The sequence below is a fragment of the Emticicia sp. SJ17W-69 genome, from assembly GCF_051209875.1.
Classification (GTDB): domain Bacteria; phylum Bacteroidota; class Bacteroidia; order Cytophagales; family Spirosomataceae; genus Emticicia.
On sequence record NZ_JBNTQY010000001.1, the window covers coordinates 3,806,316 to 3,863,986 of the forward strand.

Consider the following 57,671-nt stretch of genomic DNA (forward strand, 5'->3'; position numbering starts at 1 on the left):
AACATCTCTGAACCAGTATAGATATTCAAACTTCCTCCTGCACAAGCACCTGAAAGGGAAAAATTAAATAATTCCGTTGCGGTATTAGCTAAATAATTAGTAGCACTTGATGGGCCATTCCCTGGCACAAATGAAATATAATCACTTCCTCCATTAGTATATTTTGAATTTCCAAGCCCCCAATTATTACCTGGACTATTAACAGTTATAACATTGGAAGGTGACCAAGTACCAGATGGCCCTACTATTGTAATTGTAGCATCTTGTAAAATCTGAAATGAAATATCAGATGGAGCTTTGAAGTAAACATGATATATACCATTAACATCACGAGTAACCGACAATGAACCCACTGTTTGTGCATCTGCTATAAAAGATGTCAAGAATAGAATAGCTACTATAGCTATCCTTCTTAAAAATAATATACCGTTTTTCATTTTCCTAATTGTTTTGAGAGAAAAGGTAGCCTGATTATACAATCAGACTACCAAAGTTTAATTAATTAAAATGACTGCTGAATAACAAATGTTTTCGCTCCAGATGTATTACTTGGGTGCGTAGCAATATTATTCGTGATAACTAATCTATCTGATGCTAATGTCGTTTGGCGAGTTACTCCATCCATATTAGTATCTGTTGAATAATAACCTGGTACCTGAGAAGTAGTGTTTCCAGTTGGTGCAATGCGATTAGTAATTGGTACAGCATCACTTTTCGTCGTTGTTTGCCTTACATCATCTGCTGGAAGAGAGCTTCCAATACCTGTTGCATTACCTGCCCACATTGCTTTTACAGAGCCTACTGTTTTTTGGCCATTTGTACCATAGGTCGCAGTACTTGGCAATGTAAAGTCAATTGTTTGAGCTGTTGTATTTAAAGCAATTGGGTTTTGTGCCATCACACCAATATGATTGCGGTGGCGTATTGCTACATAATAGTTACCTGATGCTGTTGCAAACTTCAACGGTGTTGAACCATCTGGATTTCGTAAAGTTCCATCACTCGATAATAAAGCGGCTATGCTTTCAATAATGTTAGAACCACCAGTGCCATTTCTTAATTCTACTAATACCCAATCTGTTACTGAGTTAGCAGCCAATGTACTACCTGTTGTTGATGCACCTTTACCATAAGGGTCTGTTAATGGTATTAGATTTTGAGTATTCAATACAGTTGTCATGTTTGTTCCAGACAATGGACCTTGTAAAAATACTTTTGCATTTATGACTACTGAGTTAGCTGCATCAGCTAAATCTGGTAATCCATCGCCATCACTATCTGGTAAGGTAAACTTATCATCTGGTCCTAAAGTACCTCGTTCTGTTGTATCTGGAATTCCGTCATTATCATCATCGGTATCTGTCACATTTGGTGTGCCATCATTGTCGGTATCCAATGCCTTACCTGCTTGTTCTGATGTATCAGCAATGCCATCGCCATCATCATCTGTATCAGTTGCATTTGGTGTGCCGTCATTGTCTGTATCCAATGGATATTTATCATTTGAATCTAATATCCCATCGTTATCATCATCTGTATCTGTCGAATCTGGTATTCCATCGCCATCTGTGTCTAAGACATCTACTAAATCTGGTAATCCATCTCCATCACTATCTGGCAAAGTGTACTTACCATCTGGCCCCAAAGTGCCTTGCTCTGTTGTATCTGGAATACCATCATTATCATCATCGGTATCGGTCACATTTGGAGTGCCATCATTGTCGGTATCCAATGCCTTACCTGCTTGTTCTGATGTATCAGCAATGCCATCGCCATCATCATCTGGATCAGTTGCATTTGGTGTGCCGTCATTGTCTGTATCCAATGGATATCTATCCACTGTATCTGCCAATCCATCATTATCATCATCTGTATCAGTTGAATCTGGTGTACCATCTCCATCTGTATCTAAGACATCTACTAAATCTGGTAATCCATCTCCATCACTGTCTGGCAAAGTGTACTTACCATCTGGCCCCAAAGTACCAATTTCTGAATTATCCAATACTCCATCATTGTCATCATCGGTATCGGTCACATTTGGTGTGCCATCATTGTCGGTATCCAATGCCTTACCTGCTTGTTCTGATGTATCAGCAATGCCATCTCCATCATCATCTGGATCAGTTGCATTTGGTGTACCGTCATTGTCGGTATCCAATGGATATTTATCCACTGTATCTGCCAATCCATCATTATCATCATCTGTATCTGTCGAATCTGGTATTCCATCGCCATCTGTGTCTAAGACATCTGCCAAATCTGGCAATCCATCTCCATCACTATCTGGCAAAGTGTACTTACCATCTGGCCCCAAAGTGCCTTGCTCTGTTGTATCTGGAATTCCGTCATTATCATCATCTGTATCTGTCACATTTGGAGTACCATCATTGTCGGTATCCAATGCCTTACCTGGTTGTTCTGATGTATCGGCAATACCATCTCCATCATCATCTGGGTCTGTCGCATTTGGGGTGCCATCATTATCAGTGTCCAATGGATATTTATCAACTGTATCTGCCAATCCATCATTATCATCATCTGTATCAGTTGAATCTGGTGTGCCATCTCCATCTGTATCTAAGACATCTGCTAAATCTGGCAAACCATCTCCATCACTATCTGGTAAAGTGTACTTACCATCTGGCCCCAAAGTACCAATTTCTGAATTATCCAATACTCCATCATTGTCATCATCGGTATCGGTCACATTTGGTGTGCCATCATTGTCGGTATCCAATGCCTTACCTGCTTGTTCTGATGCATCAGCAATGCCATCTCCATCATCATCTGGATCAGTTGCATTTGGTGTACCGTCATTGTCTGTATCCAATGGATATTTATCCACTGTATCTGCCAATCCATCATTATCATCATCTGTATCCGTCGAATCTGGTATTCCATCGCCATCTGTGTCTAAGACATCTGCCAAATCTGGCAATCCATCTCCATCACTATCTGGCAAAGTGTACTTACCATCTGGCCCCAAAGTGCCTTGCTCTGTTGTATCTGGAATTCCGTCATTATCATCATCTGTATCTGTCACATTTGGAGTACCATCATTGTCGGTATCCAATGCCTTACCTGGTTGTTCTGATGTATCGGCAATACCATCTCCATCATCATCTGGGTCTGTCGCATTTGGGGTGCCATCATTATCAGTGTCCAATGGATATTTATCAACTGTATCTGCCAATCCATCATTATCATCATCTGTATCAGTTGAATCTGGTGTGCCATCTCCATCTGTATCTAAGACATCTGCTAAATCTGGCAAACCATCTCCATCACTATCTGGTAAAGTGTACTTACCATCTGGCCCCAAAGTACCAATTTCTGAATTATCCAATACTCCATCATTGTCATCATCGGTATCTGTCGCATTTGGTGTGCCATCATTGTCGGTATCCAATGCCTTACCTGCTTGTTCTGATGTATCAGCAATGCCATCGCCATCATCATCTGTATCAGTTGCATTTGGTGTGCCGTCATTGTCTGTATCCAATGGATATTTATCCACTGTATCTGCCAATCCATCATTATCATCATCTGTATCTGTCGAATCTGGTGTACCATCGCCATCTGTGTCTAAGACATCTGCCAAATCTGGCAATCCATCTCCATCACTGTCTGGTAAAGTGTACTTACCATCTGGCCCCAAAGTACCTTGCTCTGTTGTATCTGGAATACCATCATTGTCATCATCGGTATCGGTCACATTTGGTGTGCCATCATTGTCGGTATCCAATGCCTTACCTGCTTGTTCTGATGTATCAGCAATGCCATCGCCATCATCATCTGGATCAGTTGCATTTGGTGTGCCGTCATTGTCTGTATCCAATGGATATCTATCCACTGTATCTGCCAATCCATCGTTATCATCGTCAGTATCTGTCGAATCTGGTATTCCATCCCCATCTGTATCTAACGGCTTAGAAGTTGCACTATAAGGATCTGAACCTGCTGCTGCTTCTGTTCCATTGGTAAATCCATCACCATCACAATCGGCTGCTGCCCAAATTGAATTATTTGCATTATACCCTGTGTATCCCGCAGGTTGTGCAGGCAGACATGGATTATTAATTCCCCCTGCTGGTTCGTTTATATCGAGCACTCCATCACCATCGGAATCTGCTGGCTTTGAAGCTGGGTCATATGGGTCTGAGCCTGCCGCTGCTTCTGTTCCATTGGTAAATCCATCTCCATCACAATCGGCTGCTCCCCAAATTGAATTACTTGCATTATAACCAGTGTATCCCGCAGGTTGTGCAGGCAAACATGGATTATTAACTCCCCCTACTGGTTCATTTCCGTCTGCTACTCCATCACCATCTGCATCACAAGCAATAATTGTTACTACAACTGTAGAAGTTGCTGAACCTGCTGGTGAACCACCATAACAATTGGCTATCGCATCATAAAAAACCGCATAATAAGTACCAGCAGCAACTGCTGATGGGTTTGCAACTTTATTGGCTGCTGATGCAGGTGTAGCTGTATGCCATGTAATTATACTTCCATTAGGTGTATTACTTGCTGTAATTGTTGATAAATCTGCCGTTGTCGCAGGACATACATTACTTTTCGTTGACAAACTAAGTATTGGTGCTGTTGTACCAGCCGAACACCCAATACCAACTCCAAGTGCTTTAATTCCACTTACCATAGTACCACTTAAAGTACTATTTTCAGTATTACCACTTGCTCCTGTTGTGCCTGATAGATTTACCCACTTGCTGCCATCCCATCCTACCAAACGCAGTTGAGAAGCAGGGCCAAAACTACTTAAATCTGGAATAGAGACTGTAACAGTAATTCCTGCTGTTGAACCAGTAATTTCTATCCAATCCCACTGCCCCACTGAACTTACTGAACTTACGCCCGTACCTAAAGCTGTAAGGCTGTGTGTTGCATTATCTGTTGGGTCAGTAGTAGTACCTGGATTTCCTAATATCCATGCTGCACCATAAGCCGCACCGTTCGGAACTGTGCCACTTGTGGTCAAGGTACGTAGATCAGTACCTGTACCAACGGGAAACGTAAAACCTTGATTGGCTGCAGTTACGTAGTGCTTTACATAACCATTAATATTATGTGTATCATCTGCTTCTGTATATATAGCAGTACCGTAGGCTGCAAAATAGCCTGGCGTGGCGGTGCGTGCTGTAGCCCAGTTAGTACTGGTGCTGAGGCTTATGCTGCCATAATTGACAGCCTCGGCTCCTGTTGGTACATAATTGCCTGTTTGTGCATAAGCTATTGTAAAACCCAAGAGGAAATAACAAAGCCACAAAAAGGAGAACCACGGCCTTTGAGTTGGTATAGTTTTATTATATAACATATTTTTTATATATAAATGATGACCTTAAAGAAGCAAGGCTTTAGAGACCTTACGACTCATTAAATTAACAACATCGTTTGCTGCTTGAGATTAGTTTTTATAAACCCTCATGAAGTAAATAGGACTAGCACCAGATTGTGCCTGAACTACAACATGAGCATTAATTGTGTAATAACGCACGTCAGCGGTTGTTTTATCAACCAAAATTACTTGAGTGGTTGAGCCTTCCGTGTTTGCTACTCCAAAAAAAACAACGGGAGCCCATGACCCTGCAAGAAGTGAACCTGTCTTGTAGTCTGTACCAGAATTAGTAGTTAGCCCCCAGAATCTATAAGAATGATAGTATTGTTCATTAGGAAGAGAATGTTTCAATTCTATATTGCCAGCACCGGTAGTTGTGTTAAAACGGAGAGAAACAGGACCAAGATTCAAAACAGAAGTTAGAGGTGTACTTGCATCAATGACAGCACCTTTAGATGCAAAATCTCCAGCATTATCACCCACATCTCCATTCACCTTCATACGGCCCCATTTTGTACCATCATTTACATAAATGCCTGGTGTTAATTCAGATGTCGTTGCCGTATTATAAACTACCATCCCTTGTACATGTGAAGGTAATGGGCTGGCTGACGTTAAGGCTGTTAAAGCTACTCTTGGAGGCAAGAAGCCTTTATTGGTTGCTTCTACTTCAAGTATTGCCGAAGAATTAAGCGTAGTAGAGTTGCTACCTACTTTTAATTGAGCATTGACATTTTGCGATAAAATTACTCCTATTACAATTAGGGAATAATATTTCAATTGATAAATAAATTTCATTGGTGATAAATGTTTTATTGTTAATAATTATTTTATCTATGGATATAAAAGACTGCGAAAGCTTACCTCTTTTAATACTAATCTCTGTTATTAGTCAAAGAAAATATTACTTTTCACATTTATAACTTAATTCAATTAGATACTAAACACAATTAGTTACTTGCCTTTATTTGCTCGATTTTTAAGTACGTCTTGGTTGATGAACATGTTCCATTCGGACAGTTTATAGCATTTGCTACTAAAGAGTTATTGGGAGCAGCTAAAAAGAAGTACAAATTATAAATCGTCTTATCATTCGCATCTGTAGTTGTCCATGTATATCTTCTAAACTCTGGTGCCCCACCAAAATAAACATCCTCATCCCCCCAACCCGAACCATAAGTCACATCGTTTAAACTGGTGCCATTGGCACCGCCATTTCCATACCATATCCCCGATGCCGCAATTGTCGTAGCATTATTCCCATTATGTTTTATTCCATCAATCCAGTGCGTTTCATTGTTCCAAATAATTGTTGGTGTACCGATATTACTTCTAATTTGTAGGTCTGAATTAGCAATTGTAACACCTGCTTCAACTTTAACTCTAACTGAGAATTTACCATCAGGAGATGTTACCTCTCTCACATACCCAGTTCCAGGAACATTAGTACTTGTTGAAATATTTTCATTAGATAGGAATAATGGTCCGACCGTTGCAGAAGAAGTAATATCAGCATTAGAATTATTATTGGTATTAATCTCTGAACCATCTAACTTAATCCACTTGGAACCATCCCAAAAAACATAACCTTTGTATGTTAGTCCAGCAGCACCAGTATTATACACTAATAGTCCGGTAGCTGGTGTAGGAATTGTCACTTGATCAGTTATACTCGTTAAAGCTATTCTTGGCAATAGCACCCCTTTATTAGTTGATTCAACCTCTAAAACCGCCGAAGAAGCCAAATTCGTTGGATTACTACCAACTTTTAATTGTGCATTAACATTTTGTGAGAAAATAATTCCTGCCACAATTAAGAGACAAGATTTTAAGTTATTAATGAATTTCATTGTTACCGATTTATTATTGTGAATAATTTTATTAAAATTTATCGTAATCGCCGTGCTGTAAAATGCCCCTTTACTACTCCATCAATTTGTATTAAATAGTAGGTAAATGAGTACCATTCGCCATTAGGAAATACTAAATAGCCAGTATCATATTCTCCAGCACCGTTATCAGATAAGGACAGATTATTATCTCCATCAACAATATAGGAAGCTGCACCTGGGTTAATTATTGTTTTTGTACCTCCCGAATAAGAATTACCTGTACTAATAGTGGCAATACTGTATGTGATAACCTGATTGGTTGTATTATATAGAATTGGTCGGTTATTTGCACCCCAAAAGTCGAGTCTTAAACCATTAATGACCAAATATCCCTCAGTACTACCTTGTGCTTCAGATAAAAACTTATTATTGTTATTGTTTGCGGTGCCTCCTACTTTGTTTGACATGTATGTCTTGACTGTACCCGCAGCTTGAAAAACTGTAGCTGGAGCTTCTCCGACAAATGCTCGTTCTTCACCAATCGTCCATCCTACCAAAGAAGACGAAGACGATTGTTTATATAGTTTAGCCCACTGGGTACCATCCCATACATACAGGTTGTTTGCGACTACATCATTAGGAGCTGTTCCTGCTGTAGCAGTATTAAACACTACAAGACCTATGGCAGGTGATGGTATTGTAGTTTGATCCGTAATGCTTGTTAGAGCAACTCTTGGGGGTAAAAAACCTTTATTAGTTGTTTCTATTTCTAACATTGCCGATGAGTTTATAACCGCTGGATTATCTCCTACTTTTAGTTGAGCATTGGCATTAATTGTCAATACTGTAATCAGTGCTGATAAAATTATTTTTATTGTTTTCATGAATTCGTTTTACTTAGGTATAAGTGTAGTTTCAAAATGAAATTTTTGAGAGCCTCATTAATTTTCATAGTAATATTATATCCACAATTAAGTAGTATAGGTGACCAATAGATTGGTTTAAAAGTTTTATCATCACCCCTATTAATTAAAAATCTTCATCAACCAGTGTCCCAAACTGTCACACTTTTTATTAGTATATTATTAAAAATAATAGTAGATTTAGCATACTTTTTTGGAGACCCCTTGAATACTTTGGTTAGAATCCCAATATTTGTCAAACTCCAATGATTCATTTGGAGAAGTATCATCATTGATAAAAATATAAGTTGTTTCATATCATTTACAAGATTAACTATGGCTATTAAATTGACCAGTTAGAGTTAAAAATCTAATGCTAAAAGGTTTCCAAAATTTGACAAAGGCATAGCAGCCGTACATCATCGTACTGTAATAACATAATAAATACCCATAAGCATTTTAAATTGACACTACAATCCTTTCCACAGTACCTTTTTTTTTAAAGGCACTGGCACATACATAATCCTAATCCATTTGATTAATGATAAATTGGCGGCTAACGTACCTCTAAAGTAGTAAAGGTAAATGTCTTTGCGATGACGATAACAATCTATTGTCATCCCAACGCCAATCTGATAAGCTACATGTATAAGCTCTTCGTAACCTAAAAGTAAGCTGCCTCAAAAAAACTGATGGATATAATAAAAAGAATTGAAGAAATTTGTGACACAACGAAAGCAAAAGCGATGTATTTGTTTTAATAGACAATACAAATACATCATTCTTTAGTCGAATGTCATGATTAGTAGAAGAATTCAAAAATCTTGAATCCGTAAAACCATTAAAAATAGTTCTGTTGCCATTCCCCCGTCTCTTCAACAACATGAAGATCATACAAAGTGAGGCCTTTGTAAATAGTTTAGTCATTTCACTCTTTTGGTTTATATTTACTTTTTGGTTTATATTTTGGGTTTTATGTTCGAACCCTAACGATATGCTAAATCAGTTTGAAAATATTATGTTGAAATTATTGAGCATATAATATTTTCATCTTATCACTTATTTCAAGAGCAAAGGTTTTTACTTTATTGAAAGCTTTAAAACAATTGGGGTAAACAAGTTTTTGGTGCAGTGATTACCCCACTGTAAAAAATATCTTTTGCTATTGAATTAAACCTAAGCTCAGATGTTGAACTAAAGTATAATTATTTCTATGCCATTTTGAATCCAATATCAATAAATAGACACTTTAAATGGTGATGAACAACAGACTAAGGTGTTGAAATGATTCTAACTCAACTAATTTTTTATTTATGAAGCCAATTGCCGCCCTTAACAAATACTATGCCAAAAAAAATAAAAATCTAATAAACTATCATTTTATCAAAATATTTTGAGACAAAATATTTATTATCGAGTAAAAAAACAATACTATCCTATTCTCAAACAGCTGATAATTAACACTTTATATCTATTTCCAAATCTATTCTTTGCCATTAACTATTTTAAACGGACTGGCAAAATTATCTGATTTTTATTATCTAAATCAAAATAAAAACATTGGGGATAAACAAGTTTTATCCTGTGTCTATCCCCATGTAAGTTCTAATTATTGAGTGAGTCTCTTCATTAAAAAAAGACAGTTTTCTATAAAATTACCTAAATACAGAAAACCAATCAAATTTAGAATGCAATAATCATATCTAAAAGACTAATGGTGATGTACAACATATAAGGGTGATAGAAGTGAGGGATTATTTAAAAAAATTATTTTAGAGATAATTTTGGGGGTTGTGGTACTGTTACTTCAAAAGTAGTTAGATGATCATCCGAATGATCAAAACGTATGCTCACACAATTCGCCTGAGCAAACTCTTTGATCAATATCAAACCAATACCTAAACCCTCCTCGCCAAATTCATAATCGTAATTATTATTAAATAAAGCACTAATTTTTTCTTTTTGTCTATCAGTCATTGCATCTCCCCTATTACTAATCCTCATTACAAAGTCATTTTCTTGCAATTCAGTTTTTAATAGTATCTCATTTCCCTCTGGTGTGTATTTGATGGCATTATCAAGGAGGTTGCGAGATATGAGTGATAATAATTGCCTATCTACCATAATTATTTGGTCTTGAAAATCTTCTATAATTACTACATTTTTCAATTGTGCTATATCTCGGTAGAGGGGCAATAAAGCATTAAAAAATTCTTGAATGTTAACTTCTGAGAGGCTTATTTTTATTTGCTTTTGCTGGACAATACTCCATTCTAATAAATTATTCAATAAAGCTGATAGATTTAGGCCTACAATATCTATTTTTTTTAAGACTTCTTCCAATCTTCCAAACTGCTTGGTTTTGATCAGATAACCAACTATTTCCGAATACCGTTGATAAGAATTAAATGGGCTTCGAAGATCATGTGAGATAATTGTAAATAATTTATCTCTACTTTTTGTCAATTTTTTTAGACTATCATTAGCATTACGAAGTCTAATCGCTAAAAAGCTAATAGCTATGATGATTAAACATGTTAAACCTAATATGAATAAAACCAAACGAGTACGAGCTTCAGTCACTTGCTTTTGTAACTCTAAGTTTTTAATGGCTATATCTTTTTTTACTGTTTCATATTTTGTTAGGAGTTCTCTAAGTTCTTTTGTCTTTAGCTTATCATTGAGGTTTCTTTCGGACTCTTCTAATATTAACCTTGACTCATAGGCATTTTTATAATCCTTTAGTTCACATTGTATATTTGAAAGATGAGTATATAACACAAAAAACAATACTTTATCATCCATTTTTTGCTTTTCATATATAGCCAACGCTTCTTTAATGTAAAGTTCACTTTGTTTATATTCTTTGGTATTAAAATAACTTCCTGTTAAATTACACAGTACTGCAACAGCTGCTCTGGTAACTTTCGAAGGTAAATGCTGGTATGACATTAAATAACACCATTGTATCTTTTTCAAATAGTCTCCTTTCTTATCATGTATTCTAAAATAAACATTGGCAAGGCTATTATAAAGAATAAAGGTGAGATAGTGATATTTGGGATTTTCATTAATTAACTTGATACCTGCTTTGTATAAGTCTAATTGTTTTTGAATAGTCATTCCAAAATGCCACCCATAATTTAAACTCAATATTATAATTGACAGTTTGTCACCAATATCATTAATTTTTGAATAAAATGTTAAAATATTTTCAAAAAAGAAGTTTTTTTTATTATTTTTTTCATGAAAAAGAGCGGGATATTCATTTGATGTTGAAAGAATTATAAAATTACATTGGATCATACCTGAAGTATCTTTTAGCCGCTCGAAGTAATTCATTGCTTTTAAGGCATATTTAAAAGAAAGTTCCTTGTCTGTATCTTTAGATTTTGTAGCTTCTAATAAATTATAGATCGCTAATATCTGTTGATTCTTGTTTAGTAAGGCTATAGTTTTAATCTTTTCTAAATCTTTGCCAAAATCATTGGAATAGAATCTTCTACTCATTTCTAATTCGATTAAACTATTTATATAAGAAATTGATGATTTATCTCTCTGAGAATCAACTACTTTTTGAAGGCTATCAATATTGGACAATACATGATAATCTCGAAATGAAGTATAGGTTTTCTGCTGAGCAAATGAAACGAAATTAAAGAATATTGGGAGTAGAAATAAATTTTTCATGGCAGTATCCTGTTTTCAGGTTGAATAGATTAAAATTACAAAGATTTTTAAAATATTCAAATTTATATATTTACTGAACCCCAAATATATTATTTATACAAACGCCTGTGGTATTATTACCTCAAAAGTAGTTAAATGATCATCTGAATGGTCAAAACGTATGCTCACACAATTCGCCTGAGCAAACTCTTTGATCAATATCAAACCAATACCTAAACCCTCCTCGCCAAATTCATAATCGTAATTATTATTAAATAAGGCACTAATTTTTTCTTTTTGTCTATTAGTCATTGCATCTCCCCTATTACTAATCCTCATTACAAAGTCATTTTCTTGCAATTCAGTTTTTAATAGTATCTCATTTCCCTCTGGTGTGTATTTGATGGCATTATCAAGGAGGTTGCGAGATATGAGTGATAATAATTGCCTATCTACCATAATTATTTGGTCTTGAAAGTCTTCTATAATTACTACATTTTTCAATTGTGCTAAATCTCGGTAAAGGGGCAATAAAGCATTGAAAAATTCTTGAATGTTAACTTCTGAGAGGCTTATTTTTATTTGCTTTTGCTGAACAATACTCCATTCTAATAAATTATTCAATAAAGCTGATAGATTTAAGCCTACAATATCTATTTTTTTTAAGACTTCTTCCAATCTTCCAAACTGCTTGGTTTTGATTAAATAACCAACTATTTCCGAATACCGTTGATAAGAATTAAATGGGCTTCGAAGATCATGTGAGATAATTGTAAATAATTTATCTCTACTTTTTGTCAATTTTTTTAGACTATCATTAGCATTACGAAGTCTAATGGCTAAAAAGCTAATAGCTATGATGATTAAACATGTTAAACCTAATATGAATAAAATCGTACGGGTGCGAGCTTCAGTCACTTGCTTTTGTAACTCTAAGTTTTTGATAGCTATATCTTTTTTTTCCGTTTCATATTTTGTTAGAAGCTCTCTCATCTCCTTCGTTTTTAGCTTATCATTCATGTTTTTTTGTGCCTCTTCTAATATTAACCTTGATTCATAAGCATTTTTATAATCCTTTTGTTCATATTGTACAGACGATAAAGAGGAATACAATAGATACAATATCATCGGTTCATCTAATTTTATTTTATTATATACTGTAATTCCTTTTTTAAGATAAATTTCGCTTTTTTTAAATTCTTTCGTATTTAAATAACTTTCACCTAAGTTAGTCAAAGCTATTACAGTTGCTCTCGTAAGATTTGGAGAAAGGCTCTCATAAGCTTTTAAATAACACCATTGAATCTTTTTCAAGTAATCTCCTTTCTTATCATGAATTCTAAAATAAACATTGGCAATCGCAAAATAAAATCTTGAACTAAGATATTTGAACTGTGGATTTTCATTTAATAACTTTAAACCTGTTTCATATAAATTTAGTTGTTTCTCAATGCTTATTCCAAAAAGGTGTCCGTCACTTAAAATCACTGTAATAATCATCAGTTTATCACCTACGTCTTTTAGATTTGAATAATAACTTAAAATATTTGCAAAAATAGAACCTATTTTTTTTTTATTCTCGTCTATGTACGTATAATCATGACCCACTAGATCAAACAATCTGAAACTGCTTTGTATGATACCTGAAGTATCTTTTTGTTGTTCAAAGTATTTTCTTGCTTTTGAGATATAATTAACAGAGAGTTCAATATCTGTACTTACAAGTTTCTTAGCTTCCAAATAGTAAAACATAGCCAACGCCAATTGATTATTGTTTCGTAAAGCTATAGTTTTAATCTTCTCTAAATCTTTACCAAAATCATTAGAATAATAAACTCTGCTCATTTCTAAATCAATCAAACTATTTAAATAAACAAGGGATGATTTATCCATTTGAGAATCAACTACTTTTTGAAGACTATCAATATTGGAGAATACTTGATAATCTCGAAATGTAGTAAAGGTTTTTTGCTGAGCAAAAGAAACGAAATTAAAGAATATTAGAAGAAGTATAATTTTTTTCATGGACTTATTTTCAGATTGAATAGATTAAAATTACAAAGATTTTTAAAATATCCAAATAATAGATTTTCTAAGGCCAAAACATATTTTTCAAACAAACGCTTGCAATATACGTACCTCAAAAGTAGTGAGATTATCAGGGTTATGATAAAATGTTATTTTTATATTTTGAGATTGTGCGAATTCTTTAATTAATATTAAACCAATACCCAAGCCCTCCTCGCCAAATTCATAATCATAATTATTATTAAATAAAGCACTGATTTTTTCTTTTTGAATATCAGACATAGAGTCCTCTCTATTACTTACCATCAATATCAAATCGTTGTCATCTCTATGGGTTCCGATGATTACCTCATTATTTACGTGTGTATATTTTATTGCATTATCCAAGAGATTTCGAGTAATAAGTGAAAGAAGATGTGGGTCGGCTCTAACCACTTTGTCTTGAAAAGTCTCTACTAACACTAACCCTTTTAAATTTGCCATATCACGATAGATAGGCAACAATTCATTAAAAAAAACTTGAATATTTATAATTGATGTATTCGGTATTTGCTTAAACAAACTCCAGTCTAACAAATTATTAAGTAAAGCTGCTAAATTCAAGCCTATTTCATCAATTTTTTTTAATGCCTCATCTAATCTATCAAATTGTTTGGTTTTGATTAAATAGGCTACTATTTCAGCATATCGCTGATATGAATTTAATGGACTACGAAGGTCATGTGAAATAATAGTAAATAATTTATCTCTATTTTTTGTTAGTTTTTCAAGAATGATATTCGAACTTCGAAGACGAAAGGCAAGTACACTTATAATAATAGTTATGCTAAGTGTTAAAAATAAAACAATCAAAATCAAACGGCTACGTAAGTAGATTGACCGCTGTTTTTTTAGTATATCTACTTCTTTTACTACATCATAAATCTGAAGATTCATGATGTAGTAATTATAATGCCTAATGCTCATTTTTTGATCATCAAGCATTTGATAAAAATAGCTATAAGTATTCGCATATAGTTGATTTAACCTTACTTTCCCAATAGAGATAATCGGAGTAATTTTGATGTTTTGTAAAAAAAACTTCTGAGAACAATTAGAATTAATAAGATAAGTATAGTGAGCAAAGTTAGTTTTTTCTTGTGCAATTGATTCCATATAAAAGGCACTCAAAACCAAAATTATCAATAGCTGTTTCAGAATTTGTTTTTTTATGCTGTACAAGTAAACATAATTTATTTTTCTCATAAACCAGGATTAATTTATTTTTTTACCTAAATCTCATTATTCAATTTTGTTCATTTTCTGATGCCAAAATTGAACCTCTCTTTTTTTAAACCTTTATGTTGTTCACAATTGCATAAGTATTCCATCAAAAACAATAGGGGTAAATAAATTTAGTATTTACCCCTCTGTAAGACATAATCCAATTAACTCAAACAAAAGCACTAATATTCAAATAGTGCATTATGTTACCTTTTAATAAGAATTATCTTACATGCCAAAGTCACCAAATTTGGTGATGAATAGCATCGGATGGTGACAAAACTAAATTTTTAGCTACAGTAAGGTGTAACTTTATGGAAAAGTCAGAAATAACCACCTATTCAAAATACTTCAAATCAATATTTTAATATAGTGGTCAATAGTAGAATTATTTATAGAACTCTTGGACTCGAATTCAATACAAAAGTGGTCAAATCAATAGTAAAAAGAATAGAGGATATTAAAATTATCCTCTATTAACTACTAAATCTTAATTTTTAAACTACTGTTTCTTTAGGAATCGCTATTATTAAGAATAGTGTTTTCCTTAAAAATATAGACACATTAGCCTATCAAATAGTAACTTAACATGGTTACAAACAACTATTGTCGGTGATGAAATCAATCTTTATAAGTCAAAGCAATGCTAAGAATCATATCGCTATGAGTGGTCCTTATTCCAAGTCAATATTTATAACTAAGAACGATAAAAAACGTTCATCACCATCGTCTGTTGTTTACATACCTTAACCTTTCAAAATGTATAAATTTTGCAATTTCCTTTTGATATTTACTAAAACATTCACAAAACACACAATAAAAAACTTTATTATAAATCGTAATATCAAATAAAAATAACCATAATCTTTAAAAAAAATGGATATTAACACACAAGACTTTGACAATTTTGATACTATTCAGGTATTGATCAGAAAGAAAAATGGCTGGTATATAAATGATACTGATTTTAATATACCGATGATTGATTTCGAAGATATTGAAAGTTTTTTGGCTCAACATAATGACTTTGTCCAAATAAATTTAGACACAATCGTTAATTTAAACTATATAAATGAAGAGTTATCAAACATTTCAAAAGACTTTTTGGTTTTAGCAGGTAAAATTTACATCATTACAACGAGATACCTTAAAAAAACTAAATCAGCTTTCAGAAAGAACATTTTGCTAAAAAATTCAAAAGAAATACCTAATTTCAAAGGGAAATATTTAAAAAACAATAATATTATTCAACTTGATACAAAAAACATTAGATTTTTGGTAAGAGAAGGTTCTCTGACTAAAATAACATACCAAGATGGCACCCAACGTAGTTTTTACCAAACTTTAAAATATTTTGATAAACTTCTATCCAATGAACATACGTTTATTCGGGTTAGACGAGACTGCATCATCAACACGGCTTACTTGAATCATTATCAAATAAATAAAAAAAACAAGACGGGAGAAATTAGTATTGAATCAAATGTTTTCTCTATTTCAAGGAGAAATTTGCAATCATTCAAGAAAATCATTCCTTATATTAAATTAATGTAGGTATAAATCATTCGTGTGCTTATGATAGAATCTTAATAAAGTTACCTTAGTCTATTCTTGACGATAGATAAGTTAAATCGTAATCCAAAAGTAAATATTAACTATTTTGTTATTTCTATCGAAAATAACACATCCTCACAATCTTGCATTTTAAATTCACATAAATATTACATAAACGCTGTTTAACTTTAAATACCACATTGCTTCTAATATGACATTACACCATTTAGGTGGTGTAATGTTCTATTTTTCATTAAATAATACAATAAAAATCATCAATCCAAGCTTTTTTACATTGCAACATCTTTGAGTATTATACAAAACGGACGATATATTTTAAACTTATAAAATTGAAACCTGTGAAACCATGAAGCCAATGAAAAAAACAAAAATTCTAATTATTGAAGATGACCCAATGTGGTCGATTTTCGTAGAATCAATAATTGTCGAGTCAAATTATCAACTAATTGGTTCGACAAATACATTAGTAAAAGCGAAAGCAATGATAGATGGACTTGAGCCAGATGTTTTGATAAGTGATATCAGGATACAAGATTCAACTATTTTTCAATTTTTATCTGATAATACTTATGTAAATATTCCAGTTGTTTTTATGACTAACCACTTAGAGGGTGAAATGTATCAATCGGCATTGAATTTCCCCAAAAGTACTTATTTAGCAAAACCATTCCACAAATATACCTTATTGGCTACATTAGATTTATTATTAAGCAAATATCCTATTGAAAATAAGGAATCTGAGCAATTCATTACCGTCAGAGGTAAACAACAGCAAGTAAAAAAAGTAATGTTTAGTGGAATCGTTTGGATTCAAGCTGAAGGAAACTATAGTTTTATTCATACTGCTACAAACAAAAAATATGCACGCAAAAAAACGCTTAAATCATTTGCCGAAGAATTAGATTCACGGTTTATCAGAGTTCATAAAGCATATATTGTAAATAAAGACTTTGTAAAAAGGATTGATTTAGGTAATCAATCAATTCTTGTTGGAGAAACTGAGCTACCCTTAGGTCGTCATTATCGTGATGAACTTGAGGAATTACTTGATTTGCACTATTAAATAATCAAACTTTCCAAATAACTACAAAATAGACAGCTTATCGTGCTTTCCTATCTATAAATGCTATTTCCACACACTTATATTAATTTATAGAAGGCTTATATAGAACTGTAAAAAAGTCTATGTAAATAAAACCATTACTTATAACATAGATTTTTTATCTCTATCATTTAGAGTACAGGAATTGTACCTAAGAAGGGTTGACAAAGTACTAGATTTTAGTCGAAAGATACTTTCTAAAATCTTTTTTAATAACCAACTTTCCAATTAAATAGTTTTAACATACAACTACATCTGCAGTTCAATTCGCCGAAGTGGAAACCTACTCATGTATTTTCTCTATAAACGTAATGTTTTTCTAAAATCTGATACTAAAAAGACAATTATCAGCCGCTCTTGCAATTAATAGTATTTCCTTTTTTATCTTGTTCTTGACAGTTTATTATCAAATTACTTAAAACATATGATGATTTTATTGTGGTTTAAAAATATTAAAGGTTGATATAAAAATTATTACTGGAAATAGAATTGTCAAAAAAATAACTCAAGTCCAATAGACTTGAGTTATTTGGTCATTACCCAAAAAGGTTGGTTGCCCAACCTACTCATTAACTTTTAAGTCTAACAAACTACTCATTAAACCTCAACTGTAAAGATATAGCGAGATCTGTTCTAAAAATTATTCAAAGGTGACATCCAACATGCGATGGTGATAAAATACAGGGTTTACTATTCGAGTATCCTTATTTAGAAATTAAAATTGATACAATGTCCTTAAATTATCAGTTTCTGCAATTAGAAAAGATTCTCTTTCAATTTCTTTAAATCTACATTTTAAAAATAAATTTTCGAACTTCATCACCATTACAGGTCATATATCACCTTTTTTTGTGTCTTCTCTATTGTATTAGAAGTCTTAAAAACATTACAAATAATTCAAGTAAATATGATAAAGAAATCATATTTACTTTTCCTTTTATCTTACCGAGTTATATAGCCATCACTTAAAATTTAAAGAGGAAACATTTCAAAAGAGTTGAATTTAACAATATATATAGCTTCAGATAGGCAAAAATAATAGGAACTACTTTTGAAGTTAGTATTGAAAATAAGTTCAGCGTTCATTGTGTTTAGCAATGTGAGTTGATCGCAAAAAGATCTACAAAAGCACAAGAAATATATAATTAGCAAATGAATATATCAAAAATTAATTACTAAACCACAAACTTTTACATCTTTTGGAGGGGTCAATTTAGGTAAGTTTGAGTTTATCTCTCAAATTTTACTGGCCCCCCAAAAGTATTTAAATAGGGTCAAAATGTTCTATATCTTCTTTATGCCAACTTTGTTATTTCAAAGTTTGACTCCTATCTTGACCAATTCAATATTTCACTATCATTTGATTTAATAAATATTAACTTACGAATCAAAAATCCTTGCATATCAAACAATTCCGAAGTTTTCAGCTATTTTTGTTTTTTATCATTCCTTCAATAAAAACCTTCAGCAAACTCATGAAAAGTTTAATATGCTGCATACTCATTTGCTACTCGTTTATTGCTTTTTCGCAAACTACTGACGTAGATTATGTACGTGCCAATTATCAAAAAAAGGAGATTTACGTCAAAATGCGTGATGGTGTGCGTTTATTCACCTCTATTTATCTCCCAAAAGATTCAACAAAAAAATATCCTATAATGCTGCAACGAACTCCCTACTCGGTTGCTCCTTATGGTGATGGAAAAATAAAAAACTCGCTCGGGCCAAGTTCAGAACTGATGCGTGATGGATATATTTTTGTTTATCAAGATGTAAGAGGTCGTTGGATGTCGGAAGGTATATTTGTAGAAATGAGACCACATCTTGACGATAAAAAAAACACTACTGATATTGACGAGTCAACTGATACATACGACACCATTGACTGGTTAATAAATAATATTACAAATAATTCAGGAAAGGTCGGTATGTGGGGTATCAGTTATCCTGGATTTTATGCTTCTGCTGGATTAATGGCTGGACATCCTGCTCTGGTAGCTTCTTCTCCACAAGCACCAATGGCAGATTTATGGCGAGATGATAGTTTTCATAATGGAGCATTCATGTTACCTCATAATTTTGGTTTTTATCCTTCATTTACGAATCGAACAGATGATAAACCCACTCAGAACTTCAACAAGCCTTTCACATACGGCACACCAGATGGTTATAAATATTATTTGAATCTTGGTCCGCTCAAAAACTCTTTAAAATTCACCGAGCACCATGGAAAAGACCCATATTGGCAGGCCAATTTGGAACATCCCAACTACGATGACTTCTGGAAATCACATAATATTTTGAACCATCATAAAAATATCAAACACGCTGTGATGATTGTTGGGGGTTGGTATGATGCAGAAGATTTATATGGAACATTTAAAACATATAAATCGGTAGAAGAAAAAAATCCAGGTATAAGCAACACTTTTGTTGTGGGACCTTGGGTGCATGGTGGTTGGGCCAGAGGTGATGGAGAAACACTTGGAAATGTTAATTTTGGGCAAAAAACGAGTGTTTATTATCGTGAGAATATCGAGAGAAAGTTTTTCAATTACTATTTAAAAGGACAAGGAGATAATGTGTTTGCAGAAGCATTGATGTATGAAACTGGTACTAATAAATGGAGAAACTTTAGCGAATGGCCTCCAAAAATAGCGAAAGAAAAGGATTTATACTTATTATCAAATGGGAAATTATCTTTTGATGCACCCACTGAAAAAAAGAGTTTTAGTGAGTACATTTCAGACCCAAATAAGCCTGTTCCTTCTTCTGACTATATCACTTCTGGCATGCCACGTGAGTATATGGTTGATGATCAACGTTTTGCAAGTCGTCGCCCAGATGTACTTACTTTTCAAACTGAAGTCTTAGAAAAAGATGTAACACTTGCAGGTAATATTTTAGCCAATTTAAAAGTTTCTACTACTGGAACGGATGCTGATTTTATAGTAAAAGTCATCGATGTTTATCCTGATGATGCGAAAGATAATCCAAATACAGAAAAGAAAATGAAAATGTCTGGTTACCAACAAATGATTAGAAGTGAAGCGATGAGAGGAAAATTTCGTAAAAGTATAGAAAACCCTGTGCCTTTCAAGCCAAATAAAGTTGAAGAAGTAAATTTTGAACTCCAAGATATATTACATACTTTCCAAAAAGGGCACCGAATCATGGTACAAGTACAAAGTACATTTTTCCCAATTATTGATAGAAATCCACAGAAATTTGTACCAAATATTTTTTATGCCGAACCATCAGATTTTCAGTCGGCTACTCATAAAATTTATCACGAAAAAAAGAATGCCAGCTCTTTAAAAGTGAGAGTGATGGAGTAGATAACTAAAAAAACTCTGTAAAATTTAATTTTACAGAGTTTTTTTAGTTTACAAAACTTTGAACAAATACTTATTTCAAAGTAGTTATCCATTTTGCGATTGTAAGAGCTTCATCTGCTGGAACGTTTGGTAATGCCGCCATTGGAATATAGCCTGGCCAGTTTGAAGGAACTGGTTTCTTAATCAATTCAACAATTTGTTCAGGCTTATATTTTTTCTTAGCAACGTCTTTGTATGCAGGCCCAATTAACTTAACATCCACCTTATGACAAGCTAAACAAGTATTTTTTTGTAACAATTTCTCAATATTTGGTGGAATCTTTGTTTGAGCATTTGATGCAGAAGCGATGGCCAAAACAACCGCAAAGGTTAAGAGTGTTTTTTTCATTTTACTATTCGATGTTTAAAAATAATTACAAGCCGTAGAAGAATTCTTCCGCTAAATTCGTAAACAAAACGTAAGAATGAAAGTTTTTGTTGAATTTTTGGAATAATTATTTGTTAACGAAACGTTAAATCGAAATTTCATGAAAATATGTATCTTTAAATAACGTAATTGTTTCTGTAAATTCATTAGAAAAATTCAATTTATCTAACGAAAACCATCAAATTTTTGATAGTTTAACAAATTTCCATTACTTTCGCTTTCGCACAACAGAAAAGTAGAAACCAAGTGTTTTGTTTCGTTTGTTATGAAAAAAGTATATATTTTCTTTATTAACTTTTTGTTTTTTAATGCCCAAGCTCAAACGGTGCATTGGGCAAATAAGGTATTAGGGTTTTCATCTGAAAGAACAGAGGCTATTAACCAAGGCCCTCAGTATCGTGCTACTCAAATTTTAGGTATTCCTAATAAACTACCACAAATCGGTGACAGCAAATGTGCATGGTCTCCTTCTGGAGCTGATACTTATGCCGAAGAATTCATTAAAGTAGGTTTTGAAAAGCCCATCAAAATTAGACAAGTATGTATTGCCGAAAACTTTAATCCAGGAGCTGTTGTACGGGTTTTAGCTTATGACTCAACTGATAAAGAATATTTGATTCATGAAAATAAAGAAGATGGTCCAACTGTAAAAGGGCGAATGTGGAATGTTATTGTTCCTCAAACAACGTATTCAGTTTATGCCATAAAAATCATTGTCGCACCAGCCAAAATACCTGGGTATAATCAAATTGATGCGATTGGAATTTCAGAAGTAGATTTTCCTTATGAAGCTAAAATAAATGTTGCCAAAAATATGCCCAAAGAAATCTTAAAAGAAAATTTGGGTAAAGGAGTTAATTCCAGATTTGGTGAGGTTGCCCCCATCATTACACCTGATGGCAAAACACTTTATTTTACCAGAATTAGGCATGATTTAAATATTGGAAAAGATAAAGCACAAGATGTTTGGTTTTCGAAGATTCAACCTGATGGCACTTGGGGAGAATCGGAAAATATCAATTCTCCGATAAATACAGCGGAAAATAATGCTGTTTCAACTATCTCAGCAGATGGAAAATCGCTGTACTTAGTCAATATTTATATGCCTGATGGTACCTACCGCCCTGGTCTTTCTAAATCGACTCGTACTCGTCTCGGCTGGGAATTTCCGAAGGAAGTCAAGATATTAGACTACTACAATACCAGTGATTTTACTGAATTTTCTTTAGCTCCCAATGGAAAAGTTTTGGTCATGGCTTGTCAACGAAATGATACTCGTGGATGGAAAGATCTATATGTCTCATTCCTGAAAGAAAATAATGTTTGGTCGAAACCCATTAATATGGGGAGAAGTATCAATACTGCCGAAAGTGAAAGTTCCCCTTTTATAGCGGCTGATTCAAAAACTCTTTACTTTTCGACACCTGGTTTTGCAGGATATGGAGATAGTGATATTTTCCTAACTCGTCGTTTGGACAGCACTTGGACTAATTGGAGCGAACCCGAAAATCTTGGAAATTTGATAAATACAGCTAAATGGGATGGTTACTTTACAATTCCAGCCTCTGGCGAGTATGCTTATTTAAGTTCAGAAGAACGCTCGATTGGGGAAGAAGATATTTTCAGAATTAAACTCTTTCCATCGATCAAACCTGAACCCGTTGCCATTATTTCTGGAACAGTAGTCAATGCCATTGACAAAAAACCTATGGCGGCAAATGTGGTCATGGAATTATTGAATGATAGCACTTCTAAAGATAGAATCGTAGCTGAATTTGACCCCGAAACGGGCGAGTACAAGATGGTTGTGCCGCTCAAAAGGTCCTATAGCTTAAATGCTTCAAAAAAAGGTTTTATGAGCCTCAGTGAAAACCTTGATTTAACAAAAGACAACCGTTTTAGGGAAATTAGGAAGAACATAAATCTTATTCCTGTCAAAGAAGGGCAAACAATGGTATTAAATAATTTATTTTTTAATCAAAGTAAATATGATATTTTGCCTGTTTCATTTCCTGAATTAAATAGAATTATTGAACTCATGCAAGAATATCCTTCAATGGAAGTAATCATTGAAGGGCATACCGATGGTAGTGATGACAATCTGATGCTGAATGTAAAACTATCACAAGAAAGAGCTAATGAAGTAAAAAAATACTTGGTTTCCAAAGGTGGTATTGATGCAAAACGCATTCAAACCAAAGGATGGGGACCATCAAAACCGATAGCAAGTAATGCAACCGAAGAAACCCGAAAGAAAAATCGTAGGGTAGAATTCTCAATATTTAAATTATAAAAAAAGTGTTATATCGTTCATTGGCAAAAAACATCTTTTCATTTTTCATCATTCTAATTCCAATAGTAATTTTTGGGGTTATATTCAACAAATATGCTATCAATATCCCGCATTGGGACGACTTCGCTGTAAGAAATTCACTCCTTAGTTATTATGATACTGATTCTTTTATTGAAAAAATTAAAATTCTATTTGCTCAACACAACGAACATCGTATTTTTCTAACTCGGTTATTAGCACTTTTGATATATAAAGTCGAAGGAACACTTGATTTAAAAAGCTTAATGTTTTTGGGAAATCTAAGCCTAGTTGGTATTCTTTATTTATTTTACAAAATATCAGAAAAGTATAATTATAGTATAATTTCAATAGTCCCAATTTCATTCCTTATTTTCACTTCTGCATTATATGAAAATACTTTTTGGGGAATGGCCTCAATCCAAAACTTTGGTGTCATTTTTTTTGCTTTTTTAACATTTTATTGGCTTACTTTTTCTATTGAAAAAACCAAATCCTACTATTTCTATTTCGCAATTTTCTCCTGTTTTTTAGGCGTTTTTACAAGTTATAATGGAATTATTATTCCAGTCATTGGTTTATTAATTTTGTTGTTTCAGCAAAGAAAATCGGCTATTTTTAAATGGTCTATTGCTTGTTTTATCCTTTTGATGAGTTACTTTTATGATTTTGTTAAAAATCCAGAAAAAACTTCTGAAACAGATTTTTCTCACCCTCAACTATTACTAAAAGGTTTTTTTGCTACTATAGGTAATGTGATTGATTCATCGTTTATTTCGCCTAATAAACAAACAGATTTATCAATAACTTTAGGTGTATTTTTAGTTTGTTTTATCGTTATATTTAGTTATCAAGTAGTCTTTAAAAAGTACAATTTAGAAAGCAAAACAAATGACTTATTTCTTCTGGCTTGTTTGACATTTTTAGTCATAACTTGCATAGGTATTGTGTTGGCACGTATCTCTTTTGGCTTCGGAACTTTACTTACAAGTAAATATAAAATTTATTCAATTTTGGTGCTATCTATTTTTTATTTGGCTGCCCTTCAGTCAGTTTCTGAAAGTCGAAAAACCAGTTTTATTTCGGTACTAATCTTAGGTAGCATATTTTTAAATTTCTATACATACATAGCTGACTATCAGAAAATTATAAATTTGAGACATGAGCGAATCACTGATCAATTTAAACAGCAGTATAGCGATCATGACTTTCCTGTGGGGGGACTTTCATTAGCTTTACAGCAACCAGCCAAAACATTTTATGACGATATCGGTAATAAAGTTTTACAAGCGAGTGATTCTGTAAAAACAAACATTAGTATTATCGAAAATGAAACAAGTTTTAGATTAGAAGAAAAACAAAATGGTAAAATTTTGGATTTCTCTTCAGCGGACGCAGGGCTATTTTTTATATTAAAATCTCCTCAAAAAGTTTATTTATTTCCTTCACAAACAGTCCCAATTAATAGAAAAGCATATTTAAACAGTAAATTTCTACTTGAAAATCGTTTGCCTATTGGTAGCTTTGTAGCCGAAATTACTAAATTTTATATACAATCAGGCAAATATCAAATTGGTAAAATATTGGTTGAGAATAATTCTAAAACTGTAATATTTACTAATCAAAGTATTGATATTCAATCGGTTGCAAAAGAAAAACCTAAGCAGAATTGGTGATTTTAGGAATTAGGAATTAGGAATTAGGAATTAGGAATTAGGAATTAGGAATTAGGAATTAGAGGAAAAACTTTTTTCTATATTTTGGTTCAATAATTTAATAGAACTTTTGTCTTTTTTTATAAACACTTAACTATTAAGCACTTACTACTTTAAACTTTTATAATGTCAAAAACACCAAATACTTCCTATTTAAAACAATTAGACGGGCTTCGATTCATTGCTGTTACGCTTGTATTGATTGATCATTGGTCGGGTGATGCTTTAGGGTTTCCGATAAGTTATTTGGGAGTTTGCATGTTTTTTGTTCTAAGTGGTTTTCTCATTACCCGAATTCTATTGCAAGCCAAGCAAAAAGATGAAACTTTGCAACGCTCTAATAGTTTTTCGTTGAAACAGTTCTTTATTCGTAGAACAATCAGAATTTTTCCGATTTATTATCTAACGATTTTTGTTTTATTTCTACTAAATGAACCCCCAATACGAGAAAAAATTTGGTGGTACCTTAGTTATTCAACCAATATATATATTGCCATCAAGCAAACTTGGATGGGTTCAAGCGACCATTTATGGTCTTTGGCAGTAGAAGAACAATTTTATTTATTCTTCCCTTTTATCATTTTCTTCACTTCTACTCGCTATTTAACCAAAATCTTATACGGTTTTATTGCTTTTTCAGTGCTTTTACGTTTGTTTTTCTTTCTCAATGGAACAGCTTGGATGACACCCTACGTACTAATGCCAAGCTGTTTAGATGCTTTTGGAATGGGAGGTTTGCTCGCCTATTTCTTCTTTAATAAAAACGAACAAGTAAAATCATTCATCACCAATAAGGTATGGTTGGGCATAAGTCTGATTTTATACATTGGAATCGTCATTTGGGGAAAACAATTTCCCGAAGGACATAATATCATTACGGTCGTTTTCCTGAGACTTTTTGAATCATTTTTCTCACTCTTTATGGTTGGGAATGCAGCTTATGGCTTTGACGGAGTAACGAAGCGTTTTTTAGAGAATAATTTAAGCGTTTATTTGGGTCGAATCAGCTATGGGATTTATATTTATCATAAATTTATTTTCAATGCTTATCATTCTTCGCCTTCACATCCAGTGGTTAAATTATTGGGTAAACTTCCTGTAATTGCTGAAAATATCTCTTTCAAGATAATATTTTTGTATTTAATTACTGTGGCTGTTGCAACTATTTCGTGGTTTTTGATTGAAAAGCCAATTAATCAATGGAAGGAGAAATTTGGATATTGAGTAAAATCTAAAATTATCAAACTTTAATTTTCTACTTTATTTCACAATTTTTTTAATTGTCAGTTTTTCACCAACCAATATTTGAAGCAAATATACCCCTTCAGGCAAATTTGAAACATTCATCGAATAGGTTTCACTTGTAGCTAATTGAGAGTCAATCAATTGTCCATTTAAATTCAGTAAAGTAATTTTTATCTTTCTTGGTTGATTTAGTGGAGGAAAAGCAACATTTAAAACATCTTCAACAGGGTTTGGAAAAACTTTGACTTCAAGATTTTGTTCGGGAATTGACTCCGTATCAGTTACAACATAGCCAAGCAACCCATTTATTTGCCAACCCATTTCATTCAAACAGTTTAACAATAACTCTCCGGGATTTTGGTTTACCTCTGCCGCTCTGACATTTGGCGACATTAATGAATTATTATTCCCAGAAGGATAGGTTGTTTCGTCAAAATGTGAAAAACTCACACCACTTTTGAAAGTTGTTGGGGCATACAATCTGGGTAAAGCGTTTGAAAATTTAGTATTTCTCAAGCCAAAGTAAAGGGCATTACTTGTCAAAGTCTTTTTTAAATCTTGCGATGGATTTCCGTAAACACCCGTATTTGTTAATTTTATTTTTTGAGTATCTTGCATAAAAACATCATAAACATACGCACTTCCCGACTGCCCATATTGGCCTTGCGTATCGCTATTAACTACTTCCATTGATGATGAAATGCCTAATCCATGTGCAATTTCGTGCATTGTGACAGTAATCAAATCATATTTACCAGCTTGTGCTTTTGCATCTATGCCATAATACCAATTAATATTCCCATTAAGCGAAACATTAATATCATAATCTCCCGAATTAAGGTCTTTACCCGACAAGGCTTCAGCTAAAGCAGTTGGATACCAAACATTTGAATACGGTGCGTTTAAAAAGTTTTTATAGATGCGAGTTGTACCCGAAACTGCCAAAGTACTACTTGTGAGGGTTGTGGTCCAAGTAGCTTTTATTCGAATCGTTTGTGACGAAATTAAATAGTTTTCCCAAAGTAAGACAGCTTGTTCAAAGGCGGTTTTGGCTTGATCTGGAAAGTCAATGTAAGTGACTTCTATGTTGGAAGTAGCAATTAGTCGTGCGTTAGTATGGGTGTTTATTTCGGGCAAAATTTGTGTAAAACTATTTTCATCAGAAAAAGTGCATATCACAGACTTTGCAGGCATTGATTCCTGAGAAAAGACTATTTGTTGAGCAACAAGAATTAAACTAAGGAATATCGAAAAACGTATCATATTATGACTTCATAAATGGCAAAATTACTTAATGATAGACGAAAATTAGCATGAAAAGATTGCACATAAAACAAAAAACTCCCCTTTTTCAAGGGGAGTAAACTACAAATCCACCAATTTGTAGTTTTTTTTTATCCCTTCGCCGTCAAAACAAAAGGATTTGTGAAAATTGTCTTACCTGACAAATTTAGTTAGAACCCTTTCACAAGAGCATTATGACCTAAAGTTTCCATTTTCTTTTGGCTATCTTTGGCATCAATTTCATCATTAAATAAACCATAGATGACACGATAAACCATAGGTTTATCAGCGGATTTACTTACTTGGATAAATATTTTTTCGATTTCAGCTTCTCCATTTTTTGTCAATTTTGCAGCAAAATCTCTTGCGGCTTTCAATTGACCAAAAGCAGCTAATTGTAGTCCATAGCCTGCTAATTCTTTTATAGTTCCGTTCAAATCATACACATGATTTATTTCAAAACCTTCAACTCTACTTGTTTCTACTTGTATTTCCTTCTCTTTCACAACTTTTTTAAACGCTGGTGAAGCATTTGTAGAAGTTGAAGCATCGGCAGTCGCCCAAAAACGCTCTACGTCGTCATCAACTTGTAATTCTTGTACTTTAACCTTCGTTTTGTTTGACTTGATTCCTAATTCTTCGATGGTACTTTTTGAAATATTGGCGACTTTATTATTCTCAGTAGTTTTTACACGGTCATTAATACGCACAACTACCGATTTTCCATTGTCAACATTAGTAAGTTTCACTTTTTTATTAAATGACAATGAGGTATTTTCAACAGATACCCTGTTTAGGTCATCCGAAAGGCTGGCAGTAACTTCTTGGGCTTGAGCTTGATTCATCATCACACTTGCGAGAATCGCTCCAAACAAATAAATAAAAGGTGCTTTCATATTTTATACTTTATGAGTTATTTTTTTACAATTAAGCGGCGTCAAATAGCGTGCCAAATAATTCATAAGGCAAAAAAAAACTCATGAAGGTAATTTTCATGAGTTTTTTTATTTTAATATTAGCTGTATTTATCTAAATTCTCTAACAAAAGGTGAATACCCCAACGAGAGTAATGTTCTCTGCTTTGCACGAGCCAAATCATCAGACTTTAAAAGCCCAAAATAAACTTTATAATAAGTTTTTTCAAGGCTGCTTACTGTATAAATAAATAGTTGTCTTTTTTCAGCATCACCTTTGTGAGCAATTGACAGAGCGAAATCTTTTGCTGATGATAAATCAGAAAAAGAAGCTAATTGTAAAGCATAGCCAACTAAATCCTTTCTTTCTTTGACATATACAAAATTATCATCGGCAAACTCAGTACTTGATATCTCAACTTCTTTTATGTTCGAAGCGTCATCCATCCCCAAATTGTCGTTTTCAATCTCCTCAACTGTCACACGAGCTCTTACAATTTGTACCGAATTTGACTGATTACTTGCAGTTTTTGTGATAATTGTAATTTTATCAATATTCTCTTTCGGGGTGAAACTTTTAACTAAATTTGAACGGTTTAAATCATTATTTGCATAAGTGAAGCCTAAGCTACTAACCATCATAATTGTTGATAACAAAATTATTTTCATATTTTTTTTATTTGAATACTATTAAAAGGTAGCAAATTCCATGCTAAACTTGTTTCTTAAAAGAAAAAAAATGAAATTTGGAGCATAATTCTTTAACCTAACGATATCGCCTTAAGCGATTTGATGAAACCTTTGAAGCAAATGTGTTCATATTTTTTTGTTTTTCGTAAAACAAAACTGATGATTTTGTTCGCAAATACTCAAAAGTATTGATGCCTTTGTCGATGCTCTATTAATTTATGAAAAATCACTTCCCCTTCCCTGCCTCTGGACAATGTCGAGCAGTTGTTGAACGAGTTTCACCTGAAATTGATGGTGGACGATTTGCAGTCAAAAGCATTGTAAATGACCTAATCACCGTTGAGGCTGACATCGTAATTGATGGACATGATAATCTTGCCGCTCGATTACTTTTCAAACATGAAACAGAAAAAGATTGGCATGAAGTAATCATGTCAGATATGGGCAACGATCGCTGGGTTGGTCGCTTCATTGCCGAAAAACAAGGTTTTTATACTTATACCGTTGAAGCATGGGTTGACCACATTGCAAGTTGGCAACATGAAGTTGACTTAAAAGTACGAGATGGCCAGCATCTGAAGGTAGAAATAATGCAAGGTGAGCTTTTTTTGAATGGCATGGCAAAACTCGCCAAAGATGATGATAGAAAAGCAATTCAAGAAGCTGCCAAGGCCTTTAAAGATGAAAATCGTTATAATGAAGCAATTACCATTGCCATGAGTGAACAAATGCACGAATGGCTAACAAAATACCCAGAGCGTCAGTCAGCATTTCGTTATAAAGAACTAAAACTTTATGTTGACCGTCAAAAAGCAGGATTTTCTGCATGGTATTCGATGTTTCCTCGCTCGGCTGCACGTGAAGTTGGGAAACACGGTACTTTTAAAGATGTAGAGGCTTTATTGCCTCGCATCGCCGAACTGGGTTTCGATGTGCTTTACCTTCCTCCTATTCACCCCATCGGTAAAACACATCGCAAAGGAAAAAACAATACTGTCAATGCTCAAGAAGGTGATGCAGGTGTACCTTACGGAATTGGTTCGGAAGAAGGTGGACATACAGCTATACATTCTGAATTAGGAAATTTAGCTGATTTCAAACATTTAATTGAAGAATGCAAAAAATATGATATTGAAATTGCAATGGATTTGGCAATACAATGTTCGCCCGACCACCCTTGGGTAAAAGAACATCCAGATTGGTTCAAAATTCTGCCTGATGGTACGATTAAATATGCCGAAAATCCACCAAAAAAATACCAAGATATTTATCCTGTAAATTTTGAAACCGAAGATTGGAAAAATCTATGGCAAGAATTAAAGTCAGTGATGCAAACGTGGGCTGAATGGGGCGTAAAAATCATTCGTGTTGATAATCCACATACCAAATCATTTGTGTTTTGGGAATGGGTTATTGCTGAAATCAAGAAAGACTATCCTGATATGATATTCTTGGCAGAAGCTTTCACAAAGCCAAAAGTAATGCAACAATTGGCAAAATTAGGCTATACCCAATCTTATACTTATTATGTTTGGAGAACAAGTAAGGCTGAAATAACCGAGTATATGACACAGTTGACCAAAAGTGAAATGAAAGATTATTTCAGACCAAACTTTTGGCCAAATACACATGACATTGACCCCTATATGCTCCAAACTGGCCATGAGCCTTTGTTTTTGATTCGTTATTTCATGGCGGCTACACTTGTAGGGAATTACGGAATTTTTGGCCCAACTTATGAATATTTATACCATGCTCCCTATCCAGGAAAAGAGGAATATGCTTTTTCGGAAAAATACGAAATCAAATGGTGGAATTGGGAACATCGCAATAAATTGACTTATGTGATTTCGCAAGTCAATAAAATTCGTAAAGAAAATACAGCTTTTCATAGTACCAATAATATTGATTTTTGCCAAATTGATAATGAACAATTGCTGGCATATCTGAAAACCGCAAGTAATGGTAACAGAATTTTGTGTATCACAAGTTTAGATGGGTATAATCGCCAAGGTGGTTTTGTGAAGATTCCACTTTGGAAAATTGGTAAAAACGAATGGGAAAGCTATCGTGTGCATGACTTGCTTTCAGGAGCAACATATAACTGGAAAGGTGACACAAATTATGTAGAACTCGACCCAACTATTCTCCCATTCCATTTGTTTAGAATTGAGGATATTTGATGGTTAATATACAATAATCCCCGTATTAAAGCGTGCCATACCTTGAAGGTATGGCACGCTTTTTTGAATTAACTTTTTATATCAAAACAAGGAATAAAATGACGCATTTTCCAGTAATCAGCTCTAATCTCTCCACTGCACATCTTGCACTATTTCTTCAAGAAAAATATGGTTTTGGTGAAAATACTCAATGTCGTTTATTAAAAGCAGGAATCAATCATACTTATTTGGTAAAAGATGAAAATAATCAATTAATTTTCAGAGTTTACAGCCTAAACTGGCGAACTAAAAATGAGATTTTAGAAGAAATTCGGCTGTTAAATATACTTAAAACACACAATATTTCTATTTCTTACCCAATTTTTGATAAAAATGAGAATTATATCCAATCGCTGAATGCCCCCGAAGGTGAGCGTTTTGCAGTAATGTTCTCATTTGCAGACGGAAATAAATTACTCAATTTTTCGGAAGAAATTCATTTTAAAATTGGAGTTTTAATGGCTCAAATTCATCAAATAACACAAAATCTACCTTTGGAAAGAGTTAATTATACACCTCAGGTTTTGTTAGGTAATTTATTCGATTATTTGCCAAAATTTCTTTCAAGCGATACTGAAGAAATGGCATTTATGAAATCCACTCAAACATATTTGTTTAATGAATTTGACAAAGTTGATATTAACAAAATTCGTAGTGGAGCAGTACATTTAGATATTTGGTTTGATAATCTGAATATCAAACCAAATGGACAAATTACAATCTTTGATTTTGATTTCTGTGGAAATGGTTGGCTATGCTTAGATATTGCCTATTATATTTTGCAAGTTTATAGCATTGAAAAAAACGAAGCAGAATGCCAATCAAAAATAGACAGCTTTTTGGCTGGTTATGAATCCCTTACGCCTATTTCGGACGAAGAAAAGCGAATTTTACCAATGCTGGGTATAAGTCTTTATTTCTTCTATATTGGTATTCAATGTCAAAGATTTGATAATTGGTCGAATACGTTTTTAAATGAATTGTATCTGAAACGTTTCATCAATTTGCTTGTAAAACGCTATTTTGAAATGAATAAATTGGGATAAAAAATATTAGCCAACAGCATTTCAACATGAACAAAATGCTGTTGGCAACAATCAAAGTTATTATTTTAACCAATAATTTTCTGAATTTTGTGTTTTATTGATATGAATCATATAATTGAAATTGGCTTCTGACAAAGGTGAAAAACTAACTTTAGCTTGAGCGGCCGCACTTGAATAAAAAACTGCCCCAATTTGATAAAATGGTGTTTTTGTAAAATATTCACGAAGATTTGTATTTCTATAAACAACCGAAGGTTTATAAAAGAAATTGGTAGTTTTTGCTTGTGAAAGCAGTTCATTTGAATAACCAACTACTGTATTGTCTAAGAAATTATAATATCCTAAACCATTCTTTTCTGTATCAACGGCCGTGACACTGCCTTTTGCAAACGAAAATCCAACGGTCATATAGCCTCCTTGTAATTTATTGTTGATATAATACCCCATCGCTCTATCATTTGCATTATCGCTATCTGCATTTTTAACATGTGCATTGTGAGCCCAAACAGACATCGGAAAATCACTATGCTTCTTTAGCCAAACCGCATTTTCTCCCATAAATAAATCTCTATTAGTATAAGAAGTCGCTGCATTGTTGTCAGCTACAACTGTCTCTGTCTGAACAATAATATCGGCGATATGTTCGATAAAATCATAAGCTATGGGTGAGCTTTGTGCAATTAGATTAGTTTTATTATTTTTAATCAGACTATTGACTACCAATATATTAGCTTTCTTTCCTTCAAATTTATCTGATGCTAAATCGGTGAGTAGATTAGTAATATCTTGTCCCATTTTTGGGTCAATTGCTGATACTCTTTTGATTAATTCAGGAACATTATATTTGAAAGTTTGACAGTCAACACCATAAATATGTAACCTATCTTTTTCTGGCTTCCCGATGTTATAATCTTTCATCCACACCAATAAATCTTTGACTTCTGAAGTATTCCAAGTCCAGAAATACATTTTATCTTTCATCAATTGTACAATATCTCCTTTACCTGTTTGTAAATAATCATCAAAAATCAAAGCTTCTGAGAAATCCATTTCAAAAGCAAAAATTTTATGGTTAAAATGTTCTACAAAGTACTTAAAGAGTCGATGTTTCATTTGAAAAAACTCTTTTGAACCATGCGTTGCCTCACCCAAACCAATGACTTGAGCAGATTTTAAATCATCAAAATAAGTCAATTCAGCATCGGTCAGTTTTAAGGGTTCTTGCTGTTGCATCGGAATGATGAGCTTGTTTAAATCTTCTACATTCTTGCTTGTAGAAACAACATTTGAACTTGGGACGGTTTCGTCCATTTTTTTGTCACAGCTAACTAATATGAAGGCCGCAAATACGAAGGTGAGTGTTTTTTTCATGTACGTAAGTTGTTTTTGCAAATGTAGAAATATGTGGCTGATGTGAAAAAAAATAAAGTTAAAGTATCTTAATTGGTAAATGATGGGTTGCAACCATTTATGTATAGAATGCCCTTCGTGCCAAAATGGTTGTATGATATTTAGAAATAATTTAACAAAACCAATATTTTTACCAATTAGACAAATATTCTCTTTATTTATCGCTCATAGTCATATAAAACAACAAAAGCTTTGATAGTTTATCAAAGCTTTTGCAATACTATACTACTACTCTTTTATCTAATCAACAATTGCTTGGTACACTAAGTTTTCAAATTTATCATATAATTCTCTTTGGTGTGAAGATGGGTAAATTTGAGTCAATAAAACCGCCACAACTTGCTCTTTGGGGTCTATCCAAAAGGTTGTATTGTATAAACCGCCCCAACCTAATCGACCGACTGAACCTAATTTTCTATAAGAACTTTGTGCAACTTCGATTGAAAAACCCAAGCCAAATTTTGTACCTGATGTATTGATCGAAAGGTCACCAATTTGATTATTACTCATCGCTTCAATACTCTTTCTGCTTAAAATTCTTGTGCCATTCAGCGTACCTCCATTTAGAATCATTTGCATAAATTTCATATAATCAGGAGCCGTACCTGATAAACCTCCACCGCCTGAGAAGTAGGATTTTGCACCACGAGTGGGGTAATATTGGTTTTTTGCTTGCGGGAAAGACATCGCATCCATCAAGTTTCCATTGATTTCGGTATAAAGATGCACAACTCTGCTTTCATCGCTTTCTGGTCGATAAAAATGTGTATCAACCATACCCAAAGGTTTCAAAATTCGTTCTTCACAAAAATCCGAAAGATTTTTACCTGAAAGTACTTCTACTAAATATCCTGCAACATCAATTCCTAAACCATAAGTCCATTTCGTACCTGGAGCGTGCAATAAAGGCTGTTTTGCTAATATTTTCATTTTTTCACCAATCGTTATATTATCTAAGGTTGCTCCATCTGGAATTTTCGCTTTCCCATAAATTACGCCCGAAAGTTTAGGGTTTGTAAAACCATAACCAATACCCGAAGTATGCGAAAGTAGTTGTCGAATAGTAATTTCAGAGGGGGATGGTTCGGAAGTATAGGTAGAATCGTTGCTATTAATTTCTTTTAAAATAGTGGGGTTTTTGAATTCAGGAATGTATTTTGAGAGAGGTTCTTCCAAAGTACATTTGCCCTCTTCTACCAAAATCATGATGGCTGTGGTAACGATAGGCTTCGTCATTGACGCCAAACGAAAAACATCATCGAATTTCAATTTCTGATTGTTAATTCCACTCGTTCCGATGACAGTCGAATAGACAACTTTCCCTTTTCGAGCTACCATCGCCACAGCTCCTGGAATCCATTTTTTGTCTAAATGATCTTTCAAATGAGCATCAATTCGTTTGAGTCTTTCGCTCGAAATACCGACACTTTCGGGTGTGTTTAAATCATTTTTTGTTGAATTTTGAGCAAAAAGACTGAAATTAAGTATTAATAACAGACAGGTTGTAATATTTTTAAGTTTCATTTTTTTGAGGTTTGAATTGATAGAAGGTTTTTACAGTAAAGATAAATATTTTGATCTAAGAAAAAATAAATTTAACATTTATCAAATTTTACTGCAAAGAGATTCCACATTAAAAAAACTTTATTACATTTACTTAATTCCTATAAAAGCCCTATCAACCATGAAACCTCAATATTTACTTGAAATTTTGACTGAAAAGTCCATTATTTCAGAAAAGCAATCAATACAAATTAGCTCTTATGATGCCAATCGACCATTTTCAATCCATTGGGAATTACGCTCATTACTCTATCTCGGAATCACATTTCTAAGCACAGGATTAGGAATTTTGATTTATAAAAACATTGATACAATTGGGCACAATATTCTCATTGGACTCATTGCCTTGCTGTGCTTAGGGTGCTTTTACTATGCGTTTATGCACCGAAAAACATTTTCTTGGCAAGAAATTGAAGGCTCGACAAATCTTGATGATTTTGCATTATTGGGTGGCTGCCTTACTTTTTTGACGCTTGAAGGATATTTACAATACCAACATACTATTTTTGGTACTCGCTATGGTTTGGCGGCTTTTATTCCAGCCCTCTTGTTTTTCCTTTGTGCTTACCGTTTCGACCACCGAGGGGTACTTTCGATGGCAATAACAGCATTAGCCTCGGGCGTTGGTGTAAGTATTGCACCTGTAAAGCTTTGGGAAACAAATAACTTTAATAGTCAAAATCTCGCCATTACTGCTTTATTATTAGGCATTTTCTTGATTTTTGTCGGTTGGATTTCAGAACAAAGAGATTTCAAAAAACACTTTTCGTTTACCTACTTTCTTTTAGGCGGAAATTTAGCTTTTGTGGCTGCTTTGTCAGGGCTTTTTGCATTCGATTGGAAAATTATTTACTTTTTCATCGTAGCTATTTTATCTTATTTAAGCATCGCTTATGCTCGTCAGAAACACTCTTATCTTTTTCTGCTCATTGGAGTTGTTTATGGCTATATAGCATTTACATACAGTGTATTTAAAGTACTTCCAGAGCAATTAGATCCGTTCTTTTTTATGCTTTATTTCATGCTTTCGGGTGCGGGCATCATTCTGTTTTTAATCAAAATCAAAGAAATTATAGGGCTAAAAAAATGAAAAAAGCATATAACGAAACTTGGATCGAGAACATTGGTAATCAGGCGATTATCAAAAATTGGCATGAACAAAAAATGTTAAGCGATGAACAATTTAATGCCGCCCAAAACGCATTTCCAGTTGGATTTCATCGCTCCAATATTTTTGTGAAAATCGGACTGTTTTTATTTACTAATATTGTTGGCTCGGCAAGTTTTGGATTTCTATCCTTATTTCTTGCAGGGGTACTTTCAGAATCATCCATAGGTTTGGGCATAATCAGTTTAATTTATGCAGGAATCCTATTTTTCTTCCTCGAATATTTCATCAAAAAAAATAATTTTTACCGCTCAGGAGCAGATAATGCCTTACTTTATGCCATGCTCGGAGCAGTTTTTGCTTTTTTTATTGCAATCAGTGATTTTGAATTACCAGCTTGGATCTATTGTTCAATTGCTTTAATCATACTTTTACCCGCCCTACTCCGCTATGCCGACCCATTGGTAGCCATCAGCCTTTATCTTACTTGGATAGCTCTTTGGTTTATTATCGTTACCAAATTTCCAATTGGTAAACTAATCATTCCTTTTGTGATTATGCTCGTTTCGGCAGCGAGTTATTTCTTTATTCAATTTTGGAGAAAGCAAGAAAATACACCGTATTACACTGACTGTCAAGACATTATTGAAATATTAGCTTTAGCAACTTTCTACTTAGGAGGCAATTATTTGGTTGTGCGAGAAGGGAATGCCATGCTTAATGGCTTATCTGACTCGATACAAATTTCTTTTGCTCCACTATTTTATTTACTTACAGCAGCTATCCCTGTATTTTACATGGTGCGTGGCTTACAAAAGCACAACCGCAAATTATTAATTGTCGGTATCCTCGCTATTGCCTTTTCGGTTTTTACTTACCGAACCTATTTTTCAGTTTTACCTCTCGAATTGGCATTGACTATTGGCGGAGGCCTACTTGTTTTACTAATAATTTTCACTATTCGGGCATTAAAAACACAAAAATTTGGTTTAACTTATATGGCTTTGGGTTCTAATAAATTTCAGAATTTGGAAGCTTTTATCGTCAATCAAGCAATTCAGCAACCAAGCCAATCAGATAAAATGAAGTTTGGAGAAGGAAATTTTGGTGGCGGTGGTGCTGGAAGTGAGTATTGAAAATGATTATTGTAAAAAAACAAATATGAACACACCTTCAGAAATAAAAACAGAATTAGCCAATGCACTTTCGCATGGTTTGGGCATTTTATTTACAATAATTGCATCACCTGTTTTGATTTCGATGACAGTTCAGAGTAGAAATCCTACACTTATTTTTGCTGTTGCATTTTATTGTTTTACCATACTTTTGATGTTTACTTTTTCTACGCTTTACCACGCATTTGCCAACCCTTTAGTCAAAAAAACACTTAGAATTTTCGATCATATCAGTATTTTCTTTTTAATTGGCGGCACTTATGCACCATTTATTGTGCTGTTTACACCGCCACAAACTGCTTTTTGGTTTTTCATTATTCAATGGACACTCATTGCTTTGGGCGTTGTTAAAAAAATATTTTATACAGGAAAATTTAGGCTATTATCTACCTTGATTTATATTTTTATTGGTTGTTTGGTTTTCTTCCTCGGAACTGATTTTTGGAAACAATTACCCGATAAATCAATATATTTGCTTACTGCAGGTGGATTATTCTACTTGATTGGCACGATTTTTTACCAAAACCAAAAAATACCATATAATCATTTTATTTGGCATTTATTTGTGTTTTTTGCAGCTATTTTGCATTATTTTGGCATTTTGGTAGCAATTTGATTTAAAACATGGAACTAAGTATTTCACCAAAAAAAATACCCAGCGAAGTCAAAAACTTCGTTCTGAGCCAATACTTCGGTGATGGGCTTCGGATAACTTTTGGCGTAGTTTTTCCGAGTTTGTTACTGGCTCAATTCGATTTGCTTAAAATCGGTATTTCTATTTCTCTGGGTGCTGTATGTGCCAGTATTGCTGATGCTCCTGGCCCTATCACTCATCGGCGAAACGCCATGTTTTTAACAATAGGGCTTGTTACGATTATTTCTTTATTGACCAGTCTTTGCAGTGTATCCGTTTACCTTTTAGGAGGCTTAATTGTTGTACTAAGTTTCTTGTTTTCAATGTTTTATGTTTATGGCAATAGAGCAGCTTCTGTTGGAGTAGCAGCTTTATTGGTTATGATTTTAGGCATTGATGATATTCGTCCACTCAATGAGATTTTGTTTTATTCGCTTTATATTCTGCTTGGCGGGCTTTGGTATGCTGCACTTAGTTTATCACTTTATCGCATTATGCCTTATCGTTTGGCAACACTTTCTTTAGCTGAATCGGTTATGGAAATTGCCATTTTTATGCGAATAAAGGCAGGTTTTTATAAAGAAAACATGGATTATGACGAAAATTACAAAAAACTCATCGAAGCTCAAATTACGGTCAATGAAAAGATAGATGCGGTACGTGAACAGCTTTTTAAAAGTCAAAAAATTGTGCGTGAAAATACCCAAGAAGGGCGTTTTCTTCTCGTGATTTTTGTCGATATGGTTGACTTATATGAGCAAATCATGTCCACATTTTATAATTATCAGAAGCTTCATAAACAATTTGACCATACAGGCATCCTCAAAGATTTTGAGTATGTTTTAAATCTATTAGCCGAGCAAATTGAAGATATAAGTGAATCATTGAAAGATGGTAGCAAGCCAGATAGTAACTTGTTATTAGCTCGAAAACTGCAAACATTAAAAGAAAGTATTGATGCCCTCAGCACGCAACAGGAAGCATCTTTCTCGACAATTGGCTTGCAAGCACTCAGAAATATTGAAGTGAATATTGAAAATATTTTTCTTCGAATCAAGAAAATAAATGGCTATTTTAAAGCAAAAGAATTAGAAAAATTATCAAGAAACGACCTAAAAACAACCGCTTTTACTTCACATCAAGCCTATACTTTAGAAGTTTTTTTAGAAAACCTAAACTTAAAATCTGAAAATTTTAGGCACGCACTGCGGGTTTCGGGTATGATGTTGATTGGTTTTATTATTGCTCAATCAACGCATCTTTTGCATAGTAATTGGATTCTCTTGACCATCATGGTAATTATGAAACCAGCTTACAGCCTTACCAAAGAACGTAATCTTGACCGATTGATTGGTACAATCGCAGGAGCTTTGATTGGTATGATTATTCTCAATTTTGTGACAGACAATCGCTGGCTTTTTGGTATTTTGCTATTTTGTATGCTCGGAACTTATAGTTTCCAACGAAAAACTTACCTTGTAAGTGTGGTTTTTATGACTCCATTTATTCTAATTCTATTTGAATTTCTGGGAATGGGAAGTAGAGCTTTGCTCATCGAACGAGTATATGATACTGCCATTGGCGGTGGACTTGCTTTCGTTGGAAGTTATGTTCTGTTGCCTCATTGGGAGCATGAAAAACTCAAAAATACGCTAATCGAAATGTTGGAAGCCAATTTGGCATACTATCATCAGGTTTCGCAAATGTATTTTGGTGAAGATTATCAACGAATACCTTATAAAATTGTCCGAAAAGAGGTTTTTGTTAGGAGTGCCAATCTGGCTTCGGGTTTTCAGCGAATGTTTTCTGAACCAAAAAATAAGCAAAAAAACATCAATGAAATCCATAAGTTTTCGGTCTTAAATCATTTACTTTCATCGTATGTGGCTACGCTGGCATTGTATTCAAGAGAGCATTTTGAAGAACTTACCGAATTTGACAATTTGGAAGAAATCGCTCAAAATACAGAAAATATGCTCAAAGAAGCCATCAAAATCATCGAAAAAAGTGATTTTGTGGATAACGAAAGAATCTATATTTTAAAACATAAAAATACGAATGCTCAAGATGAAGAAAGTAAAGTTCTAATTCCCGAACAGTTTATGAATATCCAAAAAGTAGCGTATGATATTTGTAAAATTTCGGAACGAATTAAACTCTAAACGAAACTATCACTCAATTAAAGTGGTTCTTCTAATGAAAGATTCTACAAAAAGTAATTCAACAAATATTAAATGGACAATACAAAAATTGCATTAGTAACTGGCGGAAGTCGTGGTTTAGGAAAAGACATGGCTTTGCGTTTAGCCGAACAAGGAAAAGATATTATTCTTACCTACAATAGCAATCAGAGCGATGCACAAGATGTTGTAGCTCAAATAAAAGCAATGGGCAAAAAAGCCGAAGCCATTCAATTAAATTTATCGGTTTTTAGTTCTATTGATGGATTTATTGACTCTGTTTCAAACACGCTTTCAAGTACTTTTGAAGGTCGAAAAATAGATTATTTAGTGAATAATGCAGGAATGGGAGCTACTATTAGCTTCGCAAATGCCACCGAAGCAGATTTTGACAATTTTACAAATGTGCATTTTAAAGGCGTTTATTTCTTGACTCAAAAACTATTACCCTACCTCAACGATGGTGGTGGAATTGTCAATATTTCATCAGGAACTACTCGTTTTGCCAATCCAGGATATAGCATTTACGCCTCCATGAAAAGTGCAATCGAGACCCTAACTCGATATATTGCCAAAGAATTAGGGCCAAGAGGTATTAGAGCTAATGTTGTTGCACCTGGCCCAATCGAAACTGACTTTAACAATGCAGGCATCAGGAGCAATGCTCAATTGAAAGGCTATTTAGCCTCTGTAACTGCCTTAGGCAGAGTTGGTGAAGCTGAAGATATTGGTAGTGTCGTTGCTTTTTTATGTTCGGAGCAAAGTCGTTGGATAAATGGACAAAGAATCGAGGTTTCTGGCGGAATCAATTTATAATTCATCAAATATATGGAGGATAGACTTTGATTCATCAAATCTATCCTCTTCTTGTATCAAAAAAACTCTTCAAGGCGAAATTTCCATTCAAATAATTTAAAATCCATTCTTCACATTTTCAAATAAGTTTATTCCAAACTCGCAATATTTGGCTCATTAATTAAACCAAATATAAAACACAATGGAATTTACAATTACCACAATCATTAGTATTGGCGTGCCTTTACTATGCTTAGTTTTCTACAAATTTATATTTCGCCTATTAGGCATCATTATCATTCCCGAAGACAAAATCGGTCTTGTTACTAAAAAATTTGTACTCTTTGGCGATAAGAAATCACTTCCCGAAGGGCGTATTATTGCTACTGAAGGTGAAGCAGGCTTTCAAGCCAAACCTTTAGCTCCTGGTATCTATTTTTGGTACTGGATTTGGCAATTTGATATTACGCTACAACCTCTTACTATAATTCCAACAGGCAAAATCGGATTGGTGCTTGCCAAAGATGGTAAAGAATTAGAAACTGGTTTTATTTTAGGGCGTAAAGTTGAATGTGATGGGTTCCAAGATACTGAGGCTTTTTTGAAGAATGGAGGACGTAAAGGTCGTCAATCAGCAGTAATTACTGCGGGTTCGTATCGTATCAATACATTCTTGTTTGAGATAGAAATTACTGATATGACCGAAATTCATGAAAATATGGTCGGAATTATCACAACAATGGACGGAGCTTCTATCGAAGTAGGGCAAATAGCAGGTAAAACCGTCGATGGACACAATAATTTTCAAGATGCTGATGCTTTCTTGAGCAAAGGTGGTAATAAAGGACTTCAACAACAAGTAATTTTGGCAGGTTCGTATAACCTCAACCCTTGGTTTGTTAAAATCGAAGAAATTCACATGACTGAAATTCCGATTGGAAATGTAGGCGTTGTTATCTCTTACGTAGGCGAAGAAGGGGTTGATGTTAGCGGAACAGAATTTAAACACGGCAATATTTTCACTAAAGGTTTTAAAGGTGTTTGGGCCGAGCCTCTTGGTCCAGGAAAATACCCAATCAATACTTATATCCAACGAATTGAGATTGTACCAACTACCAATTTGGTCTTAAACTGGGCAAGTGCGAGGTCAGAATCGCATCAATTAGATAAAAACCTTTCAACAATTACGGTACGTTCAAAAGATGGTTTCCCTTTTAATTTGGATGTTTCCCAAATCATACACATTCCAAATTATGAAGCACCAAAGGTGATTGCTCGATTTGGGAATATGCACAACTTAGTAAGTCAAGTGCTTGAACCTACCATTGGAAACTATTTCCGAAATTCTGCCCAAGATTCTGATGTAATATCGTTTTTGGGTTCGAGAAAAGAAAGACAAGAAACAGCTCGTAGATATATTTCGGAGGTACTTTCTCAATACAATGTCAATGCTGTTGATACTTTGATTGGTGATATTGTTCCACCCGAATCATTGATGAAAACTTTGACCGATCGAAAATTGGCTGAAGAACAAAAAGTGACTTATGAAACCCAAAAAATGGCACAAGAAACTCGTCAGGCTTTGGAAAAAGAGACAGCCATTGCCGAAATTCAGAAGGATATTGTAAAAGCTGACCAAGGTGTTGTCATTGCCGAACGTGTGGCTGATGCCTCAGTAAAAAAAGCACAAGGTGAAGCTCAAAGTTTGAAACTTCAAGCAGGTGCCGAGGCCGAAAGAGTAAAATTGCAAGCAAGTGCCGAATCAGAACGCATCAAATTAATTGCCAACGCTGAAGCTGAAAAAATTAGTAAAACTGGTGCTGCCGAAGCTGAAAAGATTTTAGCAATTGGTAAAGCAGATGCCGAAGCTTACAAATTAGCCGTTTCGGCAATGGGCGAAGGAAACTTTACACAATTGAAAATTACAGAAAGTATTGGTAAAGAAAAAATTAAAGTTATGCCTGATATTCTGATTACAGGTGGAGCAAATGACCAAAATGGGGCTTTAAGTGGACTATTAGGAATGAAGTTAATGGATGAAATGGGAAAAAAGTTGGAGAAAACTCCAATCCAAGGTCAACCCAAAATTCAGAAAAAAGAAGAGTCTAAATAATTTACCTAACACAAATCTCATAGCTTGTATGTTATGAGATTTGTGTATAAAAAATTGCTTTAAAATGTCATTTGTTTTACTAATTAAGGTTCAATAAAAACCCTATTTTTGCATAAAAAAAAATATGAGAAAATCTGACATCAATCCAATGCCTGAGTATTTTGATAGATATATCAATCTTACTGATGATATTGAACTCAGCGAAGCACTAAAAATTAGTGTTGAAGAATTAAAAAATTTGCCTATAGAACGCTGGAAAGCAATTGGTGATAAAGTTTATGCTGAAGGTAAATGGACAATCAAGGATATTGTGCAACACATCATTGATACCGAACGCATTTTCACTTATCGTGCATTGTGTTTTGCTCGTGGAGAAAAAGCTCAATTACCATCTTTCGACGAAGAAAGTTATGCCAAAAATGGCAGTACCAAACACCGAACGCTGGAGGATTTAATCGAAGAATTACTACTCGTACGAACCTCATTTATTAAGCTTTATGAGTCATTCACTCCCGAAGTTTTGCTCCGAACTGGACTTGGATTTAAAGGTCTGTATTCAGTCTTAGCGATTGGATTTATCACTATTGGGCATCAGCGTTGGCATTTTAAAATCATTGAGGAGCGATATTTATCTTTGTCTTAGAGGCTTTTGTTGTTGAAAATCAACAATATAACTTACCTATTTTCATACAGATTCAACAAAGGTAAATCGCTTAATGCTTGAAAATCGGGCGGTTCAGAAAGTGAGCAGAGTAGGGTAAAATCTTGATTTTAGATATTCCAAACCTCATAAATGAACGTTTATGGGGTTTGAGTTTTATTGAAAAAAACTAACTAATATTTATCAATCCTCAATTTCTAAATTATCATTTTCTCTCCAATAAACTCTTAAAACTTTTGCTTTTACACCAATTTCTTCAAAATATTGCAGCCACGATAATTGCTGATTAGATAAATTATCGGTTGGAGATTTTACCTCTACAAAACAATATTCGTCCGCAATATCATCCCACATAAAAAGGTCAGGAAAACCACGAAGATTTTCGACCAAATTTTTGGACATTTCATGCAAGATTTTTTTCATCGCTTCAAATTCTACCACCTCAACTGCTTTTCTGACAATCATCCAAATCTCTTCCAACCAAACCACAAAGGGATTAGCAATACCAAACTTAGATTCATAACGCTCACCCATGTAAGTAAGCAAATCTTGCACATCAGCAAAACTTTCTAAATGACTGATTATCATATCTTTACGCTTTTCGTAGAAATCAGGCAAATACAGATCGGAAGGGCGGCGTTGGAATGGATGATGAAAAGCAACCAAACTTGGGTCAAAAACAATATCCCAAAAAACTAGACCAAAAAAAGCCCGCCACAAATGATTTTCGGCAAAAACAGCCAGTTTCCCTTCATTATGGTAATAATCAACTACGCCCATTTCTACTTGATGCCTAAAATCAATCGAAATCGTAATTGACTCCGCTTGATGTAGCCACGAAGTTGTACTTTTCTTTGTTCGTTTCTTAGTATTGAGTTTATTCAGAAAGTCAATTGCATAAAATTTTTCATCAGCATTTTTTGGAAATTCAATCATTTGTTGACAAAGTGAAAACGCTTCATCAATATGATTCAATTTTTGTAAAGTTCGCACCTGACGTTCACGTGAAGGCACTTGCTCTGTTAGACGGTAAATCGTCAAGGCTTCATCTAATTGCTTGTTTTTTTCAAGAAATGTAGCAATTTTTATAATTAATCGCTCATAAGATGGCTTGGCTACTTCACTTAGTTCACCAACCGTATCAGCAAAATTCATAAACCAGTCATAAATTTCTACTGGCGGAGCTGTATCTTTTAGTTGATTAAAAAGGTCATTTTGGTCAGTTATCAACCATTTATCTTCGGCATCTTTACGGGTATTAAACCGAGCCACAAGTTTGTCATCATCATAATTTTCAAATTGTACTAATCCCATATCTCGCATCACAAATTCTGTCATGTCAAGATAGCGATTACCAAAAAATAAAAACTTCATAAAAGTCGCCTCATACTCAAAGCAAACCTTTATAATTGGCTCAAAAGCATTAAGTTTTTTGGTGATTTCTTCCAAAGAAAAATCTTGCAAAATTACTTCTACAAGTTCGTCTTTTTTGAGTTTTCTGTATTGTGCAGTTTTCTCCTTAGACAATTCGGAGAATTGTGCTACAATCTCTTTTGTGTTTAGCACATTTAGCATTTCTTTACTAAATGTTTGGTGTTTTTCCGGGTTGAGGCTTTCAATAAACTCTCTTTCGAGTAATTCATTGAGCAAGGCAGGAATATCTTTTAACTCACTGTAAGACAGCTTATTAACTCTAAAAAAAAGTCCACGACGATTAGAAAAACGAATAAAAAGACACTGAGCATCTTCACTCAAACAATAGTATTTTCTCAAGAAACGCCATTCGTTTTCATTCAAGATATGCCGGTATTTTTCCTGAACAAAATCCAGTACATAATTGAAGTATTCGAGGTAATATTTTGGAGGAAGTTCGTTTTGTGCCACTTTATTTGAGTCTATAGTTGGCAGTTTTGGGTTAGCAAGTAATAATAAAGATAACTTACAAATGGTTATTTTGAAGAAAACACTAAAATTGTATAGGTTTTTTTAGGCTATTCAGTAATGCAGTAGCTTTTTCTATTTTTTTTTGAATAAATGGGTCGCTTGGGTTACTTTTTAATTTAGGATTAATTGTAACTTTTGGAGTTAATACTTTTGCAGTTTTCATATTTTTATTTCCTTTCTAAGCTAAGATTTATTAAAAAGCCTTCATAATTTATTCCCTTAACAAATTCTTCGATTTCTCCGTTCCTGATTCCTCTAATTTGTAACACTCCACCCATTTCGTCTATATTTCTTGCAATAACAATTTGATACAACCTTGTTCTACTTTCTGTACTTCCTAAAAATAATATTGTATTTTTAGGACGAGATTCAAAAAACTTAAATATTGTTTGAATCACAGTAGCAAGAACTCTTTCCATATCCTTATTATCACTCACAACTAAATCATCAATATTGCCATCTTCTTTCAAATCGTCAAAACCTAAATTATAGATATTAGGATTTTGAGGTAATGGTGTATATTCAACTACTTTCCGTATTTGTTTCTGAGAGCTTATACTATCAAATTCAAATCTCAGGGCATCTGGTGAACTTTCAAAATTATAACTATGTATTTTCATAACACAAATCTATGAAAAATATTTAGCCATGGATAAATATTTTCTTGGCGAATATTAATCATTTACAACCTAATCTTTAAACCATCATAAGCCAAGCGAATATTTGGTGGTAGGTCTTTTTCCACATCGCTATGAAGTCCCATTTTATGGCTGATGTGCGTCAAGTAAGTCATTTCGGCATTGACTTTTTGAGCCACTTCGATGGCTTCATCAAGCGTAAAATGTGAAATGTGTTTTTGCCTTTGTAAAGCTCCTAAAACCAAAACTTTCGTGCCATAAACCTTTTCTAATTCTTGTTCAGCGACAAAATTCACATCAGTGATATAAGTAAAATCTTGGACTCTGAACCCTAAAACGGGAAGTCGATGATGAAGTACTTCGATAGGTGTAAACAATACATCTTTAATCGTAAATGGCTGATTACTAATCTCATGCAGATTCAACAATGGAACACCAGGATATTTTTGCTCTTCAAAAGCATAAGCAAACTCACGTTTTAGCTGATTCAAAACCCTTGGGTTTCCATAAAGGTCTAAATGTTGAATCCCATGCAGATAATTATATGGCCGAATATCGTCGAGACCCGCAGTATGGTCTTTGTGTTCGTGGGTGTAGATTATTCCATCAATATTTGGAATACGTTCTCGCAGAGCTTGTTGCCTAAAATCGGGGCCAGTATCAATGATAAAACTCTTATTTTCAATTTCAATCCAAACAGATACTCGTAGGCGTTTATCTCTATAATCTAAGGAATTACAAATTTCACATCCACATGTCAGTACGGGTATTCCGCCCGAAGTACCAGTTCCGAGAAAAGTTACTTGCATTTTAATTGAGTGATTGAGTGATTGGGCGATTTAGTGATTTTTTTGAATAAATTTTCCTTAATCACTCATTCACAAATCACTCAATCACACATTAATTGCTATTCAGTTAGTCCTTTTACGACATTTACTAACTTATCAAAATTCAGTGGTTTCATCAAAGCATCATTAAAACCTGCTTCTTTGAAATCGGTTTCTGAGTAGTTTTTGGCATTCCCCGTAATCGCTACCACAGGCAGTGTTGCTTTTTTCTTGTCTTTTAGCTCACGAATCGCCTTCACACATTCCATTCCGTCCATGATTGGCATATTGATGTCAAGCAACAAAATGTCGAAATCTTCTTTATCGAGCAATTGCATGACTTGCTCGCCATTTTTGACGGCAGTAATTTCAAAATTTTGGAATTCTAAAATCTTTTTGGCTAAGTTCTGAATCACAGAGCTATCTTCGGCAATTAATACTCGTTTCATTGAAGGCATATTGTTTAAAAAAATTTATCTTAGATATTTCGACGTAAAGATAAGGAAAGAAGGTTTTTATCAAAACCAAAATTTTGCATAATTTTAAAAGTATGTTTTGCAAATAACAAAATTTACACGAATATTAAATAAAATTTGTGATAATTCTTAAAATTGGTGTCATTTGTATTCTGTTTTTTACTTCATAAGTCTTTTAGTTTTTAATGAATCGTCAAATTCCCGCTGGAAAAAAAATATATTTTGCTTCTGACTTCCATTTGGGAGGTCCCGACCACGAAAAAAGTTTGATACGTGAACGAAAAATAATAACTTGGCTTGAAAGTATCCGACATGATGCCGAGATAATTTTTTTGGTGGGTGATTTATTTGATTTTTGGTTTGAATACCGTCGTGTTGTTCCAAAAGGTTTTGTTCGTTTTTTTGGAAAATTAGCCGAATTATCAGATTCAGGTATTGAGATTATCGTTTTTATGGGAAATAGAGATATGTGGATGACCGATTATTTTGAAAAGGAATTAAATATCAAAACTATTCGTCGTCCAAAAACTTTTACCTTCAACGACAAAACCTTCTACATTGGTCACGGTGATGGTCTCGGAGCGGATGATTTTGGTTATAAAATGTTAAAGATTGTGTTTGAAGGTAAAATTCCAAGATTTTTGTTTGGCAGGATTTTGCATCCAAATTTGGGAATGCTTCTTGGAAGAATTTGGACAAAACATAGTTGGCGAAAAAAACGTACAAAAGAACTCTATTTAGGCGATGAAAAAGAGCATTTAGTAATGTATTCCAAAGATATAGAAGCTTCAAAACACCATGATTTCTATGTATTTGGACATAGGCATAATGTAGTTGATATGAATCTCACAGCAACAGCTCGTTATATCAACTTAGGTGATTGGATATGGCATTATAGTTATGCCATATTTGATGGTAAAAATATGGCTATAAAAGCATTTCAATAAAGTTGATGTTTTATTGAATAATTGTTTATCATAAAATTTGTATTTAGGGAATCCTAAATACTTATCAATTCCTTCTTTTTTGTTTCAAGTAAGGAGTTATTGCGTAAGTTTTGTTTAAGAACAGCTTCATAAAAAGGCAAATTCATAGCCGCCTTCACATTTTTCAATTGTGCTTCATTATGGCAATTTGTTCCCAAAAAAGACACTAATTTTTGGTTTATTAGTAGTTCAGCAAATTCTTGCGATTGTTTTGAATTACTACCTGTAAGCGAACCAATATTGATTTGAAAAAGAAGTCCATTAAATGACAAACGATTTAAAACTTCTATATCATTTAGATTGGTATATCGCTCAGGATGAGCAAGCACAGGAGTATAACCTGCTTTTTTGATTTTTAATGTCGATTCGAGTATATAAGATGGACGAGTGACAAAAGAAGTTTCAAATAGTAGATATTTTTTTTCACCTCCAAAAGTCAAAACATCATTTCGATCAATCAATCTGAATAACTCATCATCCAAATAGTATTCGGCTGCTGCTTCAATTTCTATATCAATATTCTTCCTTCGCAAAACACTTTTTAAGATGTAAAGTGCTTGTAAAATATCTTCAGAAGCATTATTATAATACCCATTCATCACATGAGGGGTAGCAATAATCTTACGATAGCCTAAGGCAGACAAAGATTTTATCATCTCAATGCTTTGTTCAATATTAGCCGCTCCATCATCTAATTGAGGAAGTATATGTGCATGCACATCAACAGCAATCGAATATTTAGAGGAAGCAAGCTGCTCTCCCAAATCACGCTTTTTGAACAATGCATCAAACATTGTATTAAATAGTTTTTGTGGCATAAATGGATTCAATCAAAACCTACTGAATTTCAGTTTTTTTATATTTTTTTTCGAACCAAGACCGTGCCAACTGTAACCGTTTATCATAGAAAAATAGTAAACGGTAGCAAATACTTAATAATATTTTTTTTTGGGAAATTTATCCTACATTAGAAAAATTTGGTACAATTTATGACAAAACAAAACACTAGTTATTTGCCAAATAATTGTTGGAATGTAGGTAATTCTATATCCTTTTGCGAAACATTTGGGTTTGTTACTCCCCAGTCAATCGCTAAGTCTGGGTCATTCCAAATAATACCACCTTCTGATACTTTATTATATACATTTGTACATTTATATGTAAAAATACTGTCTTCAATAGCGGCAAATCCATGGGCAAACCCTTCAGGAATATATAACATGTTTTGTAAAGAAGCATCCAATATAAATTTTTGATGTTTACCAAAAGTAGGTGAATTTGGTCTCAAATCAACCGCGACATCTACAACTTTGCCCATGACAACTCTTACCAATTTACCCTGAGCAAAGGGTTGATTTTGAAAGTGTAATCCTCGTAAAACACCTGCTGAAGAAAAAGACTGATTATCTTGAACAAATTCAAATGGGATACCATTTTGGGTAAAAACATCTCTTTGATAAGACTCAAAAAAGAGTCCTCTTTCATCTTTAAAAATTCTTGGATAAATTTCAATCAATCCTTCGATACTCGTTTGTTTAAAAATCATTTTTATTGTTTATTAATAGCTGAGGTTAGTATTTATTTACTTCTATTAGTGAAGGCTACAAGTATAATATAATTAATTACTAAGTGACAAAAGTAGCATATACGAAATAATTTACCACAATTTATCTGATTAAATCGTATAAATTCTGGAAATTTGCCTTTGTAATAAAAATATGACTCATGACAAAACAACAGCTTTTCGAGCAAATTACTCAGAAAAAATCTTATTTGTGTGTAGGTTTGGATACCGACATTAAGAAAATCCCGTCGCATTTATTAATAGAAAAAGACCCAATATTTGAGTTTAATCGCCAAATTATTGATGCCACTTTTGAATTTTCAGTCGCATACAAACCCAATATTGCTTTTTATGAAGCATTAGGGGCAAGAGGTTGGGAAAGTTTGCAAAAAACTATCGAATATATTCCTAAAGAATGTTTCACGATTGCTGATGCCAAACGTGGTGATATTGGCAATACATCTGGACTTTATGCCCGCACTTTTTTCGATAAATCTTCATCTGGACTTGATTTTGATTCAGTGACAGTAGCTCCTTATATGGGTCGAGATTCAGTTGAGCCTTTTCTTGACTTTGAAGGAAAATGGGTCATTCTATTGGCCCTTACTTCCAATGTTGGCAGTGATGATTTTCAACAGTTGGCTGTCAATAATTATAAAACAGACTCTCAATCTCAAATAATAAGTCTTTATGAACAGGTGATTTTGACTTCGCAAAAATGGGCTGATAGCGAGCGAATGATGTACGTTGTAGGTGCAACGAAAGCTGATAAATTATTAAAAATCAGAGAATTAGCTCCTGACAATTTCTTATTAGTTCCAGGTGTTGGAGCTCAGGGAGGAAGTTTAGAGGAAGTTTCAAAATACGGTATGAACAAACAATGTGGTTTGTTAGTAAATTCTTCGAGAGCAATTATTTATGCTTCATCCAACGAAGATTTTGCTCAAAAAGCTAAACAAGAAGCTCAAAAAGTACAGCAAGAAATGGAGCAGTATCTGCAACAATATTTATAATTGTAAGAATTTATTCTTTTCAATAATCCACACAAAAAAATGAGCGAAGCATTTCTATATTATTTATGGCAATTCCAGCAATTTGATAAATTAAACTTAAAAACCATCACTGGTGAAAATATTATTGTTTTGAAAACAGGCATTTTGAATACGGATGCAGGTCCCGACTTCACGAATGCTCGTCTCCAAATCAATGAAATAGAATGGGTTGGAAATGTTGAAATTCACATAAAATCTTCAGATTGGAAATTACATAAACACCAACAAAATGAAGCATATAATAATGTAATTTTGCATGTAGTTTGGGAGAATGATCAATCTATAATCAGACAAGATGGGAGCTTAATTCCAACTCTTGAATTGAAATCTATTACTGATATTTTTTTATTTGAAAAATACAAATATCTAGTTGATAATCAATTGATTATACCATGCAAAGAACATTTCTCAAATGTTTCTGATTTATCAAAATTTGCTGTTTTAGATAAAGTATTAGCCAAGCGTTTACAGCAAAAAGCACAAATTGTTGAAGAAATTTTTGAACAAAACAATGGTGATTGGGAAGAAACTGCCTATCAATTTTTGGCAAAAAACTTTGGATTTAAACTCAATTCTGATACATTTTTAAGGCTCTCACAAAATCTCCCTTTAAAGATTTTGCAAAAACATAGGGATAATCTTTTTCAAATAGAAACCATGCTTTTTGGTCAAGCTGGTTTACTTGAAATGGCGGATGAATATTCCGAAAAAATGATAAAAGAATATGATTTTTTAGCTACAAAATTCTCGCTAAAAGAAAATCGTTTAAAACCACAAGAATGGAAGTTTTTACGTACTCGTCCAGCCAATTTTCCGACGATTCGCCTATCACAATTTGCTCAATTAATTACTCAACAACAAAGTTTTTTTTCACTGTTTACTCAAACAGAAACAATTGAAAATTTGCGAAATGTTCTTAAAATTGAGCAATCATCTTATTGGCAAACACATTATCATTTTGGTAAGTTGGCCAGTAAACCATCACAAGGTTTGGGCGTCGATTCTATCAATAATATTTTAATCAATACGGTCATACCTTTATTAGCTTTTTACTCACAAAAAACTAATAATCACCACTTTATGGATAGGTGTGTGCAATTTTTGGAAGCATTACCTGCCGAAAAAAATCATATTACAGATACTTGGGAAACTTTAGGATTAGTTATAAAAACAGCATTTGATTCACAAGCAAGCATTGAATTGTTTAACAATTTTTGTACACAAAAAAAATGTTTGCAGTGTAGTGTAGGAATTGAAATTTTGAAGAAATAATTTTTGCAGCGTAGAGACGCAATGCTTTGTGTTTGTTTGCGACGATTATAATTACATAAAGAATTAAATTTCGATGTAGAGACGCCATGCATGGCGTCTCTACGAATGTAAAAATACCAAAACCTATGTACGATTTACCATAGAAATCCCTGATACTAATAAAATTAGCCCTAATACCGCAGGGGCAATTTTCCTTGCACCTTTTACTGCCAAACCCATCACAGTATCATTGGCCGACATAAATGCTACACAAGCGAATAAAAGCAATAATAAACCAATCCCAGCTAAAATGCCACCGAGCATTCTTTTAAATTTTGTTCCGTCATTCATATAATTACATCTTTTTTAGTTTAGGTGTTGTATTGAAAAAGTCAAATTGATTGATTCATCAATGACTCAATTTCTTTCTTACTTTTAACAGGTTTTAGATTCAATTTTTCACCCTCTTTTAGTACATATTCAAAAGACGGCTCAAATTCATTTGGAATAATGCCCTCTAAAACTGCTTCTCGTAAAGCTAATTTTATTGTTCCAACTTCTTTAGAAGGCTTCAAATCAAATACTTCCATGATTAACTCACCTGTGATTATTGGCTGAAAATTACGAAGTTTATCTTTTTCTTCCAACTCCACAAGCATTTCTTCTACTTTATCAAAGTTTGCGAGATACTTTCGTACCCTATTTGGGTCTTTAGAAGTAATATCGGCTCGACAAAGAATCATCAAATATTCTAAATCTTCACCTGCTTCAAACAACAATCTTCTCAGAGCAGAATCAGTGATGCTTTCTTTTGCCAAAGCAATCGGACGAAGATGTAAACGAACTAATTTCTTCACCATTCTCATTTTTCCATCTAAAGGTAGTTTTAGCTTTCGGAAAATGATAGGTGTCATTTTTCCACCTAATTCTTCGTGTCCATGAAAAGACCAACCTACTTTTGGATGGAATCGTTTAGTGGCAGGTTTGGCAATATCATGCAAGATAGCTGCCCACCTTAGCCATAAATCACCTGATTTTACAGCCACATTATCAAGCACTTGCAGGGTGTGATAAAAGTTATCCTTATGGCCTTTTCCATCCATTGTTTCTACTCCTTGTAGTTCACAAAATTCAGGAAAAATGAGTTGTAAAAGCCCCGTATAATAAAGTAATTTAAATCCATAAGAAGGAACTTTAGATAGCACGATTTTATTCAATTCATCTGTAATGCGTTCCTGTGAAACAATACTGATGCGGTCTTTCATTGCTGAAATGGCATCAAAAGTTTTTCCATCAATATCAAATCCTAATTGAGATGCAAATCGGATAGCACGCATCATGCGGAGAGGATCATCAGAGAAAGTAATCTCTGGTTCGAGGGGTGTGCGAATGAGCTTTCTTTTAATGTCAGCGACGCCACCAAAAGGGTCGATTAATTCACCAAAATTATTTTTATTAAGCGAAATACCAAGAGCATTGATGGTAAAATCACGGCGATTTTGGTCGTCTTCAAGTGTGCCATCCTCAACCAATGGTTTGCGGGAATCATGCCTATAAGATTCACGTCTTGCTCCAACAAACTCAATCTCTATATCTCCTGATTTGATTTGGGCGGTACCAAAATTTTTGAAAAAACTGACATAGACATGCTCACGCCCCTCAAAAGTCTCAAGATTTTTAGCAACTTTTTCAGCCAACATAATACCACTTCCAACACAAACAACATCAATATCTTTGTTTGGACGGCTTAATATAAGGTCACGAACATAGCCTCCAATCACATAAGCATCAACATTTATTTCGGCTGCCGAGCGTGCAATCAGTTCAAAAATGGGTTCGTTTTGTAAATTTTCTTTGAAATTCAAAATTCGTCAATGGTCAATAACTGAGGAGGGGGTTTGAACCCTTGCCTCAGTTCAATTTATTTTAAAATACAAAGGTACAAAGGATTGAAGACCTAAACAATTTCAGTAAGAATATTGCGGAAAACCAAGCAAAAAGGCTTACTTTTGAACAGATTTGTCAACTTTTAAAAAGTAGTCAAATCTAACATAATTAATAATTGAAATATGACTCCAAATATTCCTGAAACTAACCAAACTCGCATCGTGATTGTAGGTGCAGGTTTTGGTGGTTTAGCTCTTGCACAAAAACTCGCCAAACGTGATTTACAGATTGTGTTGATTGATAAAAATAATTACCACCAATTTCAACCGCTTTTTTATCAAGTTGCAATGGCTGGACTCGAACCAAGTTCCATTTCGTTTCCACTTCGCAAAATTTTTCAAAATAAACCTAATGTGCATATTCGTATTACGAAAGTGCTAAAAGTGAATACCGACCAGCAAACTTTAGAAACGGAGTTGGGCGAACTCAGCTATGATTATTTGGTGATGGCAATGGGGGCTGACACCAATTTCTTTGGAATGCAGAATATTATTGAAAATGCAATGCCAATGAAGTCTGTTTCGGAAGCTATTTATCTGAGAAACAAGGTTTTACAAAATTTAGAAGATGCACTCACAGCCACCGATGCAGATACTCGTGAAGGTTTGATGAATATGGTTGTGGTCGGAACAGGTCCAACTGGTGTTGAAGTTTCAGGAACTTTGGCCGAAATGAAACGCCTCATTTTGCCTAAAGATTATCCAGAATTGGATTTCAATCTGATGAAAATCTATTTATTTGGTTCATCTCCTGAAGTTTTGGAAGTAATGTCTGACGAAGCATCGGCTAAAAGTAAAGAGTATCTCGAACGCTTGGGTGTAATCGTTCGTAATGGTGTACGAATCACAGATTTTGATGGAAAATATGCTTACACGCAATCGGGCGAAAAAATCAGGACAAATAATGTCGTTTGGGCAGCAGGAATCAAAGGTAATTCAATTGAGGGTTTTCCAAAAGAGGTATATGGTGGTGGTAATCGACTGAAAGTCAATGCTTTTAATCAAGTAGAAGATTTACCAAATGTATTTGCAGTGGGTGATATTGCTTTGATGAGTGGCGACCCGAAGTTCCCGAATGGACACCCACAAGTGGCACAACCTGCGATTCAACAAGGCGAATTATTGGCTAAAAACCTTTTGAAAATTCTGAGAAAAGAAGAGCCTATTGGCTTTGAATACAAAGATTTAGGTTCGATGGCAACAGTTGGAAGGCATTTGGCCGTAGTTGACCTACCTTTTTGGAAATTTCAAGGGGCTTTTGCATGGTATGTATGGATGTTTGTGCATTTAATGGCGATTTTAGGCGTTAAAAACAAAGTAATGGTATTTATCAACTGGCTTTGGAATTATGTTACTTATGACCAATCGTTGAGATTGATTATTAAGCCGAAAGTGAAGCAGTAATATTTTCGATAACAAAACCTGCGAGGTCTTTTTTAGACCTTACAGGTTTTCGCTGCGTAGAATTAAAATTGCCTCAAATAGGCACTCGGCGACATTTTCATTCGTCGCTTAAATTGTCGGTTGAAGTTAGAAACATTATTAAAACCACTTGAAAAACAGATTTCCAGTACGCTTTTTTCATTGTTTTGTAGCATTCGGCAAGCGTGACCAATTCGGATATCATTCAAAAAATCAGAAAAAGTTTTACGCGTACGAACTTTAAAAAATCTACAAAAAGCATTAGGTGTCAGGTTGGCAATTTCGGCCACTTCTTCTAATGAAATTTCTCGCTCAAAATTTTTCATCAAAAACTCAAATGTTGCATTAATCCGTTGATTATCAACTTCTTTCTGTGGAGATTGATAAGTAATGCTTGATAAAAATTCTTTATTAGGCGAAATATCTATTTCATTTAAAATCTGCAAAAAAGTTAACAACTTTTCAAAACCTTGCTTGTTTGCTATTGATTTTATTAAAACTGTCAAGGCATTTGGTTCATTATTTCTTATACGAATCCCTCTTGATGCTTCGGATAATAGTGTTTTTAAATGCAAAGTTTCGGGAATATCAAAGAAATTTTCACCCAATAAATCACCACGAAAATAGACAGAAATGGAATACGCTCGTTGATTTTCGGAATAATACTCCGAATCATTTCTAAAAACATGCGGTAAGTTACTTCCCAAGAAATAAACATCAAAAGGCTGAAAACGCTCAACATTATCACCCACAAACTGCGTCCCTGTACTCTCCAAAACAAGCGTTATTTGCCATTCGGGATGAAAATGCAGTGTATCATAAAAATATGGCAAATCATCAACCTGCACTCTGAATGACTCTGTTTCAGTTTTTGGTATTCGAAATAATAGGGGTTTCAAAGCTAATTTTAAATGATTGAATAAAAAACACAAATTAAATACTAATTTACCTCAATATTAAAGTACAATTTTATTTTTTGAATAATTTAGTACAACTATTAG

The 57,671-nt window shown here is 33.7% G+C and carries 43 protein-coding genes (1 of these 43 only partly in view); 19 read left to right on the forward strand and 24 right to left on the reverse strand.

Annotated features, from left to right (window positions below; translation table 11 throughout):
* The 8 genes from ACQUQZ_RS15400 to ACQUQZ_RS15435 form a co-directional block, all read right to left on the reverse strand.
* Positions 1 to 437 carry the start of a hypothetical protein gene (locus ACQUQZ_RS15400; RefSeq protein WP_435355911.1) on the reverse strand. Its footprint begins 790 nt before the window's first position, so the window shows 437 of its 1,227 coding nt (coding positions 1-437); it begins with the start codon at positions 435 to 437; the stop codon falls past the left edge of the window.
* Between the two features lie 65 nt (positions 438 to 502).
* Positions 503 to 5,341: a hypothetical protein gene (locus ACQUQZ_RS15405; RefSeq protein WP_435355912.1), complete on the reverse strand. Its 4,839-nt coding sequence runs from the start codon at positions 5,339 to 5,341 to the stop codon at positions 503 to 505.
* A gap of 90 nt (positions 5,342 to 5,431) precedes the next feature.
* A complete protein-coding gene (locus tag ACQUQZ_RS15410) occupies positions 5,432 to 6,160 on the reverse strand; it encodes a hypothetical protein (protein ID WP_435355913.1) in 729 nt (242 codons plus the stop codon).
* A 152-nt stretch (positions 6,161 to 6,312) separates the two neighbouring features.
* Positions 6,313 to 7,212 carry a hypothetical protein gene (locus ACQUQZ_RS15415; RefSeq protein WP_435355914.1) on the reverse strand — a complete coding sequence of 300 codons (900 nt, stop codon included), beginning with the start codon at positions 7,210 to 7,212 and terminating at the stop codon, positions 6,313 to 6,315.
* A 38-nt stretch (positions 7,213 to 7,250) separates the two neighbouring features.
* Entirely contained in the window at positions 7,251 to 8,078 is an 828-nt protein-coding gene (locus ACQUQZ_RS15420) for a hypothetical protein (protein ID WP_435355915.1), read from the reverse strand.
* A 1,785-nt stretch (positions 8,079 to 9,863) separates the two neighbouring features.
* Complete coding sequence (locus ACQUQZ_RS15425) at positions 9,864 to 11,786, reverse strand: sensor histidine kinase (protein ID WP_435355916.1); 1,923 nt, start codon at positions 11,784 to 11,786, stop codon at positions 9,864 to 9,866.
* Between the two features lie 93 nt (positions 11,787 to 11,879).
* Entirely contained in the window at positions 11,880 to 13,790 is a 1,911-nt protein-coding gene (locus ACQUQZ_RS15430; RefSeq protein WP_435355917.1) for a sensor histidine kinase, read from the reverse strand.
* 87 nt (positions 13,791 to 13,877) lie between these two features.
* A complete protein-coding gene (locus tag ACQUQZ_RS15435) occupies positions 13,878 to 14,729 on the reverse strand; it encodes a sensor histidine kinase (protein WP_435355918.1) in 852 nt (283 codons plus the stop codon).
* Positions 14,730 to 15,932: 1,203 nt separating this feature from the next.
* Between ACQUQZ_RS15435 and ACQUQZ_RS15440 the strand changes: the two genes are divergently transcribed.
* The 3 genes from ACQUQZ_RS15440 to ACQUQZ_RS15450 all read left to right on the forward strand — a co-directional run bounded on the left by ACQUQZ_RS15440 (position 15,933) and on the right by ACQUQZ_RS15450 (position 21,071).
* Complete coding sequence (locus tag ACQUQZ_RS15440; RefSeq protein ID WP_435355919.1) at positions 15,933 to 16,610, forward strand: LytTR family transcriptional regulator DNA-binding domain-containing protein; 678 nt, start codon at positions 15,933 to 15,935, stop codon at positions 16,608 to 16,610.
* A gap of 376 nt (positions 16,611 to 16,986) precedes the next feature.
* The gene (locus ACQUQZ_RS15445; RefSeq protein ID WP_435355920.1) at positions 16,987 to 17,694 is read left to right on the forward strand and encodes a LytR/AlgR family response regulator transcription factor; all 708 of its coding nucleotides are present in this window, start codon (positions 16,987 to 16,989) and stop codon (positions 17,692 to 17,694) included.
* A 1,514-nt stretch (positions 17,695 to 19,208) separates the two neighbouring features.
* The gene (locus ACQUQZ_RS15450) at positions 19,209 to 21,071 is read left to right on the forward strand and encodes a CocE/NonD family hydrolase (RefSeq protein ID WP_435355921.1); all 1,863 of its coding nucleotides are present in this window, start codon (positions 19,209 to 19,211) and stop codon (positions 21,069 to 21,071) included.
* A 70-nt stretch (positions 21,072 to 21,141) separates the two neighbouring features.
* On the opposite strand, the gene ACQUQZ_RS15455 is transcribed toward ACQUQZ_RS15450, so the two are convergent.
* Entirely contained in the window at positions 21,142 to 21,459 is a 318-nt protein-coding gene (locus tag ACQUQZ_RS15455; protein WP_435355922.1) for a c-type cytochrome, read from the reverse strand.
* Positions 21,460 to 21,763: 304 nt separating this feature from the next.
* On the opposite strand from ACQUQZ_RS15455, the gene ACQUQZ_RS15460 reads away from it, so the two are divergent.
* From ACQUQZ_RS15460 to ACQUQZ_RS15470, 3 genes are all read left to right on the forward strand, one after another.
* Positions 21,764 to 23,791: an OmpA family protein gene (locus tag ACQUQZ_RS15460; RefSeq protein ID WP_435355923.1), complete on the forward strand. Its 2,028-nt coding sequence runs from the start codon at positions 21,764 to 21,766 to the stop codon at positions 23,789 to 23,791.
* Between the two features lie 5 nt (positions 23,792 to 23,796).
* The gene (locus ACQUQZ_RS15465; protein WP_435355924.1) at positions 23,797 to 25,485 is read left to right on the forward strand and encodes a hypothetical protein; all 1,689 of its coding nucleotides are present in this window, start codon (positions 23,797 to 23,799) and stop codon (positions 25,483 to 25,485) included.
* Positions 25,486 to 25,650: 165 nt separating this feature from the next.
* Positions 25,651 to 26,748: an acyltransferase family protein gene (locus ACQUQZ_RS15470; protein WP_435355925.1), complete on the forward strand. Its 1,098-nt coding sequence runs from the start codon at positions 25,651 to 25,653 to the stop codon at positions 26,746 to 26,748.
* Positions 26,749 to 26,784: 36 nt separating this feature from the next.
* Here the strand turns inward: ACQUQZ_RS15470 and ACQUQZ_RS15475 are convergent, their stop codons facing one another.
* From ACQUQZ_RS15475 to ACQUQZ_RS15485, 3 genes are all read right to left on the reverse strand, one after another.
* On the reverse strand, positions 26,785 to 27,963 hold the full coding sequence (locus ACQUQZ_RS15475; protein ID WP_435355926.1) for a T9SS type A sorting domain-containing protein: 1,179 nt from the start codon (positions 27,961 to 27,963) through the stop codon (positions 26,785 to 26,787).
* 260 nt (positions 27,964 to 28,223) lie between these two features.
* Positions 28,224 to 28,949, reverse strand: a complete 726-nt coding sequence (locus ACQUQZ_RS15480) for an SPOR domain-containing protein (RefSeq protein ID WP_435355927.1) — start codon at positions 28,947 to 28,949, stop codon at positions 28,224 to 28,226.
* 129 nt (positions 28,950 to 29,078) lie between these two features.
* Positions 29,079 to 29,636, reverse strand: a complete 558-nt coding sequence (locus tag ACQUQZ_RS15485) for an SPOR domain-containing protein (RefSeq protein WP_435355928.1) — start codon at positions 29,634 to 29,636, stop codon at positions 29,079 to 29,081.
* A gap of 239 nt (positions 29,637 to 29,875) precedes the next feature.
* Here ACQUQZ_RS15485 and ACQUQZ_RS15490 point away from each other — a divergent pair, with 239 nt between their 5' ends.
* The gene (locus tag ACQUQZ_RS15490; RefSeq protein WP_435355929.1) at positions 29,876 to 31,840 is read left to right on the forward strand and encodes an alpha-1,4-glucan--maltose-1-phosphate maltosyltransferase; all 1,965 of its coding nucleotides are present in this window, start codon (positions 29,876 to 29,878) and stop codon (positions 31,838 to 31,840) included.
* A gap of 98 nt (positions 31,841 to 31,938) precedes the next feature.
* Entirely contained in the window at positions 31,939 to 32,925 is a 987-nt protein-coding gene (locus ACQUQZ_RS15495; protein WP_435355930.1) for a phosphotransferase, read from the forward strand.
* 60 nt (positions 32,926 to 32,985) lie between these two features.
* Here ACQUQZ_RS15495 and ACQUQZ_RS15500 read toward each other — a convergent pair whose 3' ends face one another.
* Positions 32,986 to 34,296 (reverse strand): erythromycin esterase family protein, encoded by a 1,311-nt coding sequence (locus ACQUQZ_RS15500; protein WP_435355931.1) that lies wholly within the window; start codon positions 34,294 to 34,296, stop codon positions 32,986 to 32,988.
* Positions 34,297 to 34,575: 279 nt separating this feature from the next.
* Positions 34,576 to 35,859 (reverse strand): serine hydrolase domain-containing protein, encoded by a 1,284-nt coding sequence (locus tag ACQUQZ_RS15505; protein WP_435355932.1) that lies wholly within the window; start codon positions 35,857 to 35,859, stop codon positions 34,576 to 34,578.
* 160 nt (positions 35,860 to 36,019) lie between these two features.
* On the opposite strand from ACQUQZ_RS15505, the gene ACQUQZ_RS15510 reads away from it, so the two are divergent.
* The 7 genes from ACQUQZ_RS15510 to ACQUQZ_RS15540 all read left to right on the forward strand — a co-directional run bounded on the left by ACQUQZ_RS15510 (position 36,020) and on the right by ACQUQZ_RS15540 (position 44,546).
* Positions 36,020 to 36,988 carry a DUF2157 domain-containing protein gene (locus ACQUQZ_RS15510; protein WP_435355933.1) on the forward strand — a complete coding sequence of 323 codons (969 nt, stop codon included), beginning with the start codon at positions 36,020 to 36,022 and terminating at the stop codon, positions 36,986 to 36,988.
* Positions 36,985 to 38,142: a hypothetical protein gene (locus ACQUQZ_RS15515; protein ID WP_435355934.1), complete on the forward strand. Its 1,158-nt coding sequence runs from the start codon at positions 36,985 to 36,987 to the stop codon at positions 38,140 to 38,142. Before ACQUQZ_RS15510 ends, ACQUQZ_RS15515 begins: the two co-directional genes overlap by 4 nt.
* A 25-nt stretch (positions 38,143 to 38,167) precedes the next feature.
* Complete coding sequence (trhA, locus tag ACQUQZ_RS15520) at positions 38,168 to 38,797, forward strand: PAQR family membrane homeostasis protein TrhA (protein WP_435355935.1); 630 nt, start codon at positions 38,168 to 38,170, stop codon at positions 38,795 to 38,797.
* An 8-nt stretch (positions 38,798 to 38,805) separates the two neighbouring features.
* Positions 38,806 to 40,977 carry an FUSC family membrane protein gene (locus ACQUQZ_RS15525; protein WP_435355936.1) on the forward strand — a complete coding sequence of 724 codons (2,172 nt, stop codon included), beginning with the start codon at positions 38,806 to 38,808 and terminating at the stop codon, positions 40,975 to 40,977.
* A 72-nt stretch (positions 40,978 to 41,049) separates the two neighbouring features.
* Complete coding sequence (locus tag ACQUQZ_RS15530; protein WP_435355937.1) at positions 41,050 to 41,811, forward strand: SDR family NAD(P)-dependent oxidoreductase; 762 nt, start codon at positions 41,050 to 41,052, stop codon at positions 41,809 to 41,811.
* Between the two features lie 181 nt (positions 41,812 to 41,992).
* Entirely contained in the window at positions 41,993 to 43,903 is a 1,911-nt protein-coding gene (locus ACQUQZ_RS15535; RefSeq protein WP_435355938.1) for an SPFH domain-containing protein, read from the forward strand.
* Positions 43,904 to 44,027: 124 nt separating this feature from the next.
* Positions 44,028 to 44,546, forward strand: coding sequence for a DinB family protein (locus ACQUQZ_RS15540; RefSeq protein WP_435355939.1), 519 nt, complete (start codon positions 44,028 to 44,030; stop codon positions 44,544 to 44,546).
* A gap of 201 nt (positions 44,547 to 44,747) precedes the next feature.
* Here ACQUQZ_RS15540 and ACQUQZ_RS15545 read toward each other — a convergent pair whose 3' ends face one another.
* From ACQUQZ_RS15545 to ACQUQZ_RS15565, 5 genes are all read right to left on the reverse strand, one after another.
* Complete coding sequence (locus ACQUQZ_RS15545) at positions 44,748 to 46,448, reverse strand: VRR-NUC domain-containing protein (RefSeq protein ID WP_435355940.1); 1,701 nt, start codon at positions 46,446 to 46,448, stop codon at positions 44,748 to 44,750.
* 82 nt (positions 46,449 to 46,530) lie between these two features.
* Positions 46,531 to 46,671 carry a hypothetical protein gene (locus ACQUQZ_RS15550; RefSeq protein WP_435355941.1) on the reverse strand — a complete coding sequence of 47 codons (141 nt, stop codon included), beginning with the start codon at positions 46,669 to 46,671 and terminating at the stop codon, positions 46,531 to 46,533.
* A 4-nt stretch (positions 46,672 to 46,675) separates the two neighbouring features.
* Positions 46,676 to 47,128, reverse strand: a complete 453-nt coding sequence (locus ACQUQZ_RS15555) for a DUF6934 family protein (protein WP_435355942.1) — start codon at positions 47,126 to 47,128, stop codon at positions 46,676 to 46,678.
* A 62-nt stretch (positions 47,129 to 47,190) separates the two neighbouring features.
* Positions 47,191 to 47,955 carry an MBL fold metallo-hydrolase gene (locus ACQUQZ_RS15560; RefSeq protein ID WP_435355943.1) on the reverse strand — a complete coding sequence of 255 codons (765 nt, stop codon included), beginning with the start codon at positions 47,953 to 47,955 and terminating at the stop codon, positions 47,191 to 47,193.
* A gap of 98 nt (positions 47,956 to 48,053) precedes the next feature.
* Positions 48,054 to 48,431: a response regulator gene (locus tag ACQUQZ_RS15565; RefSeq protein ID WP_435355944.1), complete on the reverse strand. Its 378-nt coding sequence runs from the start codon at positions 48,429 to 48,431 to the stop codon at positions 48,054 to 48,056.
* A gap of 203 nt (positions 48,432 to 48,634) precedes the next feature.
* Here ACQUQZ_RS15565 and ACQUQZ_RS15570 point away from each other — a divergent pair, with 203 nt between their 5' ends.
* Positions 48,635 to 49,396 carry a UDP-2,3-diacylglucosamine diphosphatase gene (locus ACQUQZ_RS15570; protein WP_435355945.1) on the forward strand — a complete coding sequence of 254 codons (762 nt, stop codon included), beginning with the start codon at positions 48,635 to 48,637 and terminating at the stop codon, positions 49,394 to 49,396.
* A 53-nt stretch (positions 49,397 to 49,449) separates the two neighbouring features.
* Here ACQUQZ_RS15570 and ACQUQZ_RS15575 read toward each other — a convergent pair whose 3' ends face one another.
* Positions 49,450 to 50,229 (reverse strand): tyrosine-protein phosphatase, encoded by a 780-nt coding sequence (locus tag ACQUQZ_RS15575; protein ID WP_435355946.1) that lies wholly within the window; start codon positions 50,227 to 50,229, stop codon positions 49,450 to 49,452.
* A gap of 215 nt (positions 50,230 to 50,444) precedes the next feature.
* On the reverse strand, positions 50,445 to 50,981 hold the full coding sequence (gene rfbC / locus ACQUQZ_RS15580; protein WP_435355947.1) for a dTDP-4-dehydrorhamnose 3,5-epimerase: 537 nt from the start codon (positions 50,979 to 50,981) through the stop codon (positions 50,445 to 50,447).
* A gap of 179 nt (positions 50,982 to 51,160) precedes the next feature.
* Here rfbC and pyrF point away from each other — a divergent pair, with 179 nt between their 5' ends.
* Together pyrF and ACQUQZ_RS15590 are read left to right on the forward strand one after the other, a co-directional pair.
* A complete protein-coding gene (gene pyrF / locus ACQUQZ_RS15585) occupies positions 51,161 to 52,012 on the forward strand; it encodes an orotidine-5'-phosphate decarboxylase (protein WP_435355948.1) in 852 nt (283 codons plus the stop codon).
* 39 nt (positions 52,013 to 52,051) lie between these two features.
* On the forward strand, positions 52,052 to 53,323 hold the full coding sequence (locus ACQUQZ_RS15590; RefSeq protein ID WP_435355949.1) for a DUF2851 family protein: 1,272 nt from the start codon (positions 52,052 to 52,054) through the stop codon (positions 53,321 to 53,323).
* A gap of 123 nt (positions 53,324 to 53,446) precedes the next feature.
* On the opposite strand, the gene ACQUQZ_RS15595 is transcribed toward ACQUQZ_RS15590, so the two are convergent.
* Both ACQUQZ_RS15595 and ACQUQZ_RS15600 read right to left on the reverse strand, forming a co-directional pair.
* Entirely contained in the window at positions 53,447 to 53,653 is a 207-nt protein-coding gene (locus tag ACQUQZ_RS15595; protein ID WP_435355950.1) for a hypothetical protein, read from the reverse strand.
* Between the two features lie 41 nt (positions 53,654 to 53,694).
* Positions 53,695 to 55,167, reverse strand: a complete 1,473-nt coding sequence (locus tag ACQUQZ_RS15600) for a CCA tRNA nucleotidyltransferase (protein WP_435355951.1) — start codon at positions 55,165 to 55,167, stop codon at positions 53,695 to 53,697.
* Positions 55,168 to 55,371: 204 nt separating this feature from the next.
* Between ACQUQZ_RS15600 and ACQUQZ_RS15605 the strand changes: the two genes are divergently transcribed.
* On the forward strand, positions 55,372 to 56,652 hold the full coding sequence (locus tag ACQUQZ_RS15605; protein ID WP_435355952.1) for an NAD(P)/FAD-dependent oxidoreductase: 1,281 nt from the start codon (positions 55,372 to 55,374) through the stop codon (positions 56,650 to 56,652).
* 62 nt (positions 56,653 to 56,714) lie between these two features.
* Here the strand turns inward: ACQUQZ_RS15605 and ACQUQZ_RS15610 are convergent, their stop codons facing one another.
* Positions 56,715 to 57,569, reverse strand: a complete 855-nt coding sequence (locus ACQUQZ_RS15610; protein ID WP_435355953.1) for an AraC family transcriptional regulator — start codon at positions 57,567 to 57,569, stop codon at positions 56,715 to 56,717.
* Positions 57,570 to 57,671 lie beyond the last annotated feature (102 nt).

What these genes read in the sequence shown, in the direction of transcription:
- ACQUQZ_RS15450 (WP_435355921.1), top strand. Translation starts at nt 19,209, where the DNA reads ATGAAAAGTTTAATATGCTGCATACTCATTTGCTACTCGTTTATTGCT.
- ACQUQZ_RS15480 (WP_435355927.1), bottom strand. Translation starts at nt 28,949, where the DNA reads ATGAAAGCACCTTTTATTTATTTGTTTGGAGCGATTCTCGCAAGTGTG.
- ACQUQZ_RS15540 (WP_435355939.1), top strand. Translation starts at nt 44,028, where the DNA reads ATGAGAAAATCTGACATCAATCCAATGCCTGAGTATTTTGATAGATAT.
- ACQUQZ_RS15495 (WP_435355930.1), top strand. Translation starts at nt 31,939, where the DNA reads ATGACGCATTTTCCAGTAATCAGCTCTAATCTCTCCACTGCACATCTT.
- ACQUQZ_RS15475 (WP_435355926.1), bottom strand. Translation starts at nt 27,963, where the DNA reads ATGCCTGCAAAGTCTGTGATATGCACTTTTTCTGATGAAAATAGTTTT.
- ACQUQZ_RS15560 (WP_435355943.1), bottom strand. Translation starts at nt 47,955, where the DNA reads ATGCAAGTAACTTTTCTCGGAACTGGTACTTCGGGCGGAATACCCGTA.
- ACQUQZ_RS15535 (WP_435355938.1), top strand. Translation starts at nt 41,993, where the DNA reads ATGGAATTTACAATTACCACAATCATTAGTATTGGCGTGCCTTTACTA.
- ACQUQZ_RS15405 (WP_435355912.1), bottom strand. Translation starts at nt 5,341, where the DNA reads ATGTTATATAATAAAACTATACCAACTCAAAGGCCGTGGTTCTCCTTT.
- ACQUQZ_RS15515 (WP_435355934.1), top strand. Translation starts at nt 36,985, where the DNA reads ATGAAAAAAGCATATAACGAAACTTGGATCGAGAACATTGGTAATCAG.
- ACQUQZ_RS15505 (WP_435355932.1), bottom strand. Translation starts at nt 35,859, where the DNA reads ATGAAACTTAAAAATATTACAACCTGTCTGTTATTAATACTTAATTTC.
- pyrF (WP_435355948.1), top strand. Translation starts at nt 51,161, where the DNA reads ATGACAAAACAACAGCTTTTCGAGCAAATTACTCAGAAAAAATCTTAT.
- ACQUQZ_RS15570 (WP_435355945.1), top strand. Translation starts at nt 48,635, where the DNA reads ATGAATCGTCAAATTCCCGCTGGAAAAAAAATATATTTTGCTTCTGAC.
- ACQUQZ_RS15485 (WP_435355928.1), bottom strand. Translation starts at nt 29,636, where the DNA reads ATGAAAATAATTTTGTTATCAACAATTATGATGGTTAGTAGCTTAGGC.
- ACQUQZ_RS15440 (WP_435355919.1), top strand. Translation starts at nt 15,933, where the DNA reads ATGGATATTAACACACAAGACTTTGACAATTTTGATACTATTCAGGTA.
- ACQUQZ_RS15550 (WP_435355941.1), bottom strand. Translation starts at nt 46,671, where the DNA reads ATGAAAACTGCAAAAGTATTAACTCCAAAAGTTACAATTAATCCTAAA.
- ACQUQZ_RS15410 (WP_435355913.1), bottom strand. Translation starts at nt 6,160, where the DNA reads ATGAAATTTATTTATCAATTGAAATATTATTCCCTAATTGTAATAGGA.
- ACQUQZ_RS15605 (WP_435355952.1), top strand. Translation starts at nt 55,372, where the DNA reads ATGACTCCAAATATTCCTGAAACTAACCAAACTCGCATCGTGATTGTA.
- ACQUQZ_RS15445 (WP_435355920.1), top strand. Translation starts at nt 16,987, where the DNA reads ATGAAAAAAACAAAAATTCTAATTATTGAAGATGACCCAATGTGGTCG.
- ACQUQZ_RS15425 (WP_435355916.1), bottom strand. Translation starts at nt 11,786, where the DNA reads ATGAAAAATTTATTTCTACTCCCAATATTCTTTAATTTCGTTTCATTT.
- ACQUQZ_RS15565 (WP_435355944.1), bottom strand. Translation starts at nt 48,431, where the DNA reads ATGCCTTCAATGAAACGAGTATTAATTGCCGAAGATAGCTCTGTGATT.
- rfbC (WP_435355947.1), bottom strand. Translation starts at nt 50,981, where the DNA reads ATGATTTTTAAACAAACGAGTATCGAAGGATTGATTGAAATTTATCCA.
- ACQUQZ_RS15500 (WP_435355931.1), bottom strand. Translation starts at nt 34,296, where the DNA reads ATGAAAAAAACACTCACCTTCGTATTTGCGGCCTTCATATTAGTTAGC.
- ACQUQZ_RS15455 (WP_435355922.1), bottom strand. Translation starts at nt 21,459, where the DNA reads ATGAAAAAAACACTCTTAACCTTTGCGGTTGTTTTGGCCATCGCTTCT.
- ACQUQZ_RS15525 (WP_435355936.1), top strand. Translation starts at nt 38,806, where the DNA reads ATGGAACTAAGTATTTCACCAAAAAAAATACCCAGCGAAGTCAAAAAC.
- ACQUQZ_RS15435 (WP_435355918.1), bottom strand. Translation starts at nt 14,729, where the DNA reads ATGAATCTTCAGATTTATGATGTAGTAAAAGAAGTAGATATACTAAAA.
- ACQUQZ_RS15415 (WP_435355914.1), bottom strand. Translation starts at nt 7,212, where the DNA reads ATGAAATTCATTAATAACTTAAAATCTTGTCTCTTAATTGTGGCAGGA.
- ACQUQZ_RS15590 (WP_435355949.1), top strand. Translation starts at nt 52,052, where the DNA reads ATGAGCGAAGCATTTCTATATTATTTATGGCAATTCCAGCAATTTGAT.
- ACQUQZ_RS15470 (WP_435355925.1), top strand. Translation starts at nt 25,651, where the DNA reads ATGTCAAAAACACCAAATACTTCCTATTTAAAACAATTAGACGGGCTT.
- ACQUQZ_RS15575 (WP_435355946.1), bottom strand. Translation starts at nt 50,229, where the DNA reads ATGTTTGATGCATTGTTCAAAAAGCGTGATTTGGGAGAGCAGCTTGCT.
- ACQUQZ_RS15490 (WP_435355929.1), top strand. Translation starts at nt 29,876, where the DNA reads ATGAAAAATCACTTCCCCTTCCCTGCCTCTGGACAATGTCGAGCAGTT.
- ACQUQZ_RS15510 (WP_435355933.1), top strand. Translation starts at nt 36,020, where the DNA reads ATGAAACCTCAATATTTACTTGAAATTTTGACTGAAAAGTCCATTATT.
- trhA (WP_435355935.1), top strand. Translation starts at nt 38,168, where the DNA reads ATGAACACACCTTCAGAAATAAAAACAGAATTAGCCAATGCACTTTCG.
- ACQUQZ_RS15595 (WP_435355950.1), bottom strand. Translation starts at nt 53,653, where the DNA reads ATGAATGACGGAACAAAATTTAAAAGAATGCTCGGTGGCATTTTAGCT.
- ACQUQZ_RS15530 (WP_435355937.1), top strand. Translation starts at nt 41,050, where the DNA reads ATGGACAATACAAAAATTGCATTAGTAACTGGCGGAAGTCGTGGTTTA.
- ACQUQZ_RS15460 (WP_435355923.1), top strand. Translation starts at nt 21,764, where the DNA reads ATGAAAAAAGTATATATTTTCTTTATTAACTTTTTGTTTTTTAATGCC.
- ACQUQZ_RS15555 (WP_435355942.1), bottom strand. Translation starts at nt 47,128, where the DNA reads ATGAAAATACATAGTTATAATTTTGAAAGTTCACCAGATGCCCTGAGA.
- ACQUQZ_RS15430 (WP_435355917.1), bottom strand. Translation starts at nt 13,790, where the DNA reads ATGAAAAAAATTATACTTCTTCTAATATTCTTTAATTTCGTTTCTTTT.
- ACQUQZ_RS15420 (WP_435355915.1), bottom strand. Translation starts at nt 8,078, where the DNA reads ATGAAAACAATAAAAATAATTTTATCAGCACTGATTACAGTATTGACA.